The following is a 57671-nucleotide window of genomic DNA, read 5'->3' as shown; positions in this document are numbered from 1 at the left end:
AGAAGGTCGGCCCGCCTTTGCCATATGCCCAGCCGCTGCCGCCCAGGAACGTAAAGGTGGTGTAAATCTCGCCCGCCATCAGCAGGAATACAAATATCGTTCCGAAGCCGCGTCCCCCGACGGTCCACTGCTCCAGGTTCATATCCTTGCCGCGTTTTGCCTGAATCCCGAGAAAGAGAGACAGTGCCAGGAATCCGAAAATGATCATCAACGCTGCATTCATCTAGGAGTCACCTCTCTTGTTCGCCGGGTCCAGCTTGTAGATGATCGCCATAATGACAGAGGTCAGGACGACCCAGAGGACGATCCAAAACAGAAGGAAGGGCAGTCCGAGCACGTAAGGCTCTACTTTATTGACAAATCCGATGCAACCGAGTATTCCGATAAACGGCAGCAAGGCTAATAGATGAATCAGTTTCATGGGCAGCAGATCCCCCTTTGTCTGTCGATTCCTGCGATTTGCAACCGTTCGGAATCTTCGGTTTTTTCATGCAAATCTATGCCATGACGATTTTATGGGCGGCATTGACGAAGATCTTCACGCCTACCTCCAGCGCATCTTCATCTACCGTGAAGCGCGGGTGATGGTGCGGATAGACGATGCCCTTCTGCTGGTTGCCTGCGCCTACGTAGAAGAAGCAGCCCGGAGCTTTTTGCTGGAATGCCGAAAAGTCCTCTCCCCCCATGTTCGGCTTCATGTGGTCGATCCATTCCTCTCCCAGCGTCTCCGTGACGATGCTCTCCATCAGACGGGTCACTTCCTCGTCATTGATCACAGGACGATAGCCGTATTCGTATTTGAATTCATAGGTGGCTCCGTGGGCCTCGGTAATTCCTTTGACGACGCGTTCCATCAGAGCCGGAACGGAATCGCGAAGCTTTTGGTCAAAGCTGCGAACAGTGCCGCAAATGCTGACCGATCCCGGGATGACATTGTGTGTCGTTCCGCCGATAAACTGGGTGACGGAAATGACCAGATTGTCCAGCGGATCGGTATTGCGAGAGACGATGTGCTGCAGGTTGGTGACCACCTGTGCCGCTATGGCAATGCTGTCGACCGTCTGATGCGGCAGTGCTGCGTGCCCTCCCTTGCCGGTGATGGTAATGTAGAAGGTATCCGGTGCGGCCATCATCGGACCTGGGCAAATCCCCACTTTGCCAAATTCCATTGGCGCCCACAGATGGGTCCCGATGACCATGTCCACGCCGTCCATGACCCCTGCCTGCACCATTTCCTCCGCCCCGCCGGGGAAAAGCTCCTCCGCGTGCTGGAACAGGAAGCGGACCTCGCCTTTGATCCGGTCTTTCATCCCTGAGAGAATTTTCGCCGTGCCGAGCAGCATCGCCGTATGTCCGTCGTGACCGCAAGCATGCATCACGCCGGGATTCGTGGAGACAAACGCAAAGGTGTTTTCCTCCGTGATCGGCAGGGCATCCATGTCGGCCCGCATCGCCAGAACACGCCCGGGCTGTGAACCGATCAGCCGCGCCATCACGCTTGTCTTGGTCGGTCTGGTCACGTCCAGGTTGCCGAACGAAACGAGCGTGTCGTAGACGAACTGGGCCGTTTTTTCCTCGTGAAACGAAAGCTCCGGATTTTGGTGCAAATAACGCCTCCACGCGATTACCTGCTCCTTGAGCTGTTCCGCTTCTTGATTGAGTGTCGCTGTCGTCGTCATTCAAATACGCCTCCCTAATGAAATTCGTGCTTTCCTACGCCTTCCCGGCGAGTGAGAGAACCGTGCGGTACAGCACATTGGCTCCGTCTGCACAGTCTTCCTTGGTGGTATATTCAGCCGGATTGTGGCTGATGCCCTTTTGGGAACGGGCAAAGATCATGCCAACCGGACAGAGGCCGGTCAACTGCATGCAATCATGTCCGGCACCGCTCGGTATCGTAAACGGTTCAAAGCAAAGCGACTCGCACGCGTCTTTGGCAGCCTGCTGAATTTCTTCGGAGCAGATGACCGGCGGTATGCGCTGCAACAGTTCGATCGCGAGCTGAATGCCTCGCTTTTCGCATATTTGCTTGGCAACTCTGACAATTTTGGCTTCGACGCGGTCAAGTACCGCCTGATCCACATCGCGAAGGTCCAGCGAAAACTCCACTTTTCCCGGGATGATGTTCACGCCGCCGGGATATGCCTGCAGCTGTCCTACCGTACCGACGGCTGTTCCCGTTTTGCCCGCCTCCTGCTCGATCGCCAGCATGATTTCTGCTGCCGCCGCCAGCGGATCGCGGCGAAGCGTCATCGGTGTGGCTCCCGCGTGCCCGGCTTCCCCCTCGAGGATGAACTTCACCCACAAAGGACCGGCTACACCGCTTACCACCCCGACCGACAGATTGCGGCTCTCCAGCACCTTGCCCTGCTCGATATGCAGCTCGACGTACGCCTTTACGCTCCCCTTCGGACGAGCGGCTTTGCCGATCGCATCGGGATCCAAACCGTTCTGTCTCATCGCCTCGGCAATCGAGATGCCGTCCTTGTCGCAATGCTCCAGCTCGCTTCCCTCCAATAGACCGGCGATGCCGCGGCTTCCGATCATGCCGTAGCTGAAACGGGTCCCCTCTTCATCGGTAAAGGCGATCACTTCGATGGGATGTTCGGTGGCGATGCCTTGCTCGTTCATCGCGTGCAGGATTTCCACGCCAGCCAAAACGCCAAGCGGACCGTCGAAGTTTCCGCCGTTGAACACAGAATCGATGTGCGAACCGACCAGGACGACAGGCGCTTCCGGATTGCCGCCTTCTTTTCTGCCGATCAAATTGCCTACCTCGTCCTCCCGTACGGCAAGCCCCGCCTCAAGCATAAAACCGCGAACGAGATCTTTTGCAGCTCTCTCTTCGGGTGTAAAAGAAAGTCTGGTAATGCCGCCCGACTCTTGTTTGCCGATGTCACTCAAACGCATTAACCGATCCCACAGCCTGTCCGGATTGATCATACGCTTTCACCCCTTTTTCTTTACGCAATTAACGGTTGATTTACGGTTGTGTCCATAATTGTATAATAGTCTGTCAATTTTGAAAAGAGGGAAATATTTTGGGGATTATTGGAAGTCCTTTCCGGTGTTGCGTGTTCTTCCTGGCGACCGAGGAAAAAGCGGTCCTCTTGATTTCAGTCGTGGTTTAAAAAAACGGTCAATCAGGCCTTGGTGAAGGAGATGAAAACGGCTGAGGAAGAAAAACGGTTTGGACATAGTAAAAAAAGAGCCGGGACTGCTCTTCACGAGCGCTCCCAGCCCTTCCGCAGGCAAAATCATCCTAGAGCAGCAAGCACAAGCGCCATAAGCGTCATCACGACATGTGCCGCCGCGTGGGCGACCATGGCTGCTTCCAGGCTATGCTTCCAAAACAGCCAGCCGAAAAGAATTCCGCCCACGGCATTCAGCAGGATGGTACGGATGATCAGCATAGGCGTAAGCGGAGCGAGGACGGCCACCGCTCCCAGATGTCCGATGCCAAACAGCAGAGCGCTTATGACAATAGCGGTGACCATAACCGCAGCTCCCGGAATCTCTCTCCCCCGCTGGAACAGGCGCCAGCCGAGCCACGCCAGGAGCGACATCATGCCCCAGCGCAGCAGCAATTCTTCCGTAATGCCTCCGTACAGCATGGCGCTGATGGTAAAGGAGAGATCCCGCGGAGGCGCCCCGCCCGCAAGGCTTGCGGGCAGCCACGGCTGAAAGAAAATGTCGAGCAGAGGCAAAATGACCGCTGCCGCGATGCCAAAAACGATGGCAGCAGGCATCTGCGGACGCAATCGGCTCCAAAACGGCTCGCCTTTCGTCGCCTTGTCGGCGACAAGCGATGTCAGCCCGACCCGTGGAGCCAGCCATGTTCCCACAGCAACCGAGATCGCCAGCAGGATCAGAGGCTGCAGCATGGACAGAGCGGCCAGCACCGCTACCGGCATGTCAGGCAATCCGGGCACATTTTGAAGCTGCCTGACAGATGTGGGAACGAGTGCAATCACGCCGATCAGTCCGGCAACAAACAGGGGCACATATGCTTTGCCGTATGAGGGGTAGCCGTGCATGCTTCCACTTTTCATCCCTTCGTCCCCTCCAGCCTGCGATACGCCATGTAAGAGTAAATGACCGGTACCCCGACGGACAAGCCGATCACGACCAGCAGCGGCCAGCTCGCGTCACGCATGGCAGGGAGGAATGCCGACAAGATCGCAAACAGTCCCGCAATTACCCAGAGCGGCCCCGACATCCGGTGGGTTTTGCGCCACACCTCTTCGCTCGCCAGTGTCCATGGCGTTTTGATTCCAATGAAATAATTGCTTCTCACCTGCGGCAGATAGTTTCCGATCACGAGCCAGAGGACCCCGATGATCAGGTTGGCAAATACGTCCGCGCCTATCGCCCGCATCCCGAGGTTATAAGCCAGCAGATGGCTGAAGGCTGCACTCAAAATCAGGACGGTGAGCAGCCGGATGATGCCGTACGCTTTCTCGAATTTCTCGTAATTTTGCTTCTTCGGGTCAATTTTGCGGGTATATGCAACGATTGCAAAAATCACGATGCTGATCAGAATGTAGGTCAAAAAGAACGTTCCTTTGCTTTGAAAACCGTCCGGCTCCCCGCCCGGCCCAAAGTGGATGACCATCTGTTCGGGCAAGTCCTTGTACGTAAACAATCCGATGAGGATGGGTACCAACAGGATCATGATACTGACCGCTTGATTCATGCCTTTCACTCCTTCTCAGGTTTCCGGTCCCCAATAATCTCCAAAAACCAGCCCATGACATCCTGCACAACTGTCGTATTCAAGGAGTACACGATGTTCTGCCCCTGCCGCTCATCCAAAATCAGCTTCGCCTGTTTCAATGAACTGAGATGATGGGAGATGCTGGGCTTTGTCATGGCAAAGTGATCGGCGATTTCGCCTGCTGTCATATCTCTCTCCTTCAACAGCCGGATGATTTGTCGGCGCGTAGGGTCAGCCAGCGCTTTAAAGGTATCATTCACAAAACCACGACCTTTTTGGGAACATAAAATCTTGGTTATTAGACATTTAGACAATCATCTAAATATCTAATTTAAAAGTATGCCATTTCTCGGCTGTTGTCAATCGCTGTTTTGTTCCTCCAGGAAATGGCATCTGTTTTTTGTTTAAGAGATTGGCGCGCTCTGCTTCGCATCCTTCCGTTCCGCTTTCCGAAAACACCCGATAAGTATATAGCCGAAAACGATCCCGCAGATCGCCGGGAAAGTCGAACCGCCGAAGCCCAGTACGGTGGAAGCAAATGGCAAATTGCTTCCGACAGGAGAAAAATACAGCCAGATAAAAAGCGAACCGTACAGAGACGGGACTCCGACAGCAATGAATTTCACCCAGTCAAAGCTCCAGGCCGCTGGCTGTCTGCAGGTGCGGACAAAGCCGGGTATCCCGAGCAATATCCCGATGATGACAGGAAAAAACGCAGAGTAGACAAGAAGCGGCATCGACTTAAATGTCACTCTGACCTGCTCCTGGAGAAGAACTTGCACACGCAGCATCTGCAAAATAAGAATGCCGCAGAAAATCGAATACGCCAAATAACTGACAAAACGCCGCCACTTGCTCCCCTTCCACGTGCCCACCCTCGTTCCCCCTTTCCTCTTTCCGCCGAAAGTCTCGTGAGGACCTGTTCAAAAACACGCTCAAACTCTCTCTCAAAGCTCGATCCGATACACCTTTCGCGGCCTTCCTCGCGGATGCGGACTCTCTTCTCCGACGACGGTCGCAATACCCTTCGTCTCCAGCTCGATCAGGATGCGGCGGGCGCTGCGCGGCATGATCTGCATGTGCATGGCCAGCTCATGCGCGTTGATCTCGGCCGAGCCGCGCTTCTTCAAAATCGATTGAAGCTTGCTGAGCGTCTGTACGCTAAGCGACGTCTGCCGGCTGATCTCCTGGAGCTGGCCGGAAGCGCCGCTAAACGTAATTTGCTCGCTTTTCCCCAGAGGTCCGGCGATTCGCTTGTCGTCGAAGAACACCATCCAGGAGCCCGGTCCGCTCTCCTTGGCGTGGAGCAGCGCCGTTCCTGCGTGGATTTCCGCTTCGTAGGCCGTCTTGCCGATCCCGATGCCGCAGGTGACCATCTCGTCCTGGATGCCCGACAGCTCTTCCAGGCGGGGAGCCGCCACAAAGTCACGGGTAAAGTCTCTCAGGATGCCTCTTGTCGTAAAAATGACGTACCGGCCCGGCCCCGCAATCTTCAGGGAGCCTTGCAGCTGCTTTGCGTAGCGCAGCAGCTTTTCCGTCGATTTGATCTCCAGATTGTACAGCTCGTCTGTAGAAAATGTTCCGCTGGTCAAGCCTTTGAACGAATCGATCTCCATCATCTGGACGGCAATCTGCGTATCCTTGAACTGAAGCATTTCATAGGTCCGCAGCAGCATACTGAGGACGGCCTCTACGCCTGCGCGGGTCGGCAATACGCGGTAAACCGGCACCCCGCGTCTTTCCAGTTCCATCTGGGCTGTTCGCAGGCAAGTGACGGCCGCCTTCGTCTTGCCTTCCCGCCACAGCGTCTCGTGGTAGTCAGCCAGCTCGCTTGCATGAATCGCTCCCGCGTACGATTTCAGCCAGATTCGGGAAGTGGAAAGACCCGCCTCCTCCAGCAAACGCGAAAACTCGTCAGACGAAAACGTATCAAAGCTGAGCTCGCTGACAGTAATGCTTTTCTCGTGAGAAATATAGAGCAGTGTCCGGTACAGGCTGGCGCCGATATGCGGAACATAGGCCATCGGCGTCTTGATCCTGCCCCATTCCTTTACCATGGAATACGGCACCTGGCCGGAGAACAGCCACATGTCCGCCTGGCCCACATGAGGCTCGAGCAGGTCAAAAATTTCCTCTTCCGTCCAATAAACAATGGGAAGGCATTCGATCTCGGCATAGTCATTTACGACGGAACGGATGATATCCAGTGAATCATCGGCTCCCATGATCCCCAAACGCAGCTTCAAGTAAGCTCCCTCTTTCGTGCTGGCAGTCTTTTTATCCTTCCTCTTACCATAGCAAATTTGCGGCTGAGAGGGAATCAAGTCAAAGACCAATGAACAATAAACAATGGACAATGAATATTGATAATCGCTTATTGCTTCACCAGACGCTCGCCTAGCCAGTGAGCCGAGAACAAAACCGGGATGATCAAAAGGACAAACGGCAGGGTGGAAAACAACAGCTCCCAACTGACCGCTCCCGATGCCAGCAGGCGATAATAGGCGTACGAGGAGTACGGCAATATGACCACTACCGCCGTCACAACTCCGGGGGTATAGCTGCCAAGAAGGATCGACTGCCCCACATGGGTAAAGACATGCAGGAACATGACATGCACGCACACCAGGTAAAAGGGCAAATAAGCTCCGGTCGACAGCGTTGTCACTGCCAATACCGTAGCGCTGGAGATGACGAGAAAGATACAGGCCACTGCGGCAGCAAACTGCGCGGTATTCATCGACAGGGACGGCTCTAAAAAACGGGCTGCTTTGGGCGGAAGCACCTTGAGCACTCGTTCCCTGTTTCCGGCCAGCCATTTTTCTACCGTGATGATCTCCTCCAGATCGTGGCAAATAAAAGCGATCGGCAGCAGCCATAAAACAACGGATAGCTCCCATATGGAATCAAGCCACGCAATCATGTCCTTTCCCCCTTTACTTCCTTAAAACTAACTTTTGAGTTATATAACTTATGAGTTAGTTTTATACCTGATGAATCTTGCTGTCAATAATCCGGTTGATTTTTTTTTCAGTTGAGAGTAAAATAACTCCTCAAAGGATGACAACTCGGCGATGAGGAAGAAGAGTAGACATCACAGGAGACTTAAGAGAGCTGATGGTTGGTGCGAATCAGTGTCAAATGGATGTTGAATGGGCTTCCGAGCTCCAGACCGAACCCGGGCTTACCGGCAGTAGGCTCTGGCGTGAATAGTCCACACGTTACAACGGGCACCGTATCACTGGTACGGGTAAAGAGATTCCACGCAAGCACGGTCTGTGTTTGCCCGGAATAACAAGGGTGGCACCACGGTTCATTCGTCCCTATTCGGACGAATGGACCTTTTTTATTTTTCGTTCCCATTTTGGAAAGGAGAGAAATGTTGACATGAAAACGATTTTTTCCGGCATTCAGCCCAGCGGTATCCTCACGCTAGGCAACTATCTTGGAGCGATGAAGCACTTTGTGCCGCTTCAGGATGAATTCAACTGTTTTTACTGCATTGTCGATCAGCACGCGATCACCGTGCCGCAAGAGCCTGCCGTACTGAAGGACAATGTGCGCCGTCTGGCCGCGCTCTATTTGGCTGTCGGCCTGGACCCTGAGAAGGTCACCCTGTTTGTTCAATCCGAGGTTCCTGCTCATGCCAAGCTCGGCTGGATCATGCTCTGCACCTCCTACGTCGGAGAGCTGGAGCGCATGACACAATTCAAGGACAAAGCTTCGGGACGGGGCGAATCGATCCCGGGCGGCCTGTTGGCATATCCGCCGTTGATGGCAGCCGACATCCTCTTGTACAACACCGATTTTGTCCCTGTCGGCGAGGATCAAAAACAGCATCTGGAGCTGACCCGCGATCTGGCTGCCCGCTTCAACAACCGCTACGGCGAAGTCTTCAAAATTCCGGACATTCGGGTGGCCGAGGTCGGCGCTCGCATCATGTCGCTGCAGGACGGCACCAAAAAGATGAGCAAGTCCGACCCCAACCAGGGCGGCTTCATCTCGATGCTGGACGATCCCGACACCATCGTCAAAAAGGTGAAACGGGCGCAGACGGATTCCGAAGGCTCGATCCGCTTCGACAAAGAGAACAAACCGGCAATTTCCAACCTCTTGACCATCTACTCCCTCTGCTCCGGCAAATCGATTCAGGAGCTGGAAGCCATGTATGACGGCAAAGGATATGGAGCGTTCAAAACCGAACTGGCCGAAGTAGTGGTCGAAACACTGAAACCGATCCAGGATCGCTTCCACAAGCTGTTTGGTTCGCCGGAGCTGGACGATATTCTCACCGCTGGCGCCAAAAAAGCGGCAGATGTGGCAAACGAGATGCTGTACAAGGCAGAGAAAGCGATGGGCATGGCCCGTCTGTAATAGACCATTTTCCGTATACGACAACCGGATTGAATCATTCAGATACAGGGCTGCCCCTCTTTTCCTTCGCCGTGACTGCTGTCGCGGCGATCCGGGAGGGTCGGCCCTGTTTTTTTGTTCCGTCTGCTCTTTGGGTTCTTTTTCACAAGAAACTAGTCTTTTCTGTGCTTGTGAGCCATTGCCTCCCTGTACTACGATGGTAAAAATTTGTTGCCGAGACTCTTATTCGTTTCGGCCGACACGGCAAGAACTTCACCTGATGACAGCCTACTACGCATTTTTGATGGAGGAACAAAATGATGAGACAGTCCCGGTTTTTGTACGTGCTTCTCTGTGTAGCAGCGAGTATTCTCTTCGGCTTTTCCTCTCCCGACAAAACCAAAAAAGCGACGTGGATTTGGCAAGCAGAGCTGATCGATGCCAAGCGGCAGGACATTCTCGGATTTGCCAAGCAAAACGGCATCAACACGATCTATCTTCGCATCGAAAGGCAAAAGCCGTTCGACTACTATCGCCCGTTTCTGCAAGAGGCGCATGCAGCCGGTATCGAAGTGCACGCCTTGGGAGGACACCCCGCCTGGGCTCTTGCCAGCCACCGCGGACGCATGCTGGACCTGCTGGATTGGGTATCGCGCTACAACAGCGAGGCCGACGCCAAAGAACGAATCGATGGGGTGCACCTCGACATCGAGCCCTACCTCCTGCCCGAGTGGAACACCGATCAAGCAGAGGTGCTGAAGCAGTGGACGGCCAACATGAAAGCTTTCGTCGAGCAAGCCCGGAACGATCCGGCGCTGGAAGTAAGCACAGATCTCGCCGTTTGGTTCGACAACATCCCTGTACCCGGGGTTGCGGACACCACTCTTAGCGAATGGATGATCGATACATTCGACCACGTTACCTTGATGGCTTATCGAGACAGTGTGGATGGACCCAACGGGATCGAGGCGCTGGTCTCAGATGAGCTTGGCATAGCGGATCGGCTCGGAAAACAGGTTCTCGTCGCGGTAAACGTAAAGGAGATGCCCAGCCAGCGGCACACTTCCTTTTACGAAGAAGGGCCTGAGGTCATGGAGCGGCAGCTAGACCTGGTGGAGAAACGACTGAGCAAGCACCCTTCTTTTGCCGGAACAGCCGTTCATGATTACCGCTACTGGCAGAGTCTGAACCAGACAGAAACACCGCCTATCCAGCCGCTGCCTCACGACAAGCCTTTGCTCGGTACATACGTGTGGCATGCGGATGTAGCCATTACCCAAGCGGATGAAATCGTTTCCTTTGCCAAACAGGAAGGCATCAACCTGTTGTATGTCCGGCTCGATCTGGAGCAGCCTTTCGAGGCATACCGCGAACTGGCAGGAAAAGCGGCAGCGGCGGGTATCGAAGTCCACGCGATGGGCGGCCACCCGGTATGGGCGCTGGAGGCAAACAGGGAACGAATGCTGAGGCTGGTCCGCTACGTAAAAGCGTACAACAGGAGTGCCGCACCCGAAGAGCAGTTCCGCGGCATTCATCTGGACATCGAGCCGTACGTCCTCCCCCTTTGGCGGGAAGATCCGGAGGGCGTATTGAAGCAGTGGATGAGCAATATCGAAGCGTTCGTGTCCGAAAGCAAGGAAGGCGGCGGCAGCCTCGTGACCAGCAGCGACCTTGCAGTCTGGCTGGACCGCTTTCACGTGCCAGGCGATCCTGACACGTCTTTCAGCAAATGGATGATTGAGCAGCACGACCACATCACGCTGATGGCTTTCCGCGACCGCGCCGAGGGTGCAGGAGGGATTGCCGCCATTGTCCAGGATGAGCTGCGGTTTGCCAATGAACTCGGCAAGGAGATGATCATCGCTGTGGAGATGAAGGAAAGCCATGAGGGGGATTATGTCTCTTTCCACGAGGAGGGAAAAGCGGAAATGCGGCGGCAGTTGGACATGCTTCCCGGGCTTTTGGAGGAGCATTCTTCTTACAAGGGGAATGCGGTTCATGCTTATGAGTATTGGCAGAGAGCGAAAGAGTAGGCTTCTCAGTCGGGTTTAAAGAAATTTGCTTTAGTCGGGCTTTGAAGAAAAAGCGCTTGGATCGGGCTTTCGGGGAGGAGTGAAACGAAAGAGAAAACGCTCAGGGTACGGTGGGACACTTGCCGGGGGAGTGGACTGGCCGGCTCCACTCCAAAAGCGGAACGCGTCCAAAAGCAGCGATTTCTGGGGGTGTCTCAGAGGTTGGACGCTAAGTGCGTGTTCCGCTTTTTCCATTCCGCCTGGGTAGGTGTCCCAAAGACCTTTGCTTATTTCTCTTTCGTTTCATCTCTACAACTGCAGGTCTTTCACGGGCTTATTTAAAGTCCTCTAGTCAGATTGCACCGATGGCCTCTTGTCTGTTTCCGTCGTCTGGCAGACGCTCGGCCTCGTCCAAAAATCGCGTGATCAAAAGGGGCAAAGAGACGAGAACGGGTGGGTCATACGCCTTTGGCGGCCGCAGGAAAATCCGGGTGTCGCCAAAGAACTGCCCTTCTTTCACGCGAATGGCTCCCGCCGCTTTTCCGCGCAGATTGTTGCGGGGAAGGAAATACTCCATCAGCGGTTCATCCCAAGTGAACGCCGCCGCCAGCAGGTAGTAGGTCCCATCGGCAACCGGTGGCAGCCAAAAGGAGCCGGATTGAAACACCATCGTGCAGGCTTTTGGCGTACCCATGGGAATGGGCTTGGCGAAAAGCCCGATACAGATCAAGCCGTCAAAGCTGTCAGGGGCCCATACACTGCCGCTGATTCCGACCGAAGGCGATGGCGGACAAACGGCTTCTCTTTCGTTCTCGTAGTGCTTTCGTACACGCTCCTTGCAGACGTCCATATGCTGGCGGAATTTTTGCGGCGAGATGCCGACCAGCTTGGCAAAACGGGTGGAAAACGTGCCAAAGCTGCTGTACCCCACCCGCTGTCCGATTTCCGTAATGGGCAAATCGCTCGTCGCAAGGTATTCCTTGGCCCGGTCAATCCGGAGGGCAGCCAAAAACTGACGGGGCGGGACGCCGGTGACCGATCTGAACATGCGGTCGAAATGGAACGGGCTGTACATCGCGATTTTCGCCAGCTTGTTCAGAGTCGTGGAGGAATCATCCATTTGATTTTGCATGGCGCCGATGACTTGTGTAACCGTTTCGGTGTGTGATTCATTGTGATGATCCGTCACTTGGTTTCCGCCTCCATTTTCCCATTTTTCAGTATAATCGTTTCTCTCCCATTTCTATCACACTCCGCAAAAATTGTCCAAATTGTCTAGCGTTTGGGGTAGTCGTTCATTGTGCCTTCTTTGACAGCAAAAAGGGTCCCCCTCCGTCTGCGCGAGACGTTGGGACACCCTCTGCGTTTCCCACTCTATTTCTTTTTCACACTGACCTGGACATCGACTGACTTGCCCCCGTAGGTAATCGTGATCACGGCCTTGTCCTTGTCCTTGGCTGAATCCGAGACCTGGATCAATCCTTCGTCGCTGACGGCGACGAGCTCGGGATGATCCGATACATACTCGATCTGGGCGTCTCTGGTCACATCGTGTTTTCCGCCATTGCCCAGATTGGCTGTGACCTGGAGCTGTGCTTCCTCGCCGGGCTTCAGCTTGTAGTTGCGATCCTTGACGATCAGGGCCCGCACCACCGGCGGCTTTTCCTGCTCTTTTTGCTCCTCTCCCAGCACCAGAGGTCCCGCCTTTTCCGTCGTAAATACGGCGACATCATGGGTCAGGGTTACTCTTGCCGGATTGCCTTTTTTGTCTGTGAGTGGTTTCCATTTTTCATTCTCATACAGAAACACCTTCACATTCCGCGAGACTTCCGTTTTCACGGGAATTCCCAGCATGGCGGCGCCTTCGTCAAGGCTTTTGACTGGCTCTCCGTTTACCTTAAGCTCCCACGTATATACTTCGCTTGCCGCCTTGAAAGCTGCAGGGGCCTCGGGAGAATCAGACGGCTCTACTGTAATGCCCAGACGCTCGCCCTCGAAGCTGTCGATCGCGTCTTTTGACAGCAGCACCCATGCTCCGCTGGCGTCCTCCAGACGGGCGGTCGCTTCGATCTCGGCCAATCGCTCCGTCACCTCTTTGCCGAGCGTGACCGCAGCTTCGGATTGGTCTTTTTCCTCATCCGCTTTCAGCACCTGTATGGACAAGGATGGCTCGAATCCGACTTTTTCGTCCCTGTCATCGAACGCCTTATCGAGGGCTTCCAGTACCAAGAGAACAAGCTTCACCTGTTCGTCCCCGGCATCCAGCTCCTCGCCCCGCTCCACAGCAATGACGCCGGCCTTTGCAAGCAATGTTTCGGCAACAGAGTGCAGTTGTTCCAGCAGGTCGACTGTCCGTTCATCCTCGTCAATGGACAGAACGACTGTCCCCAGGAGAGCCTGCAAGGCCCCAAGCGCCTGTTGGCCAGCTTCATCGTCTGTCAGGGCTCCTGAGCGAATGGCAGGCTCAAAAGCCCGTTGCAGGAAGTCCGCTGTGAGTGCCGACAGCGTGCTCTCGTCGACGATCCCTCTTTTTGTTTGCTCGACGACTGCCTTCAGTACGGTCTGGATCGTATCCTCGATAGCTGCCCATTTGTCCTCAGCCTGTACGCTTTCCGCTCCAATCAGCTTTTGCAGGCTTTTTCCTGCAAGGTCTGCCTGGCTGAGGACGCTCTCCTCATCTGCAGCCGAGAGAATTTCCCTTGCCGCTTGCCTGTTCAACGCCTTTTGCTTCTCCAGCGTGACATCTCCGGGGTTCGTGTCAGAACCGGATACCTTGATTTGCACCAGCACCGGATCATGATCACTCACCCGTCCGTCCTCTTTCGTAAAGTCGGCATTGATGTGAACGATGTCGATCTTGGCTTTCTCGGCGAGATGGTTGCTTACGAGAATATGGTCCAGCACCTGCGCGTTGCCTTGATAGTTGTACGTGTACTGTTCGCTCAAAGGCAGCGTGGTTATCATGTTGGTCAGTTCGTCTCCTTCGAGCACCTGCAGCGGACGGGAGAATTGAAAATCGTTGAAATCTCCCAGTACGACGACGTTTGCCTCGGGATCAGCCTCGTAAATCTGTTTGACAAAGCCGTTGACGACTTTGGCGATCTCGACACGCTGCTGTTCGCTGACCAGGACAGGCGGCTGCTTAACGCCAAACAGAGCATCGTCTCCGCCCTTTGAGTTAAAGTGGTTGGCAATGACAAACACCGGCTTGCCGTCAAAAATAAACTCGGCAGCGAGCGGCTTGCGGCTTTCATGAAAGGCCGGATTGAGAGGGTCGATACGTCCAGGATTATGGGAAAGGCGTGCTGTCCCTTGTTCCGCTTCGACCTGTACGGCTGTCACCGCATCACCCGCCGGACGGTCCGCCAGACTGACACGTTCTGGATTGTAGAGGAAGCCGACGCGAATATTGCCGCCCGGTTGTCCGCCGTCCTTTTTATTCTCCGGAGCGATATCAACGTAGCGGTATGCTGCTCCCCCTGCACGCACGATGGCGTCGATCAGCGCCTGGCCCGACTGGCTGGCATCTGTCACGCCATTGTCTTCCGGTCCGTTGTTGTCCTGCATCTCCACTACGCCCACGATGTCAGGCTGCTTCAGATTGTGAACGATAGATTCTGCGATTCCGTTTATCTTGTCGGCATTGTCCCGGGCGGAGAAGTTCTCGATATTGTACGTCGCGATGCTCAAGCGGTCTTTGGCAGGCTCGAGCGTGGTCACCTCCCGCTCGTAGCCGCTATCTACGACGGCAGGCAGGGGCTCCGTGTTGTACAGCTTGAAGTTGGCAAAGCTGTAGTCGATCACCCCGACGATCGGCCCGGCGAACGCATCCCCCACCTTGACCTCGGGAGCTCCCGCAACGAGCTTGTCGGCAATGGTAATTCGCTCGGGATTGTAATTGTCTGCCGCAATCGGGATACCTCCGGCAGGAGTGCGTTCTTTATCGGGATTCGCCTTGTCAGAGAGAATGACGAATTCCACACTCGGCGGATTGGCAAAGGTCTTGGTCGCCCCTACGACGCGCGGCTGATCGACCCGAACGAGCATTCCCTCCAGGCTTTCCCAGAAGTCGATGCCGTCTTCTTCGGGATCAAAAAGGGAGAAGCTGTCATTGTCGATCACCGTTTTCGGGTATGGATAATCGCCCTCGCCCAGAACGACCGGAGCAGGGAGCGGCAAGCCCCTCTCCTTGACTGCTACGGAAGCGGCGTCGATTTCCGTCAGCGTCAGGTCGGTCGCTTCCCGGCTCTTGCTGACGTATTCCTTGACCGCTCCGCTGACCTCTACTCTGTCGCCCGCCCGGACATTTGCACCCGGTTCGTAGACATAGATGCCTTCCGAAGTGCGAGGGTCGTTGTCCGGCTCAGGGTCCTGCATGTAGAACCCGACCGTTCCCGAATTGCCGTTTACCACTGCTGTCACTATGCCCTCCACGCGGGACACGTTTGCTCCCTCATACGGAGAACGGTGCCCTTTGCCCTGAATGTCGCGGATGCGCAGGGCGTCCGGCTGGCTTCCACCATCGCCGATCACGTCTTCGGCCAAGCGGGGGACCAGCTTATACTCGTTAAAATCGTAGGTGACGACCCCGGTCAAGCGTTCGTAAAACGCCCCCGGCTTGAGCAGAGCAGCATCGTACGGCTTGGCAATGAAGGCCCCATGCGGATCGGTCAAAGTGACATTCCCTTTGCTGTCCCTTGCGCCTGCGGTCACATTTTTGATTGTGACCAGCTCGGCCTCGAACTGTTCCCCGGCTGCAGCGCTAAAGTCTGTCGAGATGACCTCCTGCGGCTCGGGGACGCCCGCGTTCTCCTGTACGATCACGACATCGCTTGTGCTGGCCGGCTCGATCTGCGGCAGCCCGTAGTAATCATTCACTTTCCCGGTTGCCCGGACTTCATCGCCGATCCGAACGATATTGCCGAGACCCGCCGCACGCACCAGCATGCCCGCCGTCTCGTCCTGCAGAAAGACGTTCGTCTTGCCGCCAGCTTCGAAAGCGGCAGTGACAATGCCCTGGACGGATGCAAGCGTTCCCGAAGACGACGTCCGCACCTCGCTGATCGGCTTGACCTCCGGCACCTCTCCTCCCGGCTCTCCGCCGCCTTCTCCCGGCTCTTCCGGGGAGCTCTGGCTGTTCTGCGGCTGCGGCTCCCAGGCGAGAAAGTCAGCGCCGTTATGATCCGTATCCCAGGCGCTGCCTTTCCCGGGCACGAATCCGGACTCGCTGCTTTTCCGGACAATGCTTTTCGCAGCCGAAGGAGCGGGGGCCGGGCTTTCTCCCTCGTGCGCATTTGCCGTTCCGTAGCCGACAAAATCGATCACGGCCAGATCAGTCACGGGATTGCCGGAAAGCGCTGTCGCATGACTGACCAGCGCTACTTTTCCTCGCGTGGCGGAAATGTTCGTGCCGCCGGTCGCATCAGCGCTGGGGAGGGCACTTCCATTGGCTCCGCCGCTCGCCAGCCGGACGAGGTAGTAGCTGTGGGCGGAAATACTGCCCGACAACGGCGTTACGAGCCAATTTTCCCTGTCTGCAGCGGCGTACTGAACGGACCAGTTGTTCAGCGAAACGGCTTGTCCGCTCGGATTGTACAGCTCGACGTAATCGTGCTGGTAAGTTGCCCCGCTGTTCCCGCCAGCGCCGTAAATCTCGCTGATCACTACGTGCCCGGCGACAGCGGCCTCGGCTTTTGGCGCAAGTCCGAACGGCAGCACTGTCGCAATCATGAGCACTGCGGCCAGCACCAGGTGACGCCAGCTCCGTTTTCCCTTCCTCATCAACGGATTCATCGTGTACTTCCCTCCTTGATTGTTTTTGCGGTTCTTATCCTGATTCTATAGAACTTGTCTAAATGTTATGTAAATTTTACGCAAAGATTTGTACACTCCTCCTGTTTCCAGCAAAAAACCGCCTAAAGCCATGTTCTGGCTTCAGACGGCTATGACTGTAGCACTATCGCATGATGCAGCCTGCCCCGACTTTCTTCCGTTGCACCGCTTCCGTCGCACGTTGCCATGCTGCATCGGTCAAACCATTTTTTCCGGCCTTAGCGCCTCCTCAATGTCCGGCGACCAGAGCCCTGCTTCCCGGATGACCTGCACAAGTGTCTTGTTTTCCGAAAAAGCTTGCTTGGCCAGAGCAGCTGCCTTGTCGTAACCGATCAGCGGGTTGAGCGCCGTCACCAGAGAAAGACTCGCTTCCATCCACTTGGCGCATTGGACTTCGTTTGCTTCCAGCCCTTCCAGACATTTTTCCCGCAGCACATCCAGCATATTGCTCAGGATCGTGATGGATTGCAGCAGGTTGTAGCCGATCACCGGCATCATGACGTTGATCTCCAGCTGGCTTCCGCATCCCGCCACCGTCATCGTGGCGTCATTGCCGATGACTTGTGCCGCCACCATGTACGACATCTCCAGCATCACCGGGTTGACTTTGCCCGGCATGATCGACGAGCCGGGCTGCACCGCGGGCAATTGAACCTCAGCCAGGCCGGTGCGGGGACCGGAGCTCAGCAGACGCAGGTCGCTGGTCACCTTGATGACGTGCACGGCCAGCTCCTTTAACGCAGAATGAACCTCCAGAGCGGCAGCCGTATTTTGCATAAAGGCAAAGCGGTTGCGCGGCTGGGCAAAAGGCAGGCCGGTTCGTCTGGCAATTTCCTCGATGGCGAGCTCGGCATACTGCGGGTGGGCATTGATCCCGGTGCCGACAGCGTTTCCGCCGAGTCCGATCTCATACAGCCGCTCAGCCGTCTGCCGGATGCGTTCACGTGCATTTGCAAAGCTTTGCGCGTAGCCGGAAAATTCCTGTCCCATGCGAATCGGGACGGCATCCTGCAAATGTGTGCGCCCGGCCTTGATGATCCCCATAAACTGCTCGGACTTTGCCCACAGCACTTTTACCGTACGGTCCAACGCAGGCAAGAGCTCGTGCTGGACCAGCTCTGCACCGGCGATGTTGATCGCGACATGTATCGTGTCATTGGTAGATTGGGCCATATTGACGTCATCGTTCGGGTGCACAAGCATCTGATCGATTTGTCCGCCCAAAAGCTGGGTCGCGCGGTTGGCAATCACTTCGTTGGCGTTCATGTTTTGCGAGGTTCCCGCCCCCGCCTGAAAAGCGTCGACGACGAACTGGCCGTCCCACTTTCCCTCGATCACTTCCTCTGCCGCCTGGATGATGGCCCTGGCCTTCCGTTCATCCAGCTGGCCGCAGGTCATATTGGCATGAGCCGCGGAAGCCTTGATCAGTCCCTGCGCACGGATAAAAGCCCGCGGCAGCCTGAGTCCGCTGACAGGAAAATTTTCGACAGCACGCTGTGTCTGCGGGCCGTACAGGGCATCTGCAGGGATTCTCACCTCTCCCAGGGAGTCTCTTCCGATACGTACTGACATGCTGTCCACTGGTGTTGACCCTCCTTTGCGATCGCTCTATGATGCACACCCTATTCTTCCCAGCAGCATTTCATGATATGTTTGGCTTCTGGGAGCTTGCAGCTTATGGAGGGGCTTTTGGGATCGTTTTGGCAAAGCTTGAGGAGGAAAAGGACATAGAAAAACGCGGGTGTTCCCTGAACGGGCTCCCGCGCTGTTTTACGCTTTCTTGACCGCTTTTACATCGTAGACGCCGTGTGCGACGCTGATCACATGCTCCGGCTTGGGCTTGCCTCTGCTCTGTCTGTGGCCTTCCAGATGAGCTTCGCTCGTTTCCCACTTTTTCCACGCTTCTTCCGATTCCCAGCGGATCATGACGATTACTTCCTCGTCTCCTCTGCGCACCTTTTTAACAAGAACGCTCAAATCGATGAAGCCTTCGGACTTCTCAATCTCTCCCGCCTGGCTGAACCGGTTCACGACCAGATCGGAGGTCCCTTCCTTGACCGTAATCGTTTTCGTTTCTATAAACATGAAGCACACTCCTCTTCGCACAATTGAAAAAATATGGTGTGTCTTCATTTTAGTTGATAAAGATTATCATTGTCAACAAATAACCCGGGCAGCTTACACTTCCCGCCCGGGAACTCGCACAGGGCCTATCCTTTACGTTGAAAAGAAATAAAATGCGCCATATACAAACAAATTTGGCAATGCCGTAAGAAAGAAGAAAGATGTCCACCTGATCCTGCTCTTGTTGTCCTTGTGCTCTTGCTGGGGCTGTTGAAAATAGGCCGGTGGCTCGGCGGTTGACTGAAGCGAAGAGAAGCTGACTAGCGCACCTAGTGTAAACAGAATGGCAGCCGAATAGAATGTCCAGGTCATAATCCATTGGTAATCGTTTTTTAGAAGTCCGGCGAGAACAATCAAAAGCGCTATAGCGCAGCCTGTAGTTAAGGATTTTCTCATAGCTCTGCCACATCCCTGTTTTTATTTCAATCCCTTCTCTCTACCATAATCGTTTTTGTAAATATTTAGAATTACAAAGAAAGCAAAAACGTCTCGCTTTCCACAGGAAGTCCGAGACGTTTTTAACAGCAGCCGTGCAGCAGCCTATCAAGTCAGCATCGGCAGTACCATATTGAGCAAAAACAACCCTGCAACGACGTACAAAAGCGCGGGCACTTCCTTGCTTTTCCCCAATGCTACCTTCAGCAGCGGATAAGCGACGAATCCGAAGGCAATCCCATCAACGATGCTGTAAGACAGGGGAATCAGGGCAATGATGAGGAAAGCGGGAAATCCCTCGGAAAAATCGCGGAGATTGATGTTCTGCACGTTTTGCAGCATCAACGCCCCGATGATGATCAATACCGGAGCGATCGCGCTGTCCGGAATCAGCTTGATGGCCGGCAAGAACAGCAGCGACAGCAAGAAAAGCACTCCCGTGACGAGAGAAGCTAGTCCAGTACGAGCTCCCGCTGCGATTCCCGCAGCAGACTCCACGGTCGAAACCGTCGGACTGGTGCCCAGGATGCCGGACAAGGCGGACGAAATTGCGTTTGCCTGCAGACTGCGGCGAAACTTCTCGGGCTGTCCTGCCATTTGCGTATGTCCGTGAACCAGGCCGATGTTTTCAAACACGATCACCATCGCCAAGGAGAACGTCGCCACCCAGAACGGAAGCGTTGCGATGTGCGAGAACGAAAATGCGGCAAACACCTCACCGTAGGAATCAAAGGAAATCCCGGACATGCCTTGTCCCGGATGAACCAATCCGGCAAGCCAGCCGATTCCTGTACCTGCGGCGATCCCGATCAAAAAGTTTCCGGGGACGTTTCGGACAAACAAGACAAGCGTCAATAGCAGAGTCGCAAGCGTAACCCATACCTGTGGATGGGAAAGGTCACCGAGCGCTACAAAGGTGGAGGGATTGGTCACGACCAGGCCGCCTTTTTGCAGCCCGATAAAGGTGAGAAACAATCCGATTCCAACCGTAATCGCTTCCTTGAGCGAATCGGGAATGGCGTTGGACAGCACGGTTGCCGCTCCCGTAAAGGCAATGGCGGCAAAGATGACCCCCGACAGAAAAACAGCGGCCAGCGCTTCCTGCCATGGCAAGCCCATCGTATTGCACAGCGTGTACGTAAACAAGGCGTTGATCCCCATCCCAGGGACCAAAATCATCGGGGCATTGGCCCAAAAAGCCATCAGGATCGATCCGATAAAGGCGGTCAGCACAGTCGCCAGAATGCCGGCTTCGAGCGGGATGCCGGCATCCTCCAAAACGGAGGAATTGACTGCGACGATATACACGATCGTGACAAAGGCGATAAAACCGGCCATTATTTCTTTTTTTACAGTGGTTTGACTCGCTTGCAGATGAAATATCCTCTCCAACAAACTTCGCACATATGTCCCTTCTTTCTCTCTGTTGTTGCTCATGTAAGTTTCCGAAACATATGCTAACATAGCTCTATCGATATAAAAAATATTTGTTTTATCTCCGTATCATACGTTTTACATATGAAAGGCAGGCAGACTCATGGATATTCGTCAATTGCGCTATTTTATCGCGATCGCAGAAGAAGGCCAAATCACCGGAGCAGCCAGACGCTTGCGTATGGCCCAACCACCGCTCAGCCAGCAATTAAAGCAGATGGAAGAGGAGCTGGGTGTCGAGCTAATCGAGCGCTCTGGAAAAAAAATCGCGCTGACACAAGCGGGCGTCACCTTGTACAAGCAGGCATTAAATCTTGTCCACCAGATGGAGGAAGCCATATCCGAGGTGAAGGAAACGGGCGAAGGCGTTCGCGGGACTCTGTCTGTCGGCGTGAGCGCCCTTTCCTCCTACCGCTTGCCCGAGCAAATCCGCCAGTTTCGGGAGCGCTATCCGTTGATCACCTACAAGGTGTGGAAAGGAGACACACAGCTTCTCAGCCAATGGCTGGAGCAGCGAACGGTCGAAGTCGCCATCGTCAGGCTCCCCCATTCGCTGGCGCATTGTACGACAATCCCGCTTTTGGAGGAAACGTTTGTCCTGATCGTTCCCGTTTCTTCTCCGCTCTCCCAAAAAGATAGTATCCATATGCGGGAAATCGCTGACCACCCTTTGATCATGCCCAGTACGCCCGGACTCGGCATCTATGAGCTTTTGGTCAAGGAATTTGGCCGCCTGGGCGTGACTCCGCATGTGATCTGTGAATGTCCTGACCTCTCGCTGATCGTCAGTATGGTCGGGGCCGGGGTTGCCGCTGCGATCGTCCCCCGCTCTGCTTGGGAGACGCAGGGAAACGCCAATATCAGCCGTCTGGAGATCACTGGCACCTCGATCACCTCGTCGTCCGCCATCGTCTGGCAGACGGAACGCCATCTCTCCAAGGCAGCACGCCATTTCATCGAGATGTTTGCTCCGATTCCGGAGCAATAATCGGCCCGCATGTGAAAACGAGATGGTTCTTTTTAGCCACAGAGGATAAACAAGCCCGGTTCGTGGGATTCTATACCACTGATATCTTCCATTTTCGATTTCGGCTTCCTGACATTGCATTTCATCTCGCAAAGTCCGACAAAGGAGGGCTCCCATGACCTTTGCCATCTCATTGGCGGTGGTGCTGCTGTTTGTTCTCTGGGGCTTTTTTTCACCGTCTCAGCTTACAGAAACAGCGACCAATGTCCTGCATGCTACGACTTCCAATTTTGGCTGGTTTTATCTTCTGGTTACCTTCTTTTTCCTCGTCTTTTGCATTTTCCTGGCCTTCAGCAAATACGGCCAGATTCGGCTCGGGGACGATGATGACGAGCCGGAGTATTCGGCGGTTACCTGGTTTTCCATGCTGTTTAGCGCTGGTATGGGAATCGGGCTTGTCTTTTGGGGCGTCGCCGAGCCTGTGTCCCACTATTTTTCCCCGCCCGTCGGCGTTGAAGCCGAAACATCCGAGGCGGCCCGTACAGCCATGCGGTACGCTTTTTTTCACTGGGGGCTTCATCCCTGGGGGATTTATGCCGTCATCGCCCTTTCCCTGGCCTACTTCCAGTATCGCAAAGGCGCAAAAGGCTTGATCTCCTCGACGTTTTACCCCCTTCTGGGTGACAGGGTAAACGGTCCCATCGGCAAGCTGATCGATATTCTCGCCGTGATCGCAACCGCTTTTGGAGTCGCAACCTCCCTCGGATTGGGAACGCTGCAAATCAACGGCGGATTGAGCCATCTTTTCCAGATTCCGAGCAATATCACGGTCCAGATAACGATTATCGCCGTCATTACCGTCCTGTACCTGTGGTCTGCTACCTCCGGTCTGGACAGAGGGATCAAAATCTTGAGCAATACCAATCTGGTATTGGCCTTGGCCCTTTTGCTGCTCACTTTGATTTTTGGCCCGACCGCCTTTCTCTTCGACAACTTTACCAACACATTGGGAAGCTATTTGCAAAATCTCGTCTCCATGAGCATGCGGCTTATGCCTTTTACCGAAAGCAACTGGATCGCCAACTGGACGCTGTTCTACTGGGCCTGGTGGATTGCCTGGGCGCCTTTTGTCGGCACATTTATTGCCCGGGTATCCAAAGGCCGAACGATCAAGGAGTTTATTATCGGCGTCCTTCTGGTGCCGACTGTGCTCAGTTTTATTTGGTTTTCTGTCTTCGGAGGAACCGCTCTCCATCTGGAGATCTACGAGCACGCCCCCATCGGCGACGCGGTAAAGCAGGACGTCTCCAGCGCTCTTTTCATTACGCTGGAACAGCTCCCGATGGGGATGATCCTGTCGGTGGTCGCCACCCTTTTGATTATCATTTTCTTCATTACCTCGGCCGATTCCGCCACATTCGTCCTGGGGATGCTCTCCTCGGGCGGCAAGCTGGATCCGCCCAATCCGGTAAAAATAACCTGGGGTATTCTCCAATCCTCTACCGCTGTCGTCCTTCTTCTAAGCGGCGGGCTGGAAGGACTGCAGACTGCATCTATCGTCGCTGCGCTGCCCTTTGCGGTTATTTTGACCCTGATGTGTTTCTCTTTGCTGCGAGCGCTGCAGGAAGAGGATCGCGCGATGAGGAAAAAGCGGCGGGAGCAGGAAAAGAAGCTCAGGCGGCTGCTTGAGCAACTGTAGGAAAGATCCCAAACGCAAAGATGACCTGTCGATTGACATAAGCAATCAACAGGTCATCTTTGTCTATGCCCAAAAGGCATCCGGTTCTTTATTCGGAACGGCTCATTTCAGAGCGAACGTTAATCCCGTTTTTTATAAGCAGTGCTGCTGTTACCCCTACGCCTGCTTTTTTCCGTCCGGTAAACGTACCATCGTACACGTTTGAACTGCCGCAGGATGGACTGTTTTCCTTCAGGATTGCCGACACTGCTCCTGCCGTCCGGGCGAGCTGCAGCGCCTGCAGAGCTCCAGACTTGAATTCCTCCGTGACATCTCGGCCCGTATTATCGACAACCTTGGCGCGGCCCTCCCAGACGTCAAACCCATCTCCCCCAATGATCTCGGCCGGCGGACGGGGCGTAGGCAAACCGCCCATCTGCTCCGGGCAAACAGGAATCGCTTTGCCTTCCTTCAACAGATTTTCAATCGTTTCATCCAGGCATGCCCCTTGATCATAGCGGCATTTACAGCCGATCAAACAGGCGCTCACGATTTGCATTCGCAACCACTCCTACCGGGAGATTACAGCCTTCTCAACTTCACTTTTTGTATCATATGATCCTCTCCCTTTTCCAGGATGAGGCGGGCACGTCCGCGAGTCGGCAAAATATTTTTCCGTAGGTTGATACCGTTGATCTCATTCCAAATGCTGGTCGCAACCTGGGTAGCTTCCGTATCGGACAAGCTGGCGTAGCGTTTAAAATACGATGCGGGGTCGGAGAAAGCCGTCTGGCGAAGCAGCTTGAAGCGGTCAATGTACCACTTCTTGATCAAGTCCTCCTGCGCATCCACGTAAATGGAAAAGTCAAAGAAATCGGAGACGAATACCTCCGTCAGCCTCCGCTGATTTTCATCGAGCGGGGTTTGCAAAACGTTCAGTCCTTCGACGATCAAAATATCCGGCTCCCGCACGATCTGCCATTCGTCCGGCACGATGTCATAGACCAGATGGGAGTAAACAGGAGCAGCCACTTCGGAAACTCCCGATTTGACGTCAGACAAAAAAGAAACGAGACGACGGGTGTTGTAGCTTTCGGGAAATCCCTTGCGCTTCATCAATCCGCGCTCTTCCAAAATGCGGTTCGGATAGAGAAAACCGTCGGTCGTCACCAAATCCACCTTGGGGTGATTGGGCCAACGGGATAAAAGCGTTTGCAAAATTCGGGCTGTTGTACTCTTGCCTACTGCAACACTGCCGGCGATGCCGATGATAAACGGCACTTTCTTTTCCAGATTCCCCAGAAATGTATGTGTGGCCTGATACAGCTCCTGTGTGGCTCCTACATGCAGATTTAGCAGCCGGGAAAGCGGTAGATAGATGTCTGCCACTTCCGTCAGGGACAGTTTTTCATTCAACCCCTGCAAACAGGCCAGTTCTTCATCGGAAATGGTCAGCGGCGTGGATGCCCGCAGTCCTCTCCACTGCTCGCGACTGAACGTAACATAAGGCGATGCCATCGGAGTTGTACATCCTTTCTTCGTTCGGTATGCTGTCTTGCCGTTTATTCCTCGTTTATTCCTTCCATAGTGTAACACCTGTGTCTTCTCTTGGGAACAATCCGTTTGCACTTTGGCTTGCCGGTTCGGATTGGCGGAACTATGTTGCTTGGGAGAAAATGGCGGTTGGACAGGCTTTTGTGGAAGAGATGAAAACGGGAGAAAATACTCAGGTTCGGTAGGACACTGCTTGGAGGCAGCACTGTCCGGCACCAGGCCAAAAGCGGAACCGCGTCCAAAAGCGGATGAGTCAGGAGGCAAATCAGGTTGGACGCTGAAGGAGTGTTCCGTATTTGGCCTGGTGCCTGGGATGTGTCCCAAAGACCTTTGCATTTCCTCCCGTTTTCATCTCTACAGCAGTTGGTTTCATTCGCTTATTTCGCTTTTTTCTTGAGGACAATGGTTCCCAGTAAAGATTGCCGAATTGCGTGAAAGCATGATTGGCAAGACTTGCTGAGAAAGGGAAAAACCCGCCGCCGTTTGTAGGCTGACGGGCTGCTAGGTCAATCGTATTGTTGGCGTTATACGGTTCGTGTTTTGAATACCTGCATTTGTTTCCTATTTGCCGAGAAACGCCTGGAGCATCCATACATGCTTTTGCAGGCTGGAACTTATTTCCAGAAGCATATCCGAGGTGGCTTCGTCATTTTCCTTTTCTGCCACAGACATGCCTTCCTCCAGCTCGCGGATGACTGTTTGGAAGTCGGCGACTACAGCTTGCACCATTTGCTCGGCGGACTCGCCCCCTTTGCCCTCCTCGAGGCTGGCCGCCTCCAGACAGGCTTTCATCGTCGAGACGGGCTTTCCGCCGATTGCCAGGAGGCGCTCCGCCAGCTCGTCCACATAGCCGGCTGCTTCGTTGTACAGCTCTTCAAATTTGGCGTGGAGCGTAAAGAAGTGCGGCCCGTTCACGAACCAGTGATAATGGTGCAGCTTTATGTACAGAACGGACCAGTTGGCGATCTGCTTGTTTAAAATGCCGTGCAGGGTGTTGCTCATTTGTCATTCATCCTTTCGGGGTAGTGGATAGTGTCTACACTTCAGGAAAACATCTACAGACAACTAGTAGTCTTTCGCCCCGAGCAAATGATTATACCTTCCAGAATGGGTGATCAAGTGTCATCTCGTCACAGCCTCTTCGATCACCAGTTTGCACGCATCCGCATCCAATCGCGCCTGCACGCCGAATGGCAAAGCGATATTGCAAGCGCCGTGCCCGGCCTGTAAATTCCAGATCGTCGGCTTCCGATAAGGCACGACGATATTTTTGAAGACATCGAGAACGGAAAAGCCATCCCGTTTTTTCGGAACGCAGTTTTCCCACGTACCGATAATGATTCCGGCGCAATCCTCGAAGGTTCCGGCAAGCGCCAATTGCATCAGCATTCTGTCGATACGGTACGGCTCTTCGTCCACGTCCTCCAGAAACAGCAGCTTGCCCCTCGTGTCCAATTGATAAGGCGTACCGGCCAAAGCTGCGACCAGCGAAAGATTGCCGCCCACGATCGGACCGCAAGCCGCGCCGCCGACCAGACAACTGATCTCCTCTCCCTCGGGATTGATGATCTCGCCTAGCGGATCGGGACAGGTCATCGCCCGGAGCAAATAATCGCGCGACCACGGGTCCAGCTCGCTGGCAATTCCCGCAGAGGCCATCGGGCCGTGCAGGGTGGCAAGACCCGCTTCCTGCATAAACACGGTGTGCAGGGCCGTGATGTCGCTGTAGCCGATAAACAGCTTGGGGTTGGCAGCGATACAATCGTAGTCAAGCAGGGGCAAAAGCTGCGGCGTACCGTATCCGCCCCGCAGGCACATGATCGCATCTACCTCCGGATCGGCGAACATGCAGTTGATCTCCTCTGCGCGAAGCTGTGGGTGCCCTGCGAGATAGCCTCCGTATGTTTGACGGCAGCTCTCGCCCACTTTCACCTGAAACCCCAACGCCTCCAGATCGGACTGCGCCTTGGCCAAAACCTCCGGGGTGGCAGGACTGGACGGTGCCGTGAGCCCGATCGTATCTCCGACCTGCAGTGCTTTTCCTTTTCTCATCCCGTTTTCTCCTCTCAGTATGGACTCGCGCCGGGAGGATAGAGCCAGCTTCAGCAGACGACATCCGCTTCGCGCTTCCAATGCGAAGCTTTGCTACTGCTGCTTTTGGCCATACCACAATTTCTCGTGCGCGAGTCTTGCATTCTATTCTTTATAGGCCCATTTGAAATCGATTTTGCTCAGCGGATCGACGCGGACCCCTTTTACCTTTTCGCTCTGAACCCAGGCATTGACGTCGCTGAAAATGCCGGTCAGCGGCATCTCCTCCATCAGGAGCGCCTCGGCCTCCAGCAGGATTTGCCTTCGTTTTTGCTCGGCTGTCTCCCGATACGACTTTTTGATCAGCTCGGTGTAGACCGGATTGTGCCAGCGGGTAATGTTGCTGGAGCTGTACTTCTCGATAAATTTTTGCAGGAAATTGACCGGATCATTGTAGTCAGCCGTCCAACTGGAGCGGGTAATCTCAAAATTGCCCTGCTCCTGGTCGTCGAGGTATACCTTCGTTTCCTTGTTCACCAGCTTCACATCCACGCCCAGCTGCTTTTTCCAGACAGCTTGCAGGGCTTCGGCAATCGCCCTGTTGCGATCATTGGTATTGTACAGGTAGCTGATCCTTGGCAGCCTGGAGATGCCCAGCTCCTTCATCCCTTCGGCCAACAGTCTTCGCGCCTCCTCCGGCTGGTTGTCTGCGAAAAAACCATCCGGCTTTAGCGAAGCGGTGATCGGCGTGATGCCCATCAAGGGCGTCTGGCCTGCCTGCCCGATGTTGTCAGCGATTTCCTTTCGGTTGATGGCATAGGCAAACGCTTTGCGTATCTTCGCATTGGTAAAGGGCGGCCGTTCGGCGTTGAAGCGGATATAGTACGACGTCGCTTTCGGTTTGGCGACGAGCTTCCCCTCCCGACGCAGCGGCTCCACGGCATCCACAGGCAAGCTGCTGATCGGCCCGCCTGCCCAGTCCAAATCGCCGTTCTCAAACATGGCAAGCTCCGTATTGGCATCGGAAATCATCGAGAATTCGATTCGCTCCAGCTTGACGACGTCACGCTCCCAATAGGTGTCATTCTTGACGAGGACCAGCTTGTTCTTGTGCTCCCACGTATCAAGCTTGAACGGGCCGTTCCCGACCAGTGTTTTCGGGTCCTTGGCCCAGTCCGGGTTTGATTCTGCCACGTTTTTATTGATCGGCATCAAAAAGGAGACCAGTGTCGGAAAGAAGGGCATCGGGTGCTCCAGCACAACCTGCAAGGTTTTGTCATCCAGCGCCTTCACGCCCACATCGTCTCGCGCAGCCTTCCCTGCCGCAAACGCCTGGGCGTTTTTCAAGCTGTAAAACTGATACGCTGCCTGCGAGCCTGTCTTCGGGTCCAGGGCGTGCTTCCAGGCAAACTCAAAGTCATGGGCTGTAACCGGATCGCCGTTGCTCCACGTCGCATCCCGCAAGGCAAACGTATACGTCGTTTTATCATCCGAGACCTTCATGTCCGACGCGATGGAATTGATCGGGTTTCCCGCTTCATCCAGCCTTGTCAGGCCGTCAAAGATGGCGCGGATGACAGCACCGGAGACAGTGTCCTCGGCAAACGTCGGGTCGAGCGTAGCCGGCTCCTCCATGTTCATCCTGAGTACCTGCAAATCACCGGTGGCGAAAACAATTTCACTATCAGAAGAAATTGTTTCATTCACAGCAGAAGCCGATTCGCCGGTGGGCACCGATGGCTGAGCTGAGCCTGCCGCCCCCGGCGCCTGACTCCCGGCCGGTGCAGAGCTGCTGCTGCCCATGCAACCGGCCAAACATACTGCCAGCACAAGCAAGGAACTGAGTCGAAACGAAGCTCGCCGTCTCAAGATCACATACCTCCTGCTTTTTCGTGTTGAAATATTGCAAAAACTGTACCAGGATCATCGGCGCTTCCAACGACTCCCCTATTATTCACAATCGAATAGACTTTGGCACAATAAAGCAAAAAAGAAAAGCAGACAGGTATGCATATTTGCATGGATCGATTCAGGAAAGAATCGCGTGCTTCCGCAGTTTTCTGCTCGCGCTCGGCTGACTGATCCCCAGTGCTTTCGCCACCTTGGTGGTCGTCTTGTGGACGTCGTATGCACGCTGCAGCAACTGCTTTTCCACTTCTTCGATCGCCTCCTGCATCGAAAGCATCCGCTCGACCTTGATGCCTTTTCCCGCTCCTTTGGCTGCCTCACAAATATATTGCGGAATTTGATCCGGCATGATCAGCACATCGTGAGAAGTAACGACCAGCCGCTCCATCACGTTCTCAAGCTCGCGGACATTCCCCGGCCAGTCATACTCCTCCAGGATCTGATGGCACTGATCGCTGAGCTTGCGGTGAAGACCGTACTTGCCGGCGAACAGGTTGAGAAAGTAGTGAACCAATACGGGAATTTCCTCTCTTCTCTCCCGCAGCGGCGGTATTTCCAGCGGAACGACGTGAATGCGGTAATACAGATCCTCGCGAAATTTCCCTTCATCCACCATTTGCTTCAGGTTTTTATTCGTCGCTGTGATCAGCTTGATGTCAACCTTTTTCGGGCTGGTGCCGCCTATCGGGGTGATCGTTTTTTCCTGCAGGACATTCAACAGCTTCACCTGAAGATTGAACGGCAGCTCCCCGATCTCGTCCAAAAAGAGCGTGCCCCCGTCTGCTTTCTCAATCAACCCTGCCTTGCCGTCCTTGTCAGCCCCTGTAAAAGCCCCCTTCTCGTAGCCGAACAGCTCTGATTCCAGCAGGCTCTCGGGTATCGCGCCGCAGTTGATGTGAACAAAAGGCCTGTCTTTTCTCGGACTGCGCTCATGTATATACTTTGCCAAAACGCCTTTTCCCACTCCGGATTCGCCGAGCAGGATGACCGAGGAGTCTACCTGTGACAGCTTGTCCGCCATAGAGGCCACCTGCCGCATGCTCGGACTTCTGTACACCAGGCCGTTTTCGCCGCCGGCCAGCCTGTTCTGTTTGGCGATTTCCATATGGTACAGGGTGCCCAGATATTTGTTTTCCTCCAATTCCTGCTGCAGCTTTTCCTGATCGGTAATGTCTGTGGAGGTATTCACGACGCCAAGCAGGCACCCCTGACGGTCGAAGATGGGCGTCCCGACCACATACAGCTTGCGTTTTTGCTGTGTAGTCTGAATCGTATGAACCTTTTTTCGCTCCCGAATCACTCTCATCGTGATCATCGGAGTAAAATACCCCTGCCGGTAAAAGTCTTCGATTGGCTTGCCGATCATCTCGGCTGGATCGATCCCGAAAAACTCCCCGTAGCGTTCGGAGCAGTACAAGGTTTTTCCTTCCGCGTCCGTAATATGGACGATGTCGAACAGCGAGCCCAGCACATCTTTGTAATCGATCATTGGTGTTTGACACTCTCCTTCGTTTCGCTCAGGCCTTCTGCCCGGCCTCTGCCAAAACGTAGCGGTTCGTCGGCCGGCCTACTCCGCCGTAAGACACATCTCTTTTGACGCGTCCGGACTTCTCCAGGAATTCCAGATAGCGCCTCGCCGTCACCCGGGCAATGCCTACCCGCTCGGCCACCTCTTCGGCAGACAGCGGCGTCTTGTTGGCCCTAAGCTGACGGGCGATTCTCTCCAATGTATCCATGTGCAACCCTTTGGGCAGGTCTTTTTCCCTAAAGGCTTCGCCAGAAGAGGGGCCCTCCACTCCAGTCATGGCGTCTGTACTTCGTCCCTCGATACTTGTCCGAAACAGCAGCTGATCGACTTCCTCCTGCGAGACCGTACCGTCTGCCTCCAGCTGCTTGCGATACAAGCGATAGCTTTCAAGCGCCTGCTTGATGCGCTCAAACGTAAAGGGCTTGATTATGTAATCCACAACACCGCTCCTGAGCATCGTCTGAATGGTCGGCTTGTCCTTCGCCGCCGTAATGACAATCACATCCACCGCCTGATTGGACGCCCGCAGCTCCTGAAGAGTCCGCACACCGTCCTTTATGGGCATGAATACATCCATGATGACGAGATCTGGATTCAACTCCTGGACCAGTTGCACCCCTTCGACTCCGTTGGAGGCAACCCCCTCAACCTGGAACGGCGAAACGCGTTCGATAAATTGCCGGTTTACCTCCTGCACCATCGGGTCGTCCTCGATGACTACTACGCGAATAGCCATTTGATTCTCCATCTATGCTACACCTCCTTCATCGGGAACGTGATCAAAAAGCTCGTCCCTTCACCTGGCTGGGATTGGCAGCTCAGTTCGCCCCGTCCTTTTTTTACGATTTGATCGACCAGGTACAGCCCCAATCCGCGATGTTCCGTTTGCTTGCTGGAAAAGCCCCGCTCCAGCATGTGCTGCTGCACGTCATGGTCCATCCCGATTCCGTTGTCATCGACCAGCAGCGAGCACGATTCCTCGTCTTGCGCAATGCTGATGAACACCTCTTTGTGTTCCCTGTCGGACTGCTCCAGGGCATCAAAGGCGTTTTCGATCAGATTTCCCAGAATCAAGACGAAATTATGATGATCCAAATAGGGCGGAAAGCTCTCCAGGTGGCTCCGCCTGTCGATGACGACGCGTATCCCCAGCTCCTTGCCCCTGCTTACTTTTCCCATCAAAAGACCTGCTACGTTGTCGTCCGCAATGCGCGCGCCTAAAAAGGAGGTCAGCTCCTCCTGCTGGACATTCATGTCAAACAGGTACTCCAGCGCTTTCTCCTGCTGGCCCAGCTGCAGCAGTCCCGCGATCGTGTGAAGCCTGTTCATATGCTCGTGATTTTGGACCCGAAGCGCCTCGACAAATTCCCTGACCCCGGTCAGCTCCTCCGCCATCCGAGCTACTTCCGTTCTATCTTGAAAGATCGCCATCGCTCCGACTACCTTTTCGTCCACTTTGATCATAAACCGGTTGGACCACAAGAGAGCGTTGCCGACGTGAAGCTCGTGATCAAAAAAGTTCTGCCTTTTCTCCAGTACCTCCGGCAGGGCTGTATCGCGGATCACTTTGCGAATCGGCTTTCCCAGCACATCTCCCTCGATATGAAAAATTTGCTTGGCTTTGTCATTGCAGATCGTGATGCGCTCCTGAATGTCGATCGCAACCACGCCTTCCCGCATGGCGTGAAACGCGGCGGTCCGCTCGACGAGGATGCGGGAGATTTCCTCGGGCTCCAGATTGAGCATCTGTTTTTTAATGTGGCGGGCGAGCAAATACGATCCCCAAATCCCGAAAAACAACGAGAGGAGAAATGTGATGACGATGTTCTCCCGCTGTTGGTAAATGATCTCCCAAATGCCGGGCAATACATGTCCGACGATCACGACGCCGACCTGCTGATGCTGCGAATCCATCAGCGGGACATATGCCCGCAAGGCCGTTCCCATTTCTCCCCCGACCTTCTGCAGGTAGCTGTGCTCGGCAAAGGCAGCTTCCGCATGCTTGTCCTGAAAAACCGTGCCGATCCTCGATTCCAGAGGGTCAGAGAAGCGGATGCGGTCCATGTTCAATACGACGATATAGGTGACGTCATTGACGATCCGGATACGGCGGACGGCGGGATTAATGGTTTTCCAGCCGTCCGGCTCCTGTATGCTTTTCTGGATGGACTGGATTTGGGCCACGGTCCGGGCCGTCGTCATCAAGCGCTGTCCCAGCTCACTTTCCGTCATGCGGATAATGCTTCCAAGAAGAATAATGCCGCCGATCAGCAGAGAGAACAAAACGATTCCGACCGATAGAAGAGTGATTTTTCCCTTAATTTTTAATTGTTTAAACAGTGAGGTTCTTCCTTTCCCATGGGGTTACCTGTTACCATTATATCGTATCCGCCGCATACGTCCTCGAGAAAAGAGAGGTTGAAATCGAAAAAGCATTGGCAACCAAAAAAGTAAGCAGGTGTCATTCATGAAATCATTTCTCAGCATTACGTTGGTCGTCGTTCTCGGATTTTTGAGCGCGATCCTGATCGGGTTTCGCACCGACCTGCCTTTTTCTCCACTGGCCTATGACGAGGAGCAGGAGGGCTTGCAGGATCGGCTGATTATCAAATTCAGTCACGTTGTCGCGGAAAACACGCCAAAGGGGCTCGCTGTCGAGCGCTTTTCGCAGCTCGTCAAAGAAAAATCCAACGGACGTATCGAGGTGCAGGTCTTTCCAAACGGCATCCTGTACTCCGACATTACGGAATACGATGCCCTGCGAAACGGCGACATCCAGATGATCGCCCCCGCCTTTTCCAATCTTGCCGACAAAATTCCCGAGTGGTCGGTTCTCGATCTGCCATTTGCCTTTCGGGACGAGACGGATGTGGAGGAGGCCTTCAACGGGGAAATCGGAAGACTGCTGTTTGAAAGCCTGGAGCCTTTCGACATGAAAGGAATGGCCTTCTGGAACAACGGCTTCAAGCAGATGACGAGCAATCGGCCGATCCGCAGGCCGGAGGATTTCAAAGGACAGCGTTTCCGGATCATCCAGAGCAAGGTGCTGGAAGCCCAGTTTCAGGCGCTTGGGGCGAAAGGGTACGGGGCCCCGTTTACAGACGTGTATCAAAAGCTCGCCAGCGGCCAGGTGGACGGCCAGGAAAACACGATCTCCAATATTTATACGAGGAGACTGTATCAGGTCCAGCGGTACATGACGCTGAGCAATCACGGCTATCTCGGCTATGCCGTCATCATGAACAAGCAGTTTTGGGAAGATCTCCCGCCGGAAACGCAAACCATCATCCAGGAGGCCTTGAAGGAAACGACCGCGTACAGCAACCAGCAAGCTCTCGCCATCAACGAGCAGCAGTGGAACCAGCTCCAGAAAATGCCGCTGGAGATCCACAAGCTGACAGCGGAAGAAACGGAGGTATGGCAAGCGGCGATGAAGTCGGTCTACGATGCTTTCGCTCCGGTCATCGGCCCTGCCATTATGAAAGAGCTGGAAGAGCTGCATGCGAAACCAAAAAGACGCCGCATCGCCAGAAAAGAGGGCAAGCGCTTTCCTGAAGTAATTCCCAATTTATGGAATCAAGAATCGAAAGCGCTGTCATTATCGCAGTCTGAACTGCTCCTTGCGAGCAGCAAAACGGTTGGTTCCCGCATCTTATTGCGGAACTGCGGGTAGTCTTCTCATGCGCAAAAACAGGCAAAGGACCGGGCAGCTTATTGTCCGGTCCTTTGCCGATTGCGTCGCTATACGGTTCGCGGTGACAGCGAGCCTGCCTCCACCGCAGTCAACTCCTGCTCCCCCTGCTGAAGCTGATACATCTGATAATACTTGCCCCCAAGCTGCATCAGGGTATCGTGGTCACCCCGCTCGACGATTTCGCCTCGGTCCAATACGAGAATCAGATCAGCGTTTTTGATCGTCGAGAGCCGATGCGCGATGATAAACGTCGTCCGGCCCTTTTTCACCACTTCGAGCGCATCCTGGATTATCGCTTCCGTCTCCGTGTCGATGTTGGAGGTGGCTTCATCCAGTATGAGAATCGCCGGGTTAAAGGCAAGTGCCCGGGCAAAGGAGATCAGCTGCCGCTGCCCCGCCGACAAGGTGCTTCCCTTTTCGATCACCGGCTCGTCAATTCCTTTGGGCAAATGCTTCAATACCCGCTCTCCGCCGACTTCAGCCAACACCTTTTCCACCTGTTCCCTGGAAATCGAATCGTCTCCGAGCGAGACATTGGATGCGATCGTGCCCGTGAACAGGAACGGGTCCTGCAAAACGATTCCCATGTGATCGCGCAAGGTTTGGCGAGGGACGTCCTTAATATCGACCCCGTCTATCGTGATCCGGCCGCGCTGCACGTCATAAAAGCGGAACAGCAGATTGAGGATGGAGCTTTTCCCCGAACCTGTATGGCCGACGAGCGCCACGGTCTGTCCGGGCTTCGCTTCGAATGCAATGTCTTTGAGAACGTACTCGTCGTCCTTGTAGGCAAACCATACGTCCTCAAACTTGACGTGTCCTTTGTATCGCTCGATTTTCTGATCCGACACTTCCTCCCCTTGCTCGTCAAGCAGGACGAATACCCGCTCTGCAGACACTAGCGCCGTCTCCAGATTCGGCAGCTGATTGACGATGCGTACGACGGGCTGGAACAGCCGGTTCAGGTAATCGACGAAGGCGTACAGCACGCCGAGCGAAATGACGCCTTCCACCCCCGAGATGGAAATGCCGCCAAAATACCAGATCAGGGCGATAAAGGCGATATTCCGAATGACTCCGACCAGATTGTGACCGGTCATCGCATTGAGGCTGAGAAGCTTGCTTTTGTACGTAAAATGCCTCAGATTGTACGTTTCAAAATCCTGCTGCGTCTTTTTCTCGGTGCGAAACGCCTTGATGACGGTGATGCCCTGGATCGTCTCGTTGATCATTCCATTGATTTCGCTGACGGTCGCCCGAATCACCTGGTTGAACCGCTTGGCGAACCGACGATACACGTAGATCCAGACGCCCAGAAGGGGAACCATAAACAGGCAAATGGCCGCAAGCTGGCTGTTTAGCATGAACAAGGCGGCGAATACCCCGACCATATAAATGATACCGGAGAAGAAGTTGGCCAATACGGTAACGTACAGATCGCGAGTTGATTCGGTGTCGTTTGTAATCCGCGATACGACCTTTCCTGCCGGCAAATTGTCGAAGTAGTGAATCGGCAGCTTGTTGATGTGGGCAAACACGTCCATCCGCATTTTTCTGATAATCCGGTTCGCGGTAGCCTGAAGCAGGTATCGTTCGCCATAGCTGAAAGCAGCGGAAATGATCAGCAGGCCAAAGTAGAACACGCACAACTGGATCAGACCGCTCATTTCCGGTTGAAAAAACGGGTAAAGCTCCCCCGTTTCCAGCTTTTGTGCCGCGTAAGTCCGGGTTTCCGTTCCCTTCGTGATCGCGAGCTGCCCTTCCGGCGTAATGGTCCTTTCGCCGTCAAGCAGCACGGGTTCGCCGACAAAGTAATAATCCTGCTGCACCTGAAGCACCCTTGCTTCCGCACCGCGGGGCTCTCCCTCGGAAAAGTGGTCGGCGCGTTTGTACAGCTTGCCGCCGTAGGATACCGCATACGGACCTTGCTGCTCTGTCACATACCAGGGCTGCTCAATTCCGGAGATGTGCACATCGATCATCCGCTTGGCGATCAAGGGGCCTGCCAGATCTGTTCCCACCGCCACGGCGAGCATCAGCAGCGCGGCGAGCAGCTGCCATTTAAAAAGCAGCGCATAGCGAACGAGCCGCTTGCCCGTTTTGGCCACATTGCCCGGGGTCCGGTCTATCTCCAAATCATACAGTTCCGCATCCATCTCCCTCACCTGCTCCCTGTCAGTTTTTCTTCTACCTGCTGGCGTGTGAACTGTTCCTTGTACCAGCCGCCCATCGCCATGAGCTGATCATGTGTTCCTTCCTCGATGACGCGTCCTTCATCCAGTACCAAAATGCGGTCTGCATGCTGTACGGCCGAGAACCGGTGTGTTGTAATCAGCGTGGTTTTGCCTGCGCGAGCCTTGCGGATATTGGCGATGATTTCCGCCTCTGTGCGCCCGTCGACAGCCGACATCGCATCGTCCAAAATGAGGATTTGCGGGTCGGAAATGAGCGCCCGCGCAATCGAAACGCGCTGTTTCTGGCCGCCGGAAAGCGCTACGCCTTTTTCTCCGACCAGTGTTTCCACCCCTTTAGGCAGGTACTGCAAATCCTTTTGGAAGGCGGAAGCAGCCAGGGCATGGGCAAACTCCTCCTCGCTCGCATCGCTGTTGCCCAGCAAAATATTGTTTTTTACGGATCTCGAGAACAGAAACTGCTCTTGGGGCACGTAGCCGTACCATGATTTCAGCTGGTCCATATCGATTTTCTCCAGCGGAACCCCGGAGATCGTGATGCTGCCTTCTCCAGGCGGATATTCGCGCAGCAGCTGCTTGACCAGCGTGGTTTTGCCGCTTCCTGTTCGCCCGACAATCCCCAGCGTTTGCCCTCTCTCCAGCGTGAAGCTGATCTGCTGCAAATTGTCGACAGTCGAGGTCGGATAACGAAATGTTACGTTGTGAAAGGCAATCTGTCCGGGCGCTTCGAGCGGTATCGTCTCTGTCGGTTCGGGAACATCAGGCTGGTAGCTGAGTGTCTCGTTTACCCGGTCGAGAGAGGCATTTCCCCGCTGCATGATGTTGATCAATTCGCCGATCGCGAACATCGGCCAGATCAGCATCCCCAGATAGACGTTGAAGGAGACGAGCCCGCCGATTGTCAGCTCATTATGAAACACGAGATGTGCCCCGTAGCCAAGTCCGATCATGTAGCTGACGCCGACCAGTATTTTGATCGTCGGTTCAAACAGCGCATCAATGCGGATGACGGCCAGGTTCTTCTGGAGAACATCCCCTGTCACGTCGGCAAAATGCCGCTCCGCCGCCCTCTCCTGGACATATGCACGAATCACCCGGATGCCGGAAATCGTCTCCAGCACACCATCGTTCATCTCGCCGAACGCATTTTGAGCGGCCGTAAACCGCGAGTGAATCCATTTGCCGTACATTCTGATCAAAACCGCCATAATGGGCAGCGGCAGGATCGCAGCGAGCGTCAGCTTCCAGGAAATGAACGCGACCATCGTCACGAGCAGCGTCGCCATCCAAATGGTGGAATCGAACAAAGTCAAAATCCCGATGCCGGCCGTTTGCGCTACTGCCTGCAGATCGTTCGTGGCGCGGGCCATCAGGTCGCCCGTTCGATTTCGTTCAAAAAAAGTGGGCGTCATCTTCAAAAAGTGCCGCATCAGCCGCGAACGCATGAGCCGCTCAATGGTAAACGCTCCTCCGAACAGCTTGTAAAACCAAACGTAGTTCATCCAGTACGTAACGATGGTAATGCCCAGGAGCAGCAGCAGCGTTTGCGTCACCCCCGCCCACGTCAGCATCCCGAGCTGAATTGAGTCAATCGACTTGCCCACCAGCATGGGCGGAACCACCTCCAGAATGCTGGTGATCACGAGCAGTGAAATGGCAAGCGTATACCGTTCCCATTCCTGCTTGAAAAACCATCCGAGCTTTTGCATAACCGTGATCATGCTTTTCACTCCCCTCTCTTTGGTCCTGAGTCAAAAAACAAAAAAAGCACACCACGCCACCGCAATGTGCTTTGTCAAAAAACGAGAAAAGCGCACGCCACGATAGGCCGTGACCTGCGCATAACAAACGGAAAGGACAAAGAAGCTACTTCTCTCTCCGGTTAAACGAGGAGGTCACATCAAGCATGATGAAGTTGTGTGCAGCTGCTCTTCTGCGTACGCGAATGATCATCATGGCTTGACGCCCCCTTTCCAAAAATTTGAATTTTTTGTCACATGAGTAAGTTATCACGGATGGGAACCAATGTCAATGTTCTTCTATTAAAAATTGTTGATGGCCATCTCATAACAAAACAAAGAGCAGAATCGTCTGCATGATTCTGCTCCCCGTCCGTTGCGAGCGCCGCGCTTTTATACCTGCAGCAGCAGCAATATGATCGATGTCAAGCTGAAGCAAACACTGATCAGGCAAAGAAAGGCCACTACCTGTTTTTGATTCATCCCTGTCCGCAGCAAGCGGTAATGCGCCTGACTGGCATCCGCTTGATAAATCGGCTTGCCTTGCAAAAAACGCTTGGTGACCACGAACAGATTGTCAAAAATCGGCACTCCCAGCGCCAGGATCGGGATAAACAAGGAGAGGACCGTCGCCTGCTTAAAGGCTCCATCCAAAGCGATGACCCCGAGGATAAACCCGAGAAACGTCGCTCCCGCATCCCCCATAAACACCTTGGCTGGCGGCTTGTTGTAGCGCAGGTAGGCGACTGCCACTCCGACCAGAACGATAGCCATGATGGCGGAGGTGTTTTGTCCTTTTACCAGAGCCACAATAAACAGCGTTCCGGCCGATATGGCGGAAAGCCCTCCGGCGAGTCCATCCATGCCGTCCGAGAAGTTGATGACCGTCGTCACCCCAAAAATCCAGAGGATGGTCAAAATAAACTGTAACCAAACCGGAAGCAGCACGTACTCACCACTGAGCGGATTGTAAAATCCTGTAAAGGCAATGCCGGACGCGTAGACAAGCACAGCCGCTGACAGCTGGACAATCAGCTTTGGCAAAGCAGAGAAGTCTTTGCCCTGCGTCTTGTACCAATCGTCAACCGTTCCAATGATCAGAAGCAGCAGGCCGCCCGCGAGTACGGCAATCGTCTGAACCAAGGTTTCGTCCGAAAACAGCACATAAGGCACGGCAAACCCGATATAAATCGCGTAGCTGGCCGTAAGCGGGATCGGCTCCCGATGAATTTTTCGCTCGACATCCTTTCGCGGCTTGTCCACAAAATCGAGCCGGAAAGCCAATTTCCCCAGCGGCGGAATCAACAAGTACACGATCACAAATGAAATCAAGAAAGAAAGTACGTAATAAATCGTCACCATCTCCTACAAAATAGGGACTGTCTTTTCCGTTCATTATAGGGAATATGCGGAATTTTGTCGATGCTGTTTGTCTGAAAAATCTTGCCTTGACCGTCAATCCGCCGTCGTGACTGTCTGTATCCGTGTTTGTGGATGAGATTGAGGCTGTCAGCGATTTACGAAATCGCCTTGAGTCCAATTGCGGCCCCCAGCACCATGCAAATGAACAGGATGCGCCGCCAGTCTTTCGACTCCCCATAAAGGAGCATGCCCAGGATGGCCCCGCCCGATGCTCCGATGCCGGTCCAAACTGCGTACGCAGTCCCCATCGGCAACGTCTTCATGGCCAGAGACAAAAACAGAAAGCTGGCGCCAAACCCGAGAAGCATGTAGACGGTAGACAGCCAATTTCGGTCGCGGTGCATTTTATTGATCATGGCCACCCCGATCATTTCAAAGATGCCTGCCAATACAAGAAAAACCCATGCCATCAGGACTCAGCTCCTTCCTGTTGCCGCTTTTTGTCATCGGTGACCAGCTTGAGTCCTACGACACCGGCCAGCAGCAGCAAAATCAGCAATATCTTTGCCCACTTAAACGGCTCGCCAAAGAAGGCGATCTCGGCAAACACGGTGCCTGCTGTACCCAATCCGACGAACACGGCGTAAACCGTCCCTACGGGCAGCTTTTTCCCCGCCATGATCATCATGTAAAAGCTGATGTAGATGGCGACGGCCGTTCCCAGCCACGTCCAGGCGTTGTACGCATGCTTCAAGCCAATCACCCAGAATACCTCAAAAAATGCCGCAAAAAATACCTTTGCCCACTCTCTATTCACTTGTCTTCCCCTCCTCACATGCAGCTTTCAGCGCTCGGACCTTGCGCAAACAAAAAAAACCGGGCATATCGTCAATTCATAACGATACTCCCGGGCTTTTGTCCCTCCGTGTCACAGCGAAGCGCTGTGTGTTTTCTCTCGGACCAGACCAGCGATTCGCTGCGGAACCCTAGAAAACAATGCTTGCATGTTTGATTTGCTTTAAAGAATAGCAGACAGGAGATTTGTGAGCAAACACCCTTTTTTCTGCTGGGAGAGAAAGATGCAGCATCTCATCGCTTGGGGACTGTTTTTCTCGTTCTCTCTCTTCGATTCTCCTTTTTTTGACAAGAGCTTCAGTTCGCCATCTGGACCGGCAGCCACAGCGACAGGGACGGCCAAATGATAATGATGACCAGTACCAGCACCATCAGGGCAATGAAAGGCATAACGCCCTTTACCACTTCCTCGAGCTTTTCCCTGGTGATGCCGCTCACCACGAACAGGTTGAGTCCGACCGGCGGCGTGATCATGCCAAGCTCCATGTTTACCGTCATGATAATGGCAAAATGAATGACGTCGATGCCAAGCAACTGCAGGATCGGCAGGAAGATCGGCAGCGTAATCAAAATAATCGATGTCGGCTCAAGGAACATCCCCATGATAAAGAACAGGATGTTGCATGCAATCAAAAACGTCCACTTGTTGACGTCGCCCTCCATGATCCATGCCGCAATATCCTGCGGCACCTGGGCGTTGGTCAGGTACAGGCCAAACACGGTAGCGCCCGCGATGATGAAAAAGATCATCGCGCTCGTATTCACCGTTTCCCGCAGGATGGCTTGCGTGTCCTTCCAGGAAATCTGGCGGTAGACGAACACCGCCATGATCAGGGAGTAGACACACGCGACAACAGAGGCTTCCGTCGGAGTGGCCACGCCCATGTAGATCGTGCCGAGAATCAAAAAGGGCAGGAAGGCGGCAGGCAGCGCCCTTATGCTCAGCTTGATCCGCTCCTCCCAGCTCGCTTTGGGGAGACGGCCAAAATTTTTCACCTTCGCGTAAATGATTGCGGCAATGACCAGTACTAAAGTCAAAAACAGTCCGGGCACAAAACCGGCCATAAACAGCTTTCCGATCGATTCCTCCGCTACAGTCCCGTAGACGATCAGCGGAATCGACGGCGGAATCAATATGCCAAGCGTTCCGGCTGCGGCAACGAGGCCCATCGAATACCGCTTGCTGTAGCCTGCTGCCACCATCCCGGGGATCATGATCGCCCCGATGGCGGCAGCTGTCGCCGGGCTGGAGCCGGAAATCGCGGCAAACACTGCGCACGCCAGGATCGTCACGACGGACAAGCCGCCGGAATAATGGCCTACCCATGCCCGCAGCGCATCGATCAACGCTTTTGAAATCCCCCCGCGCGACATCAGCACCCCGGCCAGGATAAACCCGGGAATCGCCATCAGAGTCGCCACATTCAGTGCCGAGAACATCTTCTGGGGCAGAACATCCAGATTAAAGCCGCTGTCCAGCAGCGCCAGCGAAGCGGAAAAAACAAGGGCGATCGCGACCGGCACCCTCAGCAGCAGGAGCAGGAAAAAGAGGATAAATACTATCCATTCCACTCAATCTTCACCTCTTTTTTCAGACTGGCCAAGAGTTTTTCCACGAAGCGATAGCCGAGCATCAGTCCGCTCAACGGAATGACGAGATAGACGATCCACAGATAAATTCCGACGTCAGTCGATTGCTGCTGCGTGACCCAGTACAGCGAAAGCAGCTTTCCTCCAAAAAAGATAAAACAAAGGCAAAAGAGGGCACCAAGCGCATTTGAAAACACGTCAAACGCCTTTCGCAAGGCTGGAGAAACGCGGTCGTACACAATGTCGACCTGGATGTGATGGCCGTCCCGGAGCGCGACAGCAAACCCTGTCAAGGCTCCCCAGACAACAAAGTAGGTGGAGATTTCATCGATCCACGCTTTGGGACTGTTAAACACATACCGGCAAACTACTCCGTAAAAGATCAGCGATACACCGATGACAATCAGTGTCCCTGCAAGGTAATCCTCGAAAGTGGCATATCGCTCCCGCCATTTTGACATTGTATCTACCTCCCCCGGTCATTGGTTGGAAGAGAAAGGCACCTTGCTCCCTTTAGGCAGGTGCCTTTCCTGGCTTTCCATTTTCCCCTGAATTACAGCTTTCTGGCTCCGTCGATGATCTCTTTTCCGACCGTCTCGGCAAACTCGCTGTAAACCGGCTCCATCAGCTTTACGAATGCCTCGCGCTCGGACTCGCTCAGCTCGACAACCGTCATGCCGGAGTTTCTCAGGTTGTTCTCCGATTCTTTATCCAGCTGCACAGCCAGCTCGCGCTCGTATTTTGTCGCTTCGGCCATGGATTCGTCAAACGCCTTGCGGAACTCTTCCGGCAGCTCGCTGTACCATTTTTTGTTTGTCAGGACGATGTAGTCGAGGCGTCCGTGGTTGGAGACGAGCAGATGTTTCTGCACTTCCACGTATTTTTGCGTGTCGATGTTGTTCCAGGTGTTTTCCTGGCCGTCAACGGTTCCCTGCTGCAGGGCGGTATAGGTTTCACCGAAAGGAATGGTTGCTGCACCGGAACCGAGCGCTTTAAACTGCGCTTCCAGTACCTTTCCTGCCTGCGTCCGGAATTTCAGGCCTTTGAAGTCCTCAGGCTTTGCCAGCGGCTTGTTTGCGGTAAACACCTTAAACCCGTTTTCCCACATGGCCAGGCCCAGCATGTTTTTGCTCTCCAGCGAGCCCAGCAGCTTTTTGCCCAGCTCTCCGTCCCAGAACTTGATCACCGAGTCGTGGTTTTTAAACAGGAACGGCATGTCGACGATTTGGAAAGCCGGATTGAAGCCGACCAGCTTCGTCGCGGAAGGTGCGATGATATGAACGTTCCCCGCCTGCAGCGCTTCCATCTCGTCCTTGTCGCCGTAGAGCTGGGAGGACGGATACACCTCGACCTTCACTTTTCCGCCCGTCTTTTCCGCCATCAGCTCGGCGAATCTGGTAGCAGCCTTGCCTTTCGGGCTGTCAGCCGTCGTAACGTGAGAAAACTTGATGATCAACGGTTTTTCCGGTGTATACGCCGATGCATCCTGTGTCTTTGCGCCGCCGCAGCCCGCAGCCGTCAGCATCAGCACAGACAGACAGCCTGCCAGTGCAGCCTTCCATCTTTTTTTCATAAGAATACCCCCTACTCTTTTTCCTTCCACCATGAAAGCGTTTACCAAAAATATTGTAGTAAATTTTGGAATCATTATAAATATTGTGTTCTTATTGTTCTTTTTGGTCATTTTGGTCACGGCGAAACCGGCATGGAGCAGGGATTCGGAGCGGAGAGAAGGGTCCTCTTCTTGTCTAGCAAATGGAAAACATGACAAAAAAGCGACTGGATGCCAGCAGGGCGCCAAAAAACAGCCGGCAGATCAGTCGCTCTTTTTTTGCAATTACCGTGACTATGACTATCTGAACTAATAATACCCGAGCCATTTCCACCAGGTCAGCGCCATCAGGAATGTTAGGCCCGTCGTTACGAGTGTCAGCCAAAAGCCGGGTACAAAGAAATCCTGCTGCGTCACCCACCCTGTCCCGTGCACCATCACGCCCGGAATCGTCTCGACAACCAGAATAAATCCGTACAGACTGGTAAGCCCGGCAACAAAGGCGAGCAGCAGCGCCGGAGAATCGGGGGAGTGGGCCGCCAACGCCATCACAACAGGCACGGTGGCGATCACCGCCGTGGATACATTTGACGTCACCTTGTGGATCAGTTGTGTCAGCACAGCCACTGTCAGCACTGCCAGCGCGGGATTGGAAAAGAGGTACAGCGTCAAATCGGATTCCATCCATTTGGACAAGTAACCTGTCACACCTGTCTCGTACAGCGCCCTTCCCAGCGACAGCGTGACGCCAAGCATCACCAGCGGAGCAAATTTGACATCGAGAATCTTCTCCCAGTCCGCCACCTTGATCCCCGGCCACGCCATCAGAACAGCTCCGATCAAGGCGGGAATGACCGGAGGCCACCCGTGAACGCCTTCCAGCGCCCACAAGACGCAGACCCCTGCGAGGATGCCCATCAGCCGTTTTTCCCTGGAGCTGACCGGTCCCAGCTCCGCGATCAACTCTTTCATCTTTTCCTTCAATCCGCTGGGCATCGGCTCTTTCACGGGAAAAGAGCGATACAGCACCCACCAGGATGCCGGGATCATGATCAGCCACATCGGCAAAGCGAGCACGAGCCAGTCCGTATAGGTCACGTGTGTCTGCAGATAGGTGTTGATCAAATCGACCGTAATCACGTTTCCAAGAGCTGCCGGCAGGACAGCCGTTCCGCTTATTCCGCAGCCGATCACGACACCCATCATCAGCTTTTTGCCGCGGACATCCCCCGCTTTTACGCCGAGAATCGACGTGATGGAAAAAACGATGGGCAACAGCATCGCCGTACGCACGGCAGCGGCGGGAATGAAAAAGGCCATGACCTGGGGAACGAGGATGATCCCGGCGAGTACGCCTCCTTTTTTCTCGCCAAACCAGTAGAGCAGCTGATACGCCAGCCGCTTGCCCAGCGTAGTCTGTTCGACCCCGCTCGCAATCATCATGCCTGCAACGATAAGAAAGATAGCAGGCGATGCAAAGCCAGACAGGATCAAATCGGTGGAAACCGCTCCCGAGATCGGCAGCAAAAACAGAACCAGCACGGCGGTCATCGAAAAAGGGATCGGCTCCAGCACCCAGAGCACGATGACGGCCAGCGTAATCGCAAGGGTGACCCGAGCCCCATAGTCCATATATGCTTCGAGTCCAAAATAGACGAGGACAAAAGCGAGGACAGACAAGGCAAACCAGAGCAGCTTTCGCAGCGTCTTCCGCCGTTTGGCTGTCGCCGACTCTGGCCCGTCTGCCGTCGATTTCGGGCTAGTTGCCACCGATTCCGGGCTGGTCACCGCCGATTCCGGGCTGGTCACCGCCGATTCCGGGCTGGTCACCGCCGATTCCGGGCTGGTCACCGCCGATTCCGGGCTGGTCACCGCCGATTCCGGGCTGACCGCATCAGATTCTGGCCTAACTGCCTCCTCATCCGGCTGCCGATTTGTCATCGTGGACATAGGCTTACCCCCAAAAACGCATTCTTCGTACAGGATAGGGTATCCCTTTTTATTTGTCTATCTATTTAGAAGATTCATATAAACCTCTGACTTCTGCTGCCTGACTGATCTGCTGTTAGTAGAGTCATTTACGGGATAATCGCTAAATGGCATGTCCCCGACATTGATAAAACGGTGGGGAATATCCGCCTCAAAGTAGAGCGAATCCCCTTCTTCCAAAATCGTATCGAGCAGGCATTCGCCAAGCACGGCCCGCATCCTCCCTTGAGTGACGACCAGGTATTCCTTTACACCTTTTTGGTGTGCGACGGATGTTATCCGCCGCTTCAATGACGGATACGCTGGCCCAAGCCGCAGCCACTTTGTTTGGCGGTGCCTTTATGTTCTTCTCCTCGGTGATCGGCGGGATGGGCGGCGCTTTTTGACCAGAAGCAACACCGGTTCTAATGCGATGTTTATCAAGCTGCAGACGCAAACGGCCACGCAGCTGGGCATTTCCCCCGAGCTGGTTACCTATAGACAAAATACGGCATCTTTCCACTCTATGCTGGCTTCTCCTTCTCGCGTCCTGCTCGGTGTCACCGTAGGGGATGTAAAAGAGAGGGAGCATGAGTTGCTCAAGAAAATCACTTTGATTGTGCTTAAAACGATCTTCCGGGTCGTTCTCGGCCTCGTGCGGATTCAGTTTTTTTCGTAACAGGCTTTGCGATTTCCATTTCCATTTGCATCAAAAACGAGGCGGCTCACGGGGTTCAATTCGCACGGCACGTCCTTTGGCGCATTGCCGGCCGGCCAGTCGTTTGCATTCTGCTTTCATCCATACATTTGATAATTTTATAACACTAAAGCGAATTCATAATTTACCCTTTTTTTCCATACTTTATAATGGTATATTTTAAAAAAACAATTTGATTCCCTATCTGAAAATCAGTTAATCCCGTTATCTCCTCCCGAATTTCTAACTAGCCATTATTTCCCCAATGACTGCGAATAAAGAAGCTTCCCGAGCCTATTGTATAAACGAGTCTTTGCTGATGAATGTTTGCTGCATCCATTTTCTGTTTTTATATTCGATTGTAAAAAACTGATACATTCCTGCTTTGTAATAAAGTCGCAGACACAACACTTTGGAAGAAGGGAGAAGAGTATTATGAGGTATTTGATGCTTGTATTAATGATATTTGTTATCCTTTCTGGTTGTTCATTAGGTAGTAAAGATAGTTTAATGTGGTTTTCTTCACCCGATGCCGCAATTCAAAATGGTATTAAACTAGAAAGTATTAATGAAAGTGATTTGTTGTCAACAGTAGAAACAGACGGCGAAACACTACTTATTTTTAAGCAAAATGTACCCGAAGGAACGATAGTTGGTGTTGCAAGTTTAAGCAAAAAAGATGGACAATTCGCATGGTATAGAGAGAACGATCCTGTATTAGTAAAACGTCTGAATGAAACCGCATCACCTGCTATAACATGTGAAATTAATACTCAATCAAAGAAAACCTTCTACGTTTACCTTGGAGTTACAAGTACTATCGAGAATAGAATCAGCCTTAAAAACGGAAGTAAGGTCCAGCCTTCTATTGATAAAAATAGCGGGATCTACTATTATGTTGAATCCGCAAATGACAAAAAATAGCTGTTCCATTTTTAACTTTTAATAGTATAATTTGAATAAATTGGTAAATGAGGGTATTAAATGAAAAAGATTCTGAAATTTTTGTCTCTTGGTATTAGTTGCACACTAAGTCTATTGGTCTTATCTTCTTCAGTAGTAGCAGCAAGTGGTAAGGAAAACAGAGCTTATCAAGAAATTAACAGAGAAAATGCTTTTATCGACCCATCAACCGGTCTGCTTATCACCCCACTAAAAGAGGTTGGTGGCTATTTAGTACCAATGACCAAAGAGGAATATATATCTAATACAACGGATTTACACACCCAAAACAACCAGAGAACAATCCCTACAAATAATAAAGCTAATACGATAAATCCTGCAGCTGATTATCGCGAATACTACACCTATACTGAAACCACAAATTCAACTGAGTGGAGTAGAGATTGGATACAAGTTACTGATGGAATTAAATGCACATCAACTGGTGGATGTTCCCTTGGTAAGACTGTATCAGCACAAGTCAGTCACTCTTTCAGCGCTTCTGTAGGTGCAGAAAAAGACGCGATTTCTGCCGGAGCCTCCTTTACTTGGCAAAAAACCTATTCATCTACTGATCACTATACCTTTAACTTAGCTTTGGGAGAAAGAGGATATATCGCATTCGTACCCAGATTCAAGAAAACTGAAGGAGTACTATATAAATATTCTAATTGGGATGGTCTCCTATCGAAAAAAAATGCTTGGGGCCTGTCTCCAAATGGCGGGTACTATACTTTTGTCCACACAGATTATTAAAAATAAGTTTTTGATTTCTGGGATACAAGACAGAAGCTAGTAGACAAGCATACTTATGTGTTTAAAATACAGCCAATTAGACTGGTAGAAAAATATATACGGCGACCACTACTCGGTATTCCACCGGGAAAGGTCGCCGTGTTTTCTTAGAATACTTATTCTCTATAGATGGGTATTAACCATTACTTAATCTCACTAGCAACATACAAATCTCACATTTCTCATGATAATGCTTCTTTATTCATTCATTCTTCGCTCCAAGCTTGTTTTCAGCGATTCTTCGTGGACCAGACAGCCAACAGAACGAGAGCGAACTAAAAAAATGTTCTGCACACCGCTATTCCTTAATCTTAAAAGACGCTTTGATCCCCGATACCTCGGCAAACATCGCCTGGTATTCCCGCTCCTTCTCGGCATCGCCCAAAATCCATTGCACATCGGTCGGCGTGCTGAACGAGTATACCTTGTCATCCGTCTCGCCGATTTTCTCCAAGTGAATGACCGTCGTCAATTCCTCGCCGTCCTGCTTCCATTCTTCCTGGCTCCAGACTCTGACTTCGCACAGAATGCCGCCGGGCTGGTTTGCTTTGCTGGAAAAGATGATCTGGTTTTCCGTCTCTGTCACCTCGTAATTCCCTTCCCAGCTTTTTGGAAGCTGCAGCGTAAAATGATGGGTAGTGTTTTCGTACAAGATGCTCTTTGTATCCTCGCTCTTTTCTGAGCATGCTTGCAAAAAGAAAAGCGACAGGAACGCCAAACAAAATCCAAGGAATCGGCTTCTCATGAAAATGTCTCTCCTTTACAATATGGCGGATTTTCTAGCCCTTGTTGGAGAAGACGGAGCGGACTGTAAAAAGTTTCCTGTCCCTGCAATAAAAAAACCGGCCGCCATTCAGGCGCCGGTCCATCTCGTTTGTTCGATTAATTTCTCTGCCTCGAGGTCCCTTCGCTCCCGCTCTCCTGTTCTCGTCCAGTGCAGGAAGCGATCATCCAGCAATTCCGAGAGCAGCTCGCGCTTGCGCTTTTCGTCCAGCGACAGAGCCAGCACGCGGCTGCGCATCGCTCCAAGAAACGCCGTATATTCCACGTATTCGGGACCGAACTGCGTCTCCACCTGCCGGCGCAGCTTCTTGGCCAATCCCGGATTGTGCCCGCCTGTCGAGATGGCGATCTGCAAATCTCCCCGCTCGACAACGGAAGGAACGGTAAAGCTGCACAAATCCGGTCTGTCGACGACGTTCACCCATTGGTGAGAGCCGCAGGCTTGATACACGGCCAGATTGACAGCCGGATCGTTCGTCGCCGCAATTACGATCACCGCTTCCCGTACGTCTTCCGGAGAAAACGGCCGGCGAAACAGGACAAGACTACCTGCCCCTGCCCATTCTTCAACTGCTTGGGAGCACGACGGACTCACTACGGCCACATCCGCTCCGGCAGCGAGCAGACTGCCGATCTTCCGCTCTGCCACCTGACCGCCGCCGACGACGAGGCAGCGTTTCCCCTGCAGCTTGGCCATCATCGGATAGAGGCGCATATCCCTCACTCCATCCGCTCAAACCAGTTGATCTTCTCTCGCATGTTGACGACGTCGCCCACCAGAATAATCGCCGGGTTGGAGATATGCGGACCTGCCGCCAGCCGTTCTTCGATGTCAGCCAGCGTGCCGGTCACAGTCGTCTGCTCGGGCATCGTTCCCCAGGCGATCACGGCGACAGGCGTTTCCGGTGCGCGGCCGTGGGCGATCAGCTGTTTGCGGATGAACGGGAGATTGCCCACTCCCATGTAAAAGGCTACGGTATCGATGCCTTTCGCCAGCGCCTGCCACTTGTCGCTGACGGCGTCCTGTGCGTCTTCTGCTTCCGCCGTTTCCGCTCTGCCCTCGCGCAAATGCCCGGTGACCACTGCAAATGACGATCCGTACTCCCTATGTGTCACCGGAATGCCCGCGTAAGCCGGAACAGCAATGCCCGCTGTCACGCCGGGAACGATCTCGAACGGAATGCCGAGCTGCGCCAGATGCTCCGCTTCCTCGCCCACTCTGCCGAATACGCACGGATCGCCGCCCTTCAGCCGGACGACCGTCTTGCCTTCCAGCGCCTTTTCTGCCAGCAAGGCGTTGATCGCCTCCTGCCGCATCGCGTGGTTGTCCGGAAGCTTGCCGCAGTAGATGCGCTCAGCATCGTCCGGGGCGTGCTCCAACAGAGCAGGGTTCGCCAGTCGGTCGTAAATCACCACATCTGCCTGCTGCAAGCACTCCAGACCTTTTACGGTAATCAGCTTCGGGTCGCCGGGACCCGCTCCTACGAGGTAAACGCGGCCAGTCTTGCTCACTTGCTGCTCACCCCCGCCTGGTCAAACGTCGCCATCTCCCGCAGCATCCGCGTCGCCGCCTCTACGATCGGAAACGCGACCGCTGCTCCGCTGCCTTCCCCAAGCCTCAGGCCAAGGTCCACAAGCGGCTCCTTTCCAAGTGTTTGCAGAGCAAACGCATGGCCCGGCTCCTGTGAGCGATGTCCGCCCAAAAGGTACTCGGCAGAAACCGGGCAGAGGCGAACGGCGAGCAAGGCAGCGACGGTCGAAATGAAGCCGTCAAGCAGGACCGGGACTCGTCTTGATGCCGCGCAAAGGATGGCTCCGGCCATCGAGCCGATCTCCAGGCCGCCTACTTTGGAGAGCGCGTCGAGCGGATCGCCCGCGTCAGGCTGATGCAGGGAAAGCGCTTCTTTCACCACCGCTTTTTTCTTTTGCCATTTCTCGTCGGAGACTCCCGTTCCGCGTCCGACCAGCTCATCCGGCTCCGCTCCCGTCAAGGCAGCGAGCAGAGCGCTGCTGGCGGTCGTATTGCCGATGCCCATCTCACCGACGATCAACAGCTTTGCCCCCTCGTCGATGATCGCCTCGGCGCTTTCAAATCCTATCTGCACGCACTGCTCCGCTTCCTCGCGAGTCATCGCCCGCTCGCGCAAAAAGCTGGCTGTACCGGGCCGAACTTTCTTCGTCCAAACGCCGGGAGCATCCACATCGACTGCGACGCCGACATCGACGACGTGTAGCAGGGCGCCGATCTGCCTGGAAAATACATTGATGGCTGCCCCTCCGTGTGCGAAATTGGCTACCATCTGTGCAGTCACTTCCTGCGGATACGCAGAGACCCCCTCTGCCGCCACGCCATGATCGGCGGCAAACACAAGGACGCCGGGCGGAGTGACCGCCGGAAAGGGCTCCCCTGTCATCGCAGCCAGCTCCACAGCCAAGCTCTCCAGTCTGCCCAGGCTGCCGAGCGGCTTCGTCAGTTGATTCACATGCCTGCTTGCCTGCTGCGCTGCCTCCTCATTTCGCGGTTGTACCTGTGCCAGCTTGTTCTTCCAATCTGCTGTGTTCATTTACGCACTCACTCCCCTGAAAAGCTCTCATCTGCTCTTCGATGATGTCCAGACGCACATGGCTCCTGACGGTATCTGCGATCAAATCGAATCCTCGCTCTCTCAACGCCACGAAAGAAGGCCGCTCCGTGATCGGAGCCAGTCCCTTTCTTTTGCGAAGCGCATTGAGCAGGCGCATCCGAAGCGGATCGCTGTGAAACAACCCGTGAAAATACGTGCCAAGCACACGGCGCTCCTCATCGCAATAGCCGTCCGTGCGATCCTCCAACCGGATAAATGGAGATGCCTGTCCGGTAAAAACAGAGCGGCCCATGTGAATTTCGTAACCATCCAGAGGGATCTTCTCTCCGGCAAAAGCGGCGACTCCCCTCGACAAAACGGTCGTTTTGCGCTGCTCCATCGTCGTTTCCATCGGAATCAGCCCCATGCCGGCTGCTGATTTCAGTGGAGACTCCACCCCTGCCGGATCGTAAATCACGCTCCCCAGCATCTGGTACCCGCCGCAAATTCCCGCCAAAAAGCTGCGTCCAGCCCGGTGCAAATCCAGAATCGACTGCTCCAGCCCGGTCTTTCTCAAAAACAGCAAATCTTCCAGTGTATTCTTGCTCCCCGGCAAAATGACCAGGTCAGGCTCGCCCAGCTCTTCCGTGCGGGTGACAAAGCGGACGCGGCAATCCGGCTCCACGAAAAACGGATCAATGTCGGTAAAATTCGAGATGCGGGGATAGCGGATGACCGCGATGTCAATCTCCCTCGTCTTTTCCGCCTGCCCCTGATAGCGGTGCAGAATCAGCGAATCCTCCGCATCGATCCACAGGTCGGGAATAAACGGAACGACGCCGAGCACCGGCTTGCCTGTATAGCGTTCAAACCAGTCCAGCCCCGGCTGCAGGAGCGACAGATCGCCGCGGAACCGGTTGATGATCACCCCGATCACCCGCTCGCGATCCTGCGGCTCCAGCAGTTGGAGCGTTCCGACGAGACTGGCGAACACGCCGCCGCGCTCGATGTCGGCGACGAGAATGACTGGCGCGTTCACCAGCCGGGCAACCCGCATGTTGACAAGCTCGCGGTCATTCAGGTTCACTTCCGCCGGACTGCCTGCTCCCTCGATGACAATCCGGTCATAGGATGTGGCCAGTCTTTGATAAGCGTCTTCGATCACGCGCAAGCCCTGGTCGTAAAACTCGGTCCGGTAGGCCATCGCTTTCATGTTGCCGTACGGCTCGCCGTTGACCACGATCTGGGATTCCGCATCCCGGGTTGGCTTGATCAGAATCGGATTCATATCTGTCGTGGCGGCGATGCCTGCCGCCTCGGCCTGAACGCCCTGCGCCCGTCCGATCTCCTTGCCGTCTATGGTCACGTACGAATTGAGCGCCATGTTTTGCGATTTGAACGGTGCTGTCCGGTATCCGTCCTGGGCGAAAATGCGGCAAAACGCTGTCGCGATCACGCTTTTCCCGGCGTCGGAGCTGGTTCCCTGGATCATCAGCGGCAGGGCTTGGGATTTTTTCTCCTTTGCCGGAGCCGGAGCGTTCCCCGGGAGGCTGGCAGGCGCTGTTTGAACGGTTTCGCGAGCTGCGCTGTTTGCAACTCCGGCTCCATTCGCGCCAGGCATGCCGCTGCCTGCAGACTTAGTTCCGCTGCGGTCAAAAGCTCCATGATCAGCCACGCCTCTTCACCTCCAGGCACCGCTCCACCCAACGCTTCGCCAATGCCGGATTGGAGGCAAAGTGCAGGTGGGTGTAGCCCGCGACGAGATTGTCTTGTGCGTACCCTTCCGGCTTGGTGCCGCGCAGCCCTTTTGTTTCGTAGGCATGCGGCAGTTCCTCGTCGGCTGCGAAAGTCGAGTAGTGGAATTCATGCCCTTTCGCCTGCTCGTCCGGTCCGATCAGGAAGTTGCCCGCTTTTCCGGTGACTTCGCGGTAGCCGAGAGCAGCCAGGCGCTTTTGCATCGATACCTTTCCCGGGATCAAACCGGCCATCGGGTAGACGCTGCCGTCGGTCGTCACGATCGCCTCAGTCAAATACATGAACCCGCCGCATTCAGCGAGCGTAGGCAAGCCGGAGCGGATGGCATTCCGAAACGATTCCAGTACGGCTGTGTTTTCCGACAGCTCCGCGGCAAACTCCTCCGGAAAGCCTCCGCCGATGTAAAGTCCGTCGGCATCAGGCGGCACAGTCTCTCCGGCAAGCGGAGAAAAGTAGTGGAGCCGGGCTCCGTACGCTTCCAACAATTCAAAATTCTCCGGGTAGTAGAAATGAAACGCCGGGTCTTTGGCGACAGCGATCTTCACCCGCGGGGATTGGCTGGAAACGGAACCAAACATCCGTGGCTCCACCACAAGCTCCTCAGCCTGGGCCAGCTCCCAAATGCGGGCCACGTCGACTGTCTCCGCGATCAGGTCGGCAAGCCTCTCAAACAGCGGGGCCAGCTCGCCGCGCTCGACGGAAGGCACCAGGCCGAGGTGACGCTCCGGAATCTCCAGATCGCTCTCCCGCTTCAAATAGCCCACGACGGGGACGCCGCACTCCTGCTCGATCGCTGTTTTGACGATCTTGAAATGCCCTTCGCTGCCGACCTTGTTGGCGATTACCCCGACGATGCGGGCCTCCCGGTTCAGCATTTGAAAGCCTTTGACGATCGCCGCGGCACTCCGGGCCATGCTCTGCGCACCTATAACCAAAAGGACCGGAGATTGGGTCAGGATACTGATTTCCGCCGTGCTCCCCTTGTCATTTGTCGGGTCCTTGCCGTCGTACATGCCCATGACGCCTTCAATGATGGAAATGTCGGCACCCCGGCTGCCCCGGGCAAAGATTTCTTTCATCGTATGATGGTCCAGCATCCAGCTGTCCAGATTGCGGGAAACCCGCCCGGTCACGGCTGTATGGTACGTCGGATCGATGTAGTCTGGTCCGCATTTGAAGCCCTGTACGACATGGCCTTTGCGCTTCAGGGCGGCCATCAGGCCGATGGTCACGGTCGTTTTTCCCGCCCCGCTTCCCGTACCCGCAATGACGAGACGACGGCTCTTGCTCATGGTCTTCCCTCCCCGCCATACGGCATCAGGGCGACGGAAATGGTCACGTTGCCCGACTTTTTCTTCGTCAGCACGAGCTGGTCGACGCCCGCATACAGCTTCGCGGCCGGTTCGCTGACGCCATACGCGCCTGTAAACTTGTACACGGTCTCGGACGGCTCCTCCAGCTTCACCGTGTTCAGCTCCTCCGGGGAATACCAGACGAACGGCCAGCCGTATTTGCTGCAAACCTCTATGAGTCCTTCTTCATCCTTTTTCAGCTCAATCGTGGCCAGAGCCTTTACGCTCTTGATGGAGAAGCGAAGCTCAGCCAGCGTTTCCTTGATCACCGACTCGATTTCATCGGCGGAGGTGCCGCGGTTGCAGCCCATCCCGAGCACGATCACCTTGGGCCTGTACAGAACGCCGTTTTCCAAAATGGCCTCTTCCTCCGAAGACAGGATTCTGTGGGTGACGACCAAAGCGCCGTGCGGCTCGGCAGCAAGCGCTTCCGAAATCGTATCGAACACGTGGATGGACGGGGGCATCTGCGTATCATGCATCCACCAGTTGCGCTCGCCCGACTCTACGACGACAGCGACCTTTTCCTCATTGACGACCGAGGCGCTGACCGGCGTCAATTTTTCGTCCGACTCCCACTCCCAGCCGAAGCGGCGGCCAAACAGATCAACGGGAATCGTCTTCTGCACGTCGGAAGCCGTGGTGATGACCGGATTTGCGCCCAGTACAGCAGCCACTTCCCGGGCCAGCTCGTTGGCGCCGCCCAGATGCCCCGACAGCACGCTGATCACGTTTTCTCCTCTGTCGTCTATGACGACGACCCCGGGGTCTGTTTTTTTGTCCTGCAAGATGGGGGCGATCATCCTGATCACGGCCCCGAGGGAAATGATCAGAATCAGTCCTTTGTAAGCAGGCCAAAGAGCGGGAAACAGCATCCGCACGCTGTTGTTGAACATCTGGATGCCTCTGGCTTCCTCGTCTCCTTTGGCAAACTTGCTCATGTAGTACAGGTCGCATCCGGGAAAGGTCTGGTGAAGGTTGCGGGCCATCTCGACGCCGTGCTTGGTGATGGCGACGATGGCGTACTCGCCTCTCTGCCGGATCGCCGGGATTTCTCCTTCGGTCAGCTCGATGTTCATCCTTCTTTCACACCTTTTCTGTACCCGTGCGTAAAGGTTTTATCGTACAGCTTGGAGCGATGCTGCTCGCTTTTGGCGTGGATGTCGGGGTCCAGCGCCCAGCCGGCCAAAATCATCGCGTGGGAGCGGATGCCGTTCTTGCCCATATCCTCATCCAGGTTCCTCAGCGTCGTCCGCACGATGATCTGATCCGGCCAGCTTGCGCGCTGCACCACAGCGACTGGCGTATCCAGACTCCAGCCTGCCTCCGTCAGCTCGCGGACCACCTTTTTGGTCAACGTCGCGCTCAGGAAAAGCGCGATGGTGCAGTGATGCTCAGCCAGCGCCCGCAGCTTTTCCCGCTCCGGCACAGGCGTCCGTCCCTCTGCACGGGTCAGGATCAACGTCTGGGTCAGCTCAGGGATAGTCAGTTCCGCTCCGACTGCCGCTGCCGCCGCGAAGACGGAGCTGACGCCTGGGACGATCTCCACCTCAATGCCCGCTTCTTTCAGCAGTGCGATTTGTTCCATCGTCGCTCCGTACACGGACGGATCGCCGGTGTGCAGACGCACGACCGTTTTTCCCTGGCGGATGCGGTCGACGAGCAGTCCCACCATCTCTTCCAGCGCCATCCCCGAGCTTTGCAAAACTTCTGCCCCCGGCTTCGCCTTTGCGACCAGCTCGTCGTTTACAAGCGAATCCGTGTACAGGACGACATCTGCCGATTGCAGCAGCTTCAAGCCTTTTACCGTGATCAAATCCGGGTCTCCCGGTCCTGCGCCAACTATGTACAGTTTCATCCCTTTTTCACCACCATCAGCGTGAGATAGCCAAGCTCTGCCCGCTCCAGCTCGCGGACATTGGTCCAGATCATTTCCTCCGAGGAGGTGACTTTGGTTGCCACTGCGGCATGATCGACCAAGTCCAGCTCTTTGAGCAGCCCGATGATCATTGGCAGCACTTTGGCTACCTTCAGGAAAATGACGCAGTCGTGCTCTTCAATCGCTTTGCGCATCGCTTCGCGGTCTTCTGTAGCCGGAATGATTCCGATCTGTTCATCGCCGTCCGCGAGCGGCAGATTGAGGCGGGCTGCCGCGCCGAGAAAGGACGAAATGCCCGGCACCGACACGACCGGAACCTCCGGGTATTTCTCCTTCATGACGCGCATCATGTGAATGAATGTGCTGTAAAACAGCGGGTCTCCCTCTGTGACAAAGGCGACATCCTTCCCTTCGCGAAGCCGCTCCCAGACGATGTCGGCAGTGTTGTTCCACTCCCGCTCCAAAATGTCCTTGTCCTTGGTCATCGGAAAAACGAGGCCGAGCATTTCCTTGTCCGGCGAAGGCTTGACGTACAGCTCCGCGATTTGGTGCGCGTAGCTTTTGCTGCCCATCCGTTTCTTTGGATAGGCGACGACTGGCGATTGCTGCAAAAGGCGAAATGCCTTGACCGTGATCAATTCCGGGTCTCCCGGACCGACTCCGATGCCGTACAGTGTTCCGATGGTGCTCACTGGCTGTCTCCTCCTTGCTTGTCCTCCTGCTTGGCCCAGGCGGTAATGATATAAATCGGGTTCAATCCCTCAAATCTTGTCATCGACAAAATCGGCTTGCTGCGCGAAAGCTGCGCCAGCGTAACCGATGTCTCAAAGCCTTCCGCAGCGAATGCCTGCGTCGCTTCGTACAACGTCTCGATCGTCGCGGCGTTGACCACGATGCGGCCATTTGGCCTGAGCCGGCTGCAGCAAATGCCGAGCAGCTCGCGAAGCTCGCCGCCGCTCCCTCCGATAAACACCGCATCCGGGTCGGGGAACTGGTCGAGTCCCTCCGGAGCCTTGGCGTGCACAACGGTAAAATCGGTGCGGAACTTGGCCATGTTCTCCCGGCAGTTGGCCAGATCGTCCGCATTTTTCTCGACCGCGTACACTTCCCCTTCGCGGGCGATGCGTGCTGCCTCAATTGCCACCGAACCGGTGCAGGTGCCGATGTCCCACACGATGCTTTTGGCGTGGAGCTGCAGCTGCGCGATGCTCAGAATGCGCACTTCCTTTTTCGTGATCAGCCCCTTGTCGGGCTTGCGCTGGGAAAATTGCTCATCGGCGATGCCGAGCGGCCATATCGGGCCCTGTCTGCGTTTGCGCAAAATGACCACGTTCAGATCTGCGAAAACCCCGTCCGCCATCTCCTCCAGCGAGTACCAG

At 54.4% G+C, this 57671-nt stretch carries 51 protein-coding genes, 1 riboswitch and 1 other annotated feature (2 of these 53 cut by a window edge); of the genes, 8 read left to right on the top strand and 43 right to left on the bottom strand.

Annotated features, from left to right (window positions below):
• From NST37_RS06615 to NST37_RS06570, 10 genes are all read right to left on the bottom strand, one after another.
• On the bottom strand, positions 1 to 223 hold the 5' end (the start) of the coding sequence (locus NST37_RS06615; RefSeq protein ID WP_003388051.1) for a sodium:solute symporter. Its footprint begins 1253 nt before the window's first position; 223 of the gene's 1476 nt are visible here — the first part of the coding sequence; it begins with the start codon at positions 221 to 223; its stop codon lies beyond the left edge, outside the window.
• Positions 224 to 421, bottom strand: a complete 198-nt coding sequence (locus tag NST37_RS06610) for a DUF3311 domain-containing protein (RefSeq protein ID WP_003388052.1) — start codon at positions 419 to 421, stop codon at positions 224 to 226.
• Positions 422 to 497: 76 nt separating this feature from the next.
• Complete coding sequence (locus tag NST37_RS06605; RefSeq protein ID WP_003388053.1) at positions 498 to 1679, bottom strand: M20 family metallopeptidase; 1182 nt, start codon at positions 1677 to 1679, stop codon at positions 498 to 500.
• Positions 1680 to 1713: 34 nt separating this feature from the next.
• Positions 1714 to 2943 carry a Zn-dependent hydrolase gene (locus NST37_RS06600; protein ID WP_339186461.1) on the bottom strand — a complete coding sequence of 410 codons (1230 nt, stop codon included), beginning with the start codon at positions 2941 to 2943 and terminating at the stop codon, positions 1714 to 1716.
• A gap of 314 nt (positions 2944 to 3257) precedes the next feature.
• Positions 3258 to 4052, bottom strand: a complete 795-nt coding sequence (locus NST37_RS06595) for a CPBP family intramembrane glutamic endopeptidase (RefSeq protein WP_003388055.1) — start codon at positions 4050 to 4052, stop codon at positions 3258 to 3260.
• Entirely contained in the window at positions 4049 to 4696 is a 648-nt protein-coding gene (locus NST37_RS06590) for an SdpI family protein (RefSeq protein ID WP_003388056.1), read from the bottom strand. The genes NST37_RS06595 and NST37_RS06590 overlap by 4 nt, the downstream gene beginning before the upstream one ends.
• A 5-nt stretch (positions 4697 to 4701) precedes the next feature.
• Positions 4702 to 4977, bottom strand: a complete 276-nt coding sequence (locus NST37_RS06585; protein ID WP_003388057.1) for an autorepressor SdpR family transcription factor — start codon at positions 4975 to 4977, stop codon at positions 4702 to 4704.
• Between the two features lie 144 nt (positions 4978 to 5121).
• Entirely contained in the window at positions 5122 to 5592 is a 471-nt protein-coding gene (locus NST37_RS06580; protein WP_003388058.1) for a hypothetical protein, read from the bottom strand.
• Positions 5593 to 5664: 72 nt separating this feature from the next.
• Positions 5665 to 6963: an ArsR family transcriptional regulator gene (locus tag NST37_RS06575; protein WP_171506188.1), complete on the bottom strand. Its 1299-nt coding sequence runs from the start codon at positions 6961 to 6963 to the stop codon at positions 5665 to 5667.
• Positions 6964 to 7091: 128 nt separating this feature from the next.
• A complete protein-coding gene (locus NST37_RS06570) occupies positions 7092 to 7640 on the bottom strand; it encodes an HXXEE domain-containing protein (RefSeq protein WP_003388061.1) in 549 nt (182 codons plus the stop codon).
• Between the two features lie 142 nt (positions 7641 to 7782).
• Positions 7783 to 8045: a binding site (T-box leader), on the top strand.
• Positions 8046 to 8104: 59 nt separating this feature from the next.
• Between NST37_RS06570 and trpS the strand changes: the two genes are divergently transcribed.
• Together trpS and NST37_RS06560 are read left to right on the top strand one after the other, a co-directional pair.
• The gene (gene trpS, locus NST37_RS06565; protein ID WP_003388062.1) at positions 8105 to 9091 is read left to right on the top strand and encodes a tryptophan--tRNA ligase; all 987 of its coding nucleotides are present in this window, start codon (positions 8105 to 8107) and stop codon (positions 9089 to 9091) included.
• Between the two features lie 299 nt (positions 9092 to 9390).
• Complete coding sequence (locus tag NST37_RS06560; RefSeq protein WP_251246951.1) at positions 9391 to 11103, top strand: hypothetical protein; 1713 nt, start codon at positions 9391 to 9393, stop codon at positions 11101 to 11103.
• 331 nt (positions 11104 to 11434) lie between these two features.
• Here NST37_RS06560 and NST37_RS06555 read toward each other — a convergent pair whose 3' ends face one another.
• The 5 genes from NST37_RS06555 to NST37_RS06535 all read right to left on the bottom strand — a co-directional run bounded on the left by NST37_RS06555 (position 11435) and on the right by NST37_RS06535 (position 20877).
• A complete protein-coding gene (locus tag NST37_RS06555; RefSeq protein ID WP_031932209.1) occupies positions 11435 to 12271 on the bottom strand; it encodes a helix-turn-helix transcriptional regulator in 837 nt (278 codons plus the stop codon).
• 185 nt (positions 12272 to 12456) lie between these two features.
• The gene (locus tag NST37_RS06550) at positions 12457 to 16875 is read right to left on the bottom strand and encodes a lamin tail domain-containing protein (protein WP_339186459.1); all 4419 of its coding nucleotides are present in this window, start codon (positions 16873 to 16875) and stop codon (positions 12457 to 12459) included.
• Positions 16876 to 17112: 237 nt separating this feature from the next.
• Positions 17113 to 18486, bottom strand: a complete 1374-nt coding sequence (locus NST37_RS06545; protein ID WP_024983138.1) for a class II fumarate hydratase — start codon at positions 18484 to 18486, stop codon at positions 17113 to 17115.
• A 198-nt stretch (positions 18487 to 18684) separates the two neighbouring features.
• Complete coding sequence (locus tag NST37_RS06540; protein WP_024983137.1) at positions 18685 to 18999, bottom strand: antibiotic biosynthesis monooxygenase; 315 nt, start codon at positions 18997 to 18999, stop codon at positions 18685 to 18687.
• 582 nt (positions 19000 to 19581) lie between these two features.
• Entirely contained in the window at positions 19582 to 20877 is a 1296-nt protein-coding gene (locus tag NST37_RS06535) for an NCS2 family permease (RefSeq protein ID WP_024983136.1), read from the bottom strand.
• Positions 20878 to 21010: 133 nt separating this feature from the next.
• Between NST37_RS06535 and NST37_RS06530 the strand changes: the two genes are divergently transcribed.
• On the top strand, positions 21011 to 21895 hold the full coding sequence (locus NST37_RS06530; RefSeq protein WP_003388071.1) for a LysR family transcriptional regulator: 885 nt from the start codon (positions 21011 to 21013) through the stop codon (positions 21893 to 21895).
• A 154-nt stretch (positions 21896 to 22049) separates the two neighbouring features.
• Positions 22050 to 23573: a BCCT family transporter gene (locus tag NST37_RS06525; RefSeq protein ID WP_024983135.1), complete on the top strand. Its 1524-nt coding sequence runs from the start codon at positions 22050 to 22052 to the stop codon at positions 23571 to 23573.
• 88 nt (positions 23574 to 23661) lie between these two features.
• Here NST37_RS06525 and NST37_RS06520 read toward each other — a convergent pair whose 3' ends face one another.
• From NST37_RS06520 to NST37_RS06485, 8 genes are all read right to left on the bottom strand, one after another.
• Positions 23662 to 24111: a DUF523 domain-containing protein gene (locus NST37_RS06520; RefSeq protein WP_003388074.1), complete on the bottom strand. Its 450-nt coding sequence runs from the start codon at positions 24109 to 24111 to the stop codon at positions 23662 to 23664.
• 23 nt (positions 24112 to 24134) lie between these two features.
• The gene (coaA, locus tag NST37_RS06515) at positions 24135 to 25070 is read right to left on the bottom strand and encodes a type I pantothenate kinase (RefSeq protein WP_003388075.1); all 936 of its coding nucleotides are present in this window, start codon (positions 25068 to 25070) and stop codon (positions 24135 to 24137) included.
• Between the two features lie 597 nt (positions 25071 to 25667).
• On the bottom strand, positions 25668 to 26108 hold the full coding sequence (locus NST37_RS06510) for a Dps family protein (protein ID WP_024983133.1): 441 nt from the start codon (positions 26106 to 26108) through the stop codon (positions 25668 to 25670).
• Positions 26109 to 26228: 120 nt separating this feature from the next.
• Positions 26229 to 27158: an LD-carboxypeptidase gene (locus NST37_RS06505; protein WP_039071199.1), complete on the bottom strand. Its 930-nt coding sequence runs from the start codon at positions 27156 to 27158 to the stop codon at positions 26229 to 26231.
• A gap of 144 nt (positions 27159 to 27302) precedes the next feature.
• Positions 27303 to 28940 carry a peptide ABC transporter substrate-binding protein gene (locus NST37_RS06500; RefSeq protein ID WP_227277611.1) on the bottom strand — a complete coding sequence of 546 codons (1638 nt, stop codon included), beginning with the start codon at positions 28938 to 28940 and terminating at the stop codon, positions 27303 to 27305.
• A 226-nt stretch (positions 28941 to 29166) separates the two neighbouring features.
• Positions 29167 to 30534, bottom strand: coding sequence for a sigma 54-interacting transcriptional regulator (locus NST37_RS06495; RefSeq protein ID WP_311067700.1), 1368 nt, complete (start codon positions 30532 to 30534; stop codon positions 29167 to 29169).
• Between the two features lie 28 nt (positions 30535 to 30562).
• Complete coding sequence (locus NST37_RS06490) at positions 30563 to 31321, bottom strand: response regulator (protein WP_339186458.1); 759 nt, start codon at positions 31319 to 31321, stop codon at positions 30563 to 30565.
• A 5-nt stretch (positions 31322 to 31326) separates the two neighbouring features.
• A complete protein-coding gene (locus tag NST37_RS06485) occupies positions 31327 to 32805 on the bottom strand; it encodes a sensor histidine kinase (protein ID WP_339186456.1) in 1479 nt (492 codons plus the stop codon).
• Between the two features lie 235 nt (positions 32806 to 33040).
• Between NST37_RS06485 and NST37_RS06480 the strand changes: the two genes are divergently transcribed.
• Complete coding sequence (locus NST37_RS06480; RefSeq protein WP_039071202.1) at positions 33041 to 34246, top strand: TRAP transporter substrate-binding protein; 1206 nt, start codon at positions 33041 to 33043, stop codon at positions 34244 to 34246.
• 68 nt (positions 34247 to 34314) lie between these two features.
• Here the strand turns inward: NST37_RS06480 and NST37_RS06475 are convergent, their stop codons facing one another.
• The 10 genes from NST37_RS06475 to NST37_RS06430 all read right to left on the bottom strand — a co-directional run bounded on the left by NST37_RS06475 (position 34315) and on the right by NST37_RS06430 (position 45837).
• Positions 34315 to 36423 (bottom strand): ABC transporter ATP-binding protein, encoded by a 2109-nt coding sequence (locus NST37_RS06475; RefSeq protein ID WP_243014670.1) that lies wholly within the window; start codon positions 36421 to 36423, stop codon positions 34315 to 34317.
• Positions 36424 to 36428: 5 nt separating this feature from the next.
• The gene (locus NST37_RS06470) at positions 36429 to 38180 is read right to left on the bottom strand and encodes an ABC transporter transmembrane domain-containing protein (protein WP_339186454.1); all 1752 of its coding nucleotides are present in this window, start codon (positions 38178 to 38180) and stop codon (positions 36429 to 36431) included.
• A gap of 411 nt (positions 38181 to 38591) precedes the next feature.
• Complete coding sequence (locus tag NST37_RS06465; RefSeq protein WP_024983124.1) at positions 38592 to 39560, bottom strand: MraY family glycosyltransferase; 969 nt, start codon at positions 39558 to 39560, stop codon at positions 38592 to 38594.
• 155 nt (positions 39561 to 39715) lie between these two features.
• Positions 39716 to 40030, bottom strand: coding sequence for a multidrug efflux SMR transporter (locus NST37_RS06460; protein ID WP_003388089.1), 315 nt, complete (start codon positions 40028 to 40030; stop codon positions 39716 to 39718).
• Positions 40030 to 40377, bottom strand: coding sequence for an SMR family transporter (locus tag NST37_RS06455; RefSeq protein WP_339186452.1), 348 nt, complete (start codon positions 40375 to 40377; stop codon positions 40030 to 40032). The genes NST37_RS06460 and NST37_RS06455 overlap by 1 nt, the downstream gene beginning before the upstream one ends.
• Before the next feature lie 85 nt (positions 40378 to 40462).
• Positions 40463 to 40561: riboswitch (guanidine-I (ykkC/yxkD leader) on the bottom strand.
• 151 nt (positions 40562 to 40712) lie between these two features.
• Positions 40713 to 41987 (bottom strand): TRAP transporter large permease subunit, encoded by a 1275-nt coding sequence (locus tag NST37_RS06450; RefSeq protein WP_003388093.1) that lies wholly within the window; start codon positions 41985 to 41987, stop codon positions 40713 to 40715.
• Complete coding sequence (locus tag NST37_RS06445) at positions 41975 to 42466, bottom strand: TRAP transporter small permease (protein ID WP_003388095.1); 492 nt, start codon at positions 42464 to 42466, stop codon at positions 41975 to 41977. The genes NST37_RS06450 and NST37_RS06445 overlap by 13 nt, the downstream gene beginning before the upstream one ends.
• A gap of 92 nt (positions 42467 to 42558) precedes the next feature.
• Complete coding sequence (locus tag NST37_RS06440) at positions 42559 to 43578, bottom strand: TRAP transporter substrate-binding protein (protein ID WP_003388096.1); 1020 nt, start codon at positions 43576 to 43578, stop codon at positions 42559 to 42561.
• A 288-nt stretch (positions 43579 to 43866) separates the two neighbouring features.
• Positions 43867 to 45507: a DASS family sodium-coupled anion symporter gene (locus NST37_RS06435; protein ID WP_339186450.1), complete on the bottom strand. Its 1641-nt coding sequence runs from the start codon at positions 45505 to 45507 to the stop codon at positions 43867 to 43869.
• A gap of 57 nt (positions 45508 to 45564) precedes the next feature.
• Positions 45565 to 45837: a cupin domain-containing protein gene (locus NST37_RS06430; RefSeq protein WP_255320276.1), complete on the bottom strand. Its 273-nt coding sequence runs from the start codon at positions 45835 to 45837 to the stop codon at positions 45565 to 45567.
• A 91-nt stretch (positions 45838 to 45928) separates the two neighbouring features.
• On the opposite strand from NST37_RS06430, the gene NST37_RS06425 reads away from it, so the two are divergent.
• From NST37_RS06425 to NST37_RS06415, 3 genes are all read left to right on the top strand, one after another.
• The gene (locus NST37_RS06425) at positions 45929 to 46204 is read left to right on the top strand and encodes an L-lactate permease (protein ID WP_024983463.1); all 276 of its coding nucleotides are present in this window, start codon (positions 45929 to 45931) and stop codon (positions 46202 to 46204) included.
• Between the two features lie 453 nt (positions 46205 to 46657).
• Positions 46658 to 47146 carry a hypothetical protein gene (locus NST37_RS06420; RefSeq protein WP_024983464.1) on the top strand — a complete coding sequence of 163 codons (489 nt, stop codon included), beginning with the start codon at positions 46658 to 46660 and terminating at the stop codon, positions 47144 to 47146.
• A 60-nt stretch (positions 47147 to 47206) separates the two neighbouring features.
• A complete protein-coding gene (locus NST37_RS06415) occupies positions 47207 to 47920 on the top strand; it encodes a hypothetical protein (RefSeq protein ID WP_141334143.1) in 714 nt (237 codons plus the stop codon).
• A 337-nt stretch (positions 47921 to 48257) separates the two neighbouring features.
• Here NST37_RS06415 and NST37_RS06410 read toward each other — a convergent pair whose 3' ends face one another.
• From NST37_RS06410 to NST37_RS06365, 10 genes are all read right to left on the bottom strand, one after another.
• Positions 48258 to 48704 carry a methyltransferase gene (locus NST37_RS06410; RefSeq protein WP_339186448.1) on the bottom strand — a complete coding sequence of 149 codons (447 nt, stop codon included), beginning with the start codon at positions 48702 to 48704 and terminating at the stop codon, positions 48258 to 48260.
• A gap of 108 nt (positions 48705 to 48812) precedes the next feature.
• Positions 48813 to 49457 (bottom strand): bifunctional precorrin-2 dehydrogenase/sirohydrochlorin ferrochelatase, encoded by a 645-nt coding sequence (locus tag NST37_RS06405; RefSeq protein WP_339186447.1) that lies wholly within the window; start codon positions 49455 to 49457, stop codon positions 48813 to 48815.
• 5 nt (positions 49458 to 49462) lie between these two features.
• Positions 49463 to 50254 carry a uroporphyrinogen-III C-methyltransferase gene (cobA, locus tag NST37_RS06400; RefSeq protein WP_339186446.1) on the bottom strand — a complete coding sequence of 264 codons (792 nt, stop codon included), beginning with the start codon at positions 50252 to 50254 and terminating at the stop codon, positions 49463 to 49465.
• On the bottom strand, positions 50251 to 51306 hold the full coding sequence (cobT, locus tag NST37_RS06395; protein WP_339186444.1) for a nicotinate-nucleotide--dimethylbenzimidazole phosphoribosyltransferase: 1056 nt from the start codon (positions 51304 to 51306) through the stop codon (positions 50251 to 50253). The genes cobA and cobT overlap by 4 nt, the downstream gene beginning before the upstream one ends.
• A complete protein-coding gene (locus tag NST37_RS06390; protein WP_228006889.1) occupies positions 51254 to 52798 on the bottom strand; it encodes a cobyric acid synthase in 1545 nt (514 codons plus the stop codon). The genes cobT and NST37_RS06390 overlap by 53 nt, the downstream gene beginning before the upstream one ends.
• A 175-nt stretch (positions 52799 to 52973) precedes the next feature.
• On the bottom strand, positions 52974 to 54353 hold the full coding sequence (locus NST37_RS06385) for a cobyrinate a,c-diamide synthase (RefSeq protein WP_031932194.1): 1380 nt from the start codon (positions 54351 to 54353) through the stop codon (positions 52974 to 52976).
• Positions 54350 to 55492 (bottom strand): cobalamin biosynthesis protein, encoded by a 1143-nt coding sequence (locus NST37_RS06380; RefSeq protein WP_243014626.1) that lies wholly within the window; start codon positions 55490 to 55492, stop codon positions 54350 to 54352. The genes NST37_RS06385 and NST37_RS06380 overlap by 4 nt, the downstream gene beginning before the upstream one ends.
• Positions 55489 to 56271, bottom strand: a complete 783-nt coding sequence (gene cobM, locus NST37_RS06375; RefSeq protein WP_003388106.1) for a precorrin-4 C(11)-methyltransferase — start codon at positions 56269 to 56271, stop codon at positions 55489 to 55491. The genes NST37_RS06380 and cobM overlap by 4 nt, the downstream gene beginning before the upstream one ends.
• Positions 56268 to 56984, bottom strand: coding sequence for a precorrin-2 C(20)-methyltransferase (cobI, locus tag NST37_RS06370; RefSeq protein WP_003388108.1), 717 nt, complete (start codon positions 56982 to 56984; stop codon positions 56268 to 56270). Before cobI ends, cobM begins: the two co-directional genes overlap by 4 nt.
• Positions 56981 to 57671: the 3' portion of a bifunctional cobalt-precorrin-7 (C(5))-methyltransferase/cobalt-precorrin-6B (C(15))-methyltransferase gene (locus NST37_RS06365; protein WP_024983472.1), read on the bottom strand. The gene runs 539 nt beyond the window's last position; 691 of the gene's 1230 nt are visible here — the last part of the coding sequence; its start codon lies beyond the right edge, outside the window; its stop codon occupies positions 56981 to 56983. Before NST37_RS06365 ends, cobI begins: the two co-directional genes overlap by 4 nt.

It is taken from the genome of Brevibacillus sp. FSL K6-6036 (assembly GCF_037964015.1).
Lineage (GTDB): Bacteria > Bacillota > Bacilli > Brevibacillales > Brevibacillaceae > Brevibacillus > Brevibacillus borstelensis.
The sequence above is the reverse complement of the archived record's forward strand: the minus strand, read 5'-3'. Positions and strand labels throughout refer to the sequence as shown.

Excerpts from the sequence above, each read along its gene's own strand:
- NST37_RS06525 (WP_024983135.1), top strand. The coding sequence starts at position 22,050 with ATGACCTTTGCCATCTCATTGGCGGTGGTGCTGCTGTTTGTTCTCTGG.
- NST37_RS06600 (WP_339186461.1), bottom strand. The coding sequence starts at position 2,943 with ATGATCAATCCGGACAGGCTGTGGGATCGGTTAATGCGTTTGAGTGAC.
- NST37_RS06540 (WP_024983137.1), bottom strand. The coding sequence starts at position 18,999 with ATGTTTATAGAAACGAAAACGATTACGGTCAAGGAAGGGACCTCCGAT.
- NST37_RS06500 (WP_227277611.1), bottom strand. The coding sequence starts at position 28,940 with ATGGGCAGCAGCAGCTCTGCACCGGCCGGGAGTCAGGCGCCGGGGGCG.
- NST37_RS06560 (WP_251246951.1), top strand. The coding sequence starts at position 9,391 with ATGAGACAGTCCCGGTTTTTGTACGTGCTTCTCTGTGTAGCAGCGAGT.
- NST37_RS06505 (WP_039071199.1), bottom strand. The coding sequence starts at position 27,158 with ATGAGAAAAGGAAAAGCACTGCAGGTCGGAGATACGATCGGGCTCACG.
- coaA (WP_003388075.1), bottom strand. The coding sequence starts at position 25,070 with ATGGCATCGCCTTATGTTACGTTCAGTCGCGAGCAGTGGAGAGGACTG.
- NST37_RS06490 (WP_339186458.1), bottom strand. The coding sequence starts at position 31,321 with ATGGAGAATCAAATGGCTATTCGCGTAGTAGTCATCGAGGACGACCCG.
- NST37_RS06470 (WP_339186454.1), bottom strand. The coding sequence starts at position 38,180 with ATGATCACGGTTATGCAAAAGCTCGGATGGTTTTTCAAGCAGGAATGG.
- NST37_RS06550 (WP_339186459.1), bottom strand. The coding sequence starts at position 16,875 with ATGAATCCGTTGATGAGGAAGGGAAAACGGAGCTGGCGTCACCTGGTG.
- NST37_RS06595 (WP_003388055.1), bottom strand. The coding sequence starts at position 4,052 with ATGAAAAGTGGAAGCATGCACGGCTACCCCTCATACGGCAAAGCATAT.
- NST37_RS06385 (WP_031932194.1), bottom strand. The coding sequence starts at position 54,353 with ATGAGCAAGAGCCGTCGTCTCGTCATTGCGGGTACGGGAAGCGGGGCG.
- NST37_RS06440 (WP_003388096.1), bottom strand. The coding sequence starts at position 43,578 with ATGAAAAAAAGATGGAAGGCTGCACTGGCAGGCTGTCTGTCTGTGCTG.
- NST37_RS06435 (WP_339186450.1), bottom strand. The coding sequence starts at position 45,507 with ATGTCCACGATGACAAATCGGCAGCCGGATGAGGAGGCAGTTAGGCCA.
- NST37_RS06390 (WP_228006889.1), bottom strand. The coding sequence starts at position 52,798 with ATGATCCAGGGAACCAGCTCCGACGCCGGGAAAAGCGTGATCGCGACA.
- NST37_RS06590 (WP_003388056.1), bottom strand. The coding sequence starts at position 4,696 with ATGAATCAAGCGGTCAGTATCATGATCCTGTTGGTACCCATCCTCATC.
- NST37_RS06570 (WP_003388061.1), bottom strand. The coding sequence starts at position 7,640 with ATGATTGCGTGGCTTGATTCCATATGGGAGCTATCCGTTGTTTTATGG.
- trpS (WP_003388062.1), top strand. The coding sequence starts at position 8,105 with ATGAAAACGATTTTTTCCGGCATTCAGCCCAGCGGTATCCTCACGCTA.
- NST37_RS06510 (WP_024983133.1), bottom strand. The coding sequence starts at position 26,108 with ATGAGCAACACCCTGCACGGCATTTTAAACAAGCAGATCGCCAACTGG.
- NST37_RS06480 (WP_039071202.1), top strand. The coding sequence starts at position 33,041 with ATGAAATCATTTCTCAGCATTACGTTGGTCGTCGTTCTCGGATTTTTG.
- cobM (WP_003388106.1), bottom strand. The coding sequence starts at position 56,271 with ATGAAACTGTACATAGTTGGCGCAGGACCGGGAGACCCGGATTTGATC.
- NST37_RS06530 (WP_003388071.1), top strand. The coding sequence starts at position 21,011 with ATGGATATTCGTCAATTGCGCTATTTTATCGCGATCGCAGAAGAAGGC.
- NST37_RS06465 (WP_024983124.1), bottom strand. The coding sequence starts at position 39,560 with ATGGTGACGATTTATTACGTACTTTCTTTCTTGATTTCATTTGTGATC.
- NST37_RS06520 (WP_003388074.1), bottom strand. The coding sequence starts at position 24,111 with ATGCAAATCGTGAGCGCCTGTTTGATCGGCTGTAAATGCCGCTATGAT.
- NST37_RS06495 (WP_311067700.1), bottom strand. The coding sequence starts at position 30,534 with ATGATCGATTACAAAGATGTGCTGGGCTCGCTGTTCGACATCGTCCAT.
- NST37_RS06410 (WP_339186448.1), bottom strand. The coding sequence starts at position 48,704 with ATGAGAAGCCGATTCCTTGGATTTTGTTTGGCGTTCCTGTCGCTTTTC.
- NST37_RS06460 (WP_003388089.1), bottom strand. The coding sequence starts at position 40,030 with ATGGCATGGGTTTTTCTTGTATTGGCAGGCATCTTTGAAATGATCGGG.
- NST37_RS06485 (WP_339186456.1), bottom strand. The coding sequence starts at position 32,805 with ATGACGGAAAGTGAGCTGGGACAGCGCTTGATGACGACGGCCCGGACC.
- cobT (WP_339186444.1), bottom strand. The coding sequence starts at position 51,306 with ATGAACACAGCAGATTGGAAGAACAAGCTGGCACAGGTACAACCGCGA.
- NST37_RS06415 (WP_141334143.1), top strand. The coding sequence starts at position 47,207 with ATGAAAAAGATTCTGAAATTTTTGTCTCTTGGTATTAGTTGCACACTA.
- NST37_RS06445 (WP_003388095.1), bottom strand. The coding sequence starts at position 42,466 with ATGTCAAAATGGCGGGAGCGATATGCCACTTTCGAGGATTACCTTGCA.
- NST37_RS06610 (WP_003388052.1), bottom strand. The coding sequence starts at position 421 with ATGAAACTGATTCATCTATTAGCCTTGCTGCCGTTTATCGGAATACTC.
- NST37_RS06545 (WP_024983138.1), bottom strand. The coding sequence starts at position 18,486 with ATGTCAGTACGTATCGGAAGAGACTCCCTGGGAGAGGTGAGAATCCCT.
- NST37_RS06420 (WP_024983464.1), top strand. The coding sequence starts at position 46,658 with ATGAGGTATTTGATGCTTGTATTAATGATATTTGTTATCCTTTCTGGT.
- NST37_RS06405 (WP_339186447.1), bottom strand. The coding sequence starts at position 49,457 with ATGCGCCTCTATCCGATGATGGCCAAGCTGCAGGGGAAACGCTGCCTC.
- NST37_RS06380 (WP_243014626.1), bottom strand. The coding sequence starts at position 55,492 with ATGAACATCGAGCTGACCGAAGGAGAAATCCCGGCGATCCGGCAGAGA.
- NST37_RS06605 (WP_003388053.1), bottom strand. The coding sequence starts at position 1,679 with ATGACGACGACAGCGACACTCAATCAAGAAGCGGAACAGCTCAAGGAG.
- NST37_RS06475 (WP_243014670.1), bottom strand. The coding sequence starts at position 36,423 with ATGGATGCGGAACTGTATGATTTGGAGATAGACCGGACCCCGGGCAAT.